Genomic DNA, 42,985 nt, shown 5'->3' on the forward strand with positions numbered 1-42,985 from the left:
TCTTGACATAGGACCATTACAGGGAGATTGCCACACGACAATCTCCCTGTTTTCCGGTTAAACCCTATATTTATTTTCTTCTTCCGCTGATTACTTTAATTGCTCCAAGCATTCCCGCTAACCAAATAAGAATATGGAAATCATCAGAAGTTTTCGGCACTTTCGTTCCATTGCCATGACCATTTTGTCCGTTATTTCCGTTTCCTGAACCATTATTGTCATTGCCATTTCCACCGTTGTTTCCATGAAAGCCGCCATTTTGGTCTTCACCTTCATTGCCGTTACCCTCATTGTTATTATCGTCAGTTTCTTTCTCCTTAAGGTTTTTCATTGCCTTCTCTACATCTTTGATTGCCTGTTGTACCTCTTCCTCAGTAGCCTCTTTGTCTTCGACAATTTCCCATGCTTTTGCAATCACTTCATTTAAAGCAGATACCGATTCGTTTGTGTATTTTCCTGATGCCGCTTCGTGTTTTGCTTTTGCAATAATATCCTTTAATGCCTCTTTGTCAACTTCTGGTTTTACAGGTTCTTCTTTTACAGTTACCTCAACAGTTGCTTTCAAACCTTTTGTATTTGCAATGCCATCAGTTAAATCCAATTCTCCTGACAGTTTATATGTGTTTGCTACATTTCCGTTATACGAAGATGTATCCCACTGTACTGAAAGTGTTCTTTCTTCGTTATTATCTAACTGTACTTTTACTGTCTGTGGAAGTTCAAGTGCAGATACAGGTGTTCCAAATTCTACTTCTTTATCTTGGACTGTTTCTACCGATACAATCTCATTTACCTGAATTGGTTTTTCCGTTACCGTCAATACCGCTTCGTCTGTAATCACCTGCTTTGCTTCCATACCTTCTTTTGTATTTACAACGAGACATCTGAATTTCATACCGTTTTCTTCTAACGATACATTTTCCTTTGTGTAAGATGAAGTTGTTGCTCCCTCAATATTCTGCCAATCTGTACCGTTATTTACCTGCCACTGATAAGTCAGGTTTCCACCGTCATTTGTTTCAGCCTCCACTGTAAATGTAACATTTTCTCCAACCTCTACAGTCTGTGACTTAGGTTGTTTTTTAATTACCGGAACTTCCGTGTCTTTTTTCAGTTCTACAACAACCGTCGTATTTTTCAACTCTTCTCCTACTTTTACTCCTTCGATTTCTGTAAGAGTTCCGTTGATTGTTGTTTCACCTTCTTTTGTCTTATCGTAGTCTGCCTCATTCCATTTTACCGGAAGTGTCGTTTTAATGTCGTCTTCTAATACTACATCTACTTCTTTTGGTAACTGTAATTCTCCAAATTCTGTTCCGACAAAAGCAGTTACTTTTTCAGTTGCTTTCACTTCTTTTACCTGACGTCCTGTTGGAACAGGTGCATATGCGTTAAAGAAACCGAAACCTTGCTCCGTTGTTCTTCCCGCCGGTAAGCGCATTCTAATATATCTTGCTGTTCCTTCCACAGCTTCATATGGCATGATTTCATTTGTTCCCTTTTCACTTCTGTCTGCAACTGTTGTCCAATTCTTGCCGTCTGTTGAGATATCAATAATGTATTTATGTGTTTCCTCTGCATTCCATGTCATCTGGATATTATCCAAATCGTAAATTCCTTTTGTATCAATATACCACCATTCATCTCCCATAGTTGCAGGATACCAGTACCAGCCCGGAACGCCGTTGCTTCCATGTCCCGGCTCTGAACCTTCTTTACACGAAGATGCAAATGCTTCTTTTTCTCTTGATACATTATAAAGTTTGTAATCTACTTTTTCTCCATAGGCTTCGATCTCTCGAATAGTAGGCCACTGATTTACCATGTTTTTCGTTGTAATATCATATACTCTTAAGTATTGCACAATATCATCAGACTGAACCGTTACTTCCTGTCCACAGCCTTCGCCTTCTCTAAAGTTTTTGATATCTTTATAGTGCACTCCGTCCACTGAACCCTGCAGTACGAATTTGTATGCGGCATCTTCTTTCTCAAATGCAATTTTCACTTCTGAAAGTTTGTAAGTATCTTTCAAATCCACCTGAATCCAGTGGTCTTTTGTACCTTCTCCGCCTTTTGCGCACCACCATGTATCCATCTTTCCGTCAACCGCATATTCCGCTTTTTCCACTTTATTTCCTACACCTGTGTTGACAGAACTTGCAGTCACCGGTTTATTCAATGCAAGATTATCTGTTTCTCCCGTTCCGGAAACATCTCTTAATACTGCCCATTCATTATTTGTTGCTTCCGTAAATGTCACGCGCACATAACGTCCCTGCACTTTTCCTTTTTCAAATGTCAGTTCCGTATCTGTACTTCCTTTGCTGTTATCAATCACAATATTTTTTGCATAGTTTTCATCTGTCATCGGATTTTCTGAAACTGCGATTGTGTAATGGTAAGCACTTCCCGATGTCTCAAACGACAGTTTCATTGTGTCCAGTTTATAAGATGCACCTAAGTCAACTTCCCACCATTGTGGATATGAGCCGCTGTTTGCACACCATTTCGTATTGTCATTTCCGTCATTTCCATATTCTTTTACTTCATGTTTACCATTTTGAGTATTTTCCGTACTTGCTCTGGAAACTTTATTTAAGAAAATGTTGCCGTCCTGTGCGTTTTCATCATCTTTTGTATTTTCATACTCATCTGCATCTCCGCCTTCCGGCACTTCCGGTAAGCCTTGCACTTCACTCGTCGGAATAACAACCGATGTTGCTTTTAAGTTTTCACTTGTTGCCGTTAAAGTAATATCTCCGCTTCCTCGTTTACTTTTTACCCATACGGCAAGCTGTCCGCCCTTTGTTGTAACAGTCTTTGGACCTACTACAAGTCCCGGACCTTCTACCTCTAAGTTCACATCTGTATATGCGCTTGGTACAACTGTTCCGTTTTTATCTGTAATATCAATCCATACAAGTTTTGCACTGCTTCCGTCTAACGGAACTTTTGCGTCGCTTTCCGGACGAAGTTGAATCTGCATAGCTGCTTCAGGTGATTTTCTGATATACTCTGTAACTTCTTTACCGTCAATTTTTCCGACTGCCTTTAATTCGCCCGCCTCATATTTGTCTAAGTCAAATGTAATCGGAGCATTTTTCATTGCATCTGTGCTGATTTCTTTTCCTGCTCCATCTTGCGGATAGTGCATCGGATCACCGTCTCCGTGTGGTCCCCATGTTGTCTTATCATGTCCTTTTTCGCCAAGACTCTTACCGTTTAGGAACAACTCAACCGTATCACAGTTGCTGAAAATACGTACTTCTTTATCTGCTTTTGCGTCCCATGTATTTGCAATATATACCATTGGACCTGTTTTTACTCCGTATTGGCTCATATCGACGCTGGCATCTCTCTGACTCTGGAAGAAATATGCACCGTGTTTTGGAAGTCTGTACAAATCCACAACACCACAGTTTGTCAGAATACCGGCATCAAATCCTGCATAGTCCGCATAATCCCAATACATAGCTGCTCCAAGCCAGTTTTTTCCACGGGAACGGTTTGTCTGAACACTTTCCTGAATGTTATCCGACTGGATTAACATTCCTTCATCGCCGCCTTTTTTCCCTGCGTTATTTTTATCTTCTCTTGTTACACGGGTTGTTGAACCTGAACCGCCATAATTCCAGTCACCGTACTCTGCAATAATCATCGATTTATCTTTGTATTTTGGATTTTCAGCACCCTCATTTCCCGTACCGAAAATACCTGCCTGAGGAGTGGAAAGACCGATGTCCCAGACGTCCCAATGATAGCAGCCTGCCGTATATCCGTACATATCTCCGTCCTCCGGATATTCTTCTTTTACAATACGGTTCATTTCCTTTGCCCACTCTTTATTGTAACCTGTTTCATTTAAACTGGATTCCCACACAACAATTGACGGGTGATTTCTTTTATGTCTGATATCTGTCTGTAATTCTCTGTATGTACTATTCTTAAATGCCTCGGTATTGTTAAAATACTGCCACCCTGACGGGCATTCAACAACCATAACACCATATTTATCACAGGCGTCATAGTATGCCTGACGATGAGGATAGTGAGACATTCTCATAATATCGAATCCGCTTTCTTTGAATCGTTTTACTTCCTCATAAATCGCATTGTCCGGCATTGCATTACCAAACATATATGTTTCTCCGTGAAGGTTTGCACCTTCCACATCAGTCTTTTTATTGTTAATGTAAAGACCGTCTCTCTTCCACTCTACTTTTCGGATACCATATTTTGTTTCTATTGTATCTTTCACAACACCGTCTGCTTTTACGGTGGAGCGCACCGTATACAGTTCAGGTGTATCCGGCGACCATAATCTTGGATTTGTTACCTGTAGAGATTGATTAAAGTATTGTGCTTTTCCGCTTTCAATAGAAAGTTTATCTTCTTTTGATACAACAACATTTCCGCCCTCATCTAAAGGTTCCGTAAGAAGTGTTGTCTCTTTGTTTTCTTTACCTTCATTTTCCACATGTGTTTTTACTTTAACTGTGGCTTTGTCTTTCGCCACCTCAGGAGCCGTAATAAATACGCCGCCTCCCGCCGTTTCATTTGCCTAAACTGCATCAGTAATGTGAAGTTCATCTGTTACGGTAATGTACGAGTTTCCGTAAATTCCTCCGAAATACTGGAAATCCGGCTGTGCTTTACCCGGTGCGAAACTCGTATTTGCACGGCTGTCAATTTTTACCGCAATTGTATTTTCCGTCCCGTAATTTACCTTGTCAGAAATATCAATCACGAACGGAATGTAACCGCCCTCATGTGTCATCACTTTTGTCCCGTTAATATACACATTGGCTTTCTGCATTGCAGCCTCAAAAGTAAGAAGCAGTTTCTTTCCTTTAAGACTTTCATCTACCTGGAAATCTTTTCGATACCAACTGATTCCGAGATAGGCATCTTTATTTTCCACAGTGTAAAATGTTGTTGAATGAGGAAGATTGACATATCCCCACTCTTCATCGGCAAAATCTACTGCTTCTCCGCCTGATACGTCTCCTTTCTTGTAACGCCAATCCGTATTGAAATTAATGACATTACGTTCTGTGCTTTTCACTGCTTCCTTCTCTGTCTTAACTTCTGATGCCGCCTGGGTTTTCACAACACCATATGGGCTAACCATTCCCCCGACTAAAGTTAAGGCAGTGAGCAGCGCCACTACTTTTCTTTTCATATCTCACGCCTCCCTATTTAAATAATATTCTCGTCACCATTTTATCGTTGTCACTCAATAAAGTATGTAGTATTTTTTATCCTTTTGGTATAATTTTTTACACAATCGCTTTAGTTTGTGAAAAAAATGTGAACGGGGACGTANNTACGTCCCCGTTCACATTTATTTCACTAATCCAACCATATCCCGTATGTTTTCAAAGTCATATCGTTTCATATATTGTTCAATTCCTTCCGCAATTTCCATAGTAACGGACGGATTGATGAAGTTGGCTGTTCCGACTGCAACCGCCGTAGCTCCCGCTAAAATAAATTCGATTGCATCTTCTGCCGTTGCAATTCCTCCCATTGCGATTATCGGAAGTTTGATTGCGTTTGCCGTCTGGTAAACCATGCGTACTGCAATTGGTTTGATTGCAGGACCGGATACTCCTCCAGTTTTATTTGCCAGAGCAAATGTTCTCTTATGTACATCAATTTTCATTCCCGTCAATGTATTAATAAGAGAAACTGCATCTGCTCCGCCCGCTTCTACCGCTTTTGCCATTTCGGTAATGTCCGTTACGTTCGGACTCAATTTCATAATCACCGGCTGTTTCGCATATTTTTTAATTTCTTTTGTGATTTCCTCCGCTGATTTCGGATTTTGCCCGAAAGCAATTCCTCCTTCTTTGACATTCGGGCAGGAAATATTAATTTCCAGCATATCCACATCTTCATGAGATAATCGTTCCACGACTTCACAGTAGTCTTCCGTCGTTCTTCCACATACGTTTACAATAATCTTCGTGTCATACTGACGTAAAAACGGAATGTCTCTTTTGCAGAAAACATCGATTCCCGGATTCTGCAAACCCACAGCATTCATCATTCCACCGTATGTTTCTGCAATACGTGGAGTTGGATTTCCTTCCCACGCAACGTTTGCCACCCCTTTTGTTGTCACGGCACCGATTTTGTTTAAATCAACAAATTCCGCAAATTCCGCGCCTGAGCCGAATGTTCCTGACGCTGTCGTCACCGGATTTTTCCATTCCACTCCTGCAATATTTATTTTCGTGTTCATTATAAATCCACCTCCGTTGCCAAAAAGACAGGACCGTCTTTACAAATTCGTTTATTATGTACGTTTGTGTGATGGTCTTTTTCCTTAGATTTACATACACATGCAAGACAGGCACCGATTCCGCACGCCATTCTTTCCTCCATGGAAATGTAGCATTCGATATTATTTTCTTCGGCATATGTTTTCAATGCACGGAGCATCGGTGTAGGTCCGCAAGCGTAAATAATATCTGCCGTCAATCCGTTTTCTCTGATAGCGTCCAACACATTTCCCTTCGTTCCCGCACTTCCGTCTTCTGTTGCCACATAAACTTCTCCATTTTCAGAAAGTTCTTCTGTTAAAAACAACTCATCACGATAGCCAACAACAATCTGTTTCTCTGCGTCTAACTGTTTTGCTAATTCAAGCATCGGAGGAATACCGATGCCCCCGCCAATCAAAAACGCTTTCTTTTCTTTTAACGGAAAACCGTTTCCAAGAGGTCCTAAAATTTCAATTTCATCACCTGACACTAGTTTAGAAAATTGTTCTGTTCCCGTATTCTCTCCCGTAACTCTGTAAACAACCCGTAACTGTTTATTTTCTTTGTCAATTTCACAGATACTGATTGGACGAGGCAATAATTTTCCGCTGTCATTTGTATACATAGAAATAAACTGTCCGGCTTTTGCTGAAACGGCAGCCTCTGCACGAAGCCATAAACTGTAAATATCTGTCGCTATCTGTTCCTGTGATACGACAACTGCTCTTTCTTTTTCTCTCTTTTCCATTTTCGTTCTCCCCTATCTGTTTTCCAACGCTCCGTTAATATCGGCAATCATTGTTTCAACTGCTTTTCTTGATGCATCTGCGAAATTTTCTTCTCCAAACTCAGCATATGCTTCCTGTTTATAAGCAGCAATAATTCCTCTTGAAGAATTTACGATTGCACCTAAGCCGTCCTCATTGAAGAAGTGTACAAGGTCTTTTCCCTGTCCTCCCTGTGCACCATAACCCGGAACAAGAATATAAGATTTTGGCATAACTTTTCGGAGAACTTTTCCCATTTCCGGATAAGTTGCACCTACAACTGCACCGATATAACTGTATTCATCACCCATGTGGTTTTCGCCCCACTGTGCTACTTTTTCTCCAACCAATTCATATAACGGTCTTCCATCAACAAGTTTGTCCTGGAATTCTCCACTTGACGGATTTGATGTCTTCACCAAAATAAATAATCCTTTATTTTCTTCCTTACATACATCAATAAATGGATTAATTCCGTCTGAACCTAAATACGGATTAACTGTGGCAAAATCTTCGTCAAACGGAACATAAGATTTGCTTCCAACCTGTACATGACCAAGATGTCCTACAGCATACGCTGAAGAAGTTGAACCAATATCGCCTCTCTTAATGTCCCCAATCACTACCAAACCTTTTTCTTTACAGTAATCTACTGTCTTTTTAAATGCCACAAGTCCCGGAATACCGAACTGTTCATACATGGCAATCTGTGGTTTTACCGCAGGAATTAAATCGTATGTCTTATCAATGATTTCTTTGTTGAACTGCCAAATGGCTTCCCCTGCTCCTTCCAATGTCTCTCCAAATTCCGCAAACGCTTTCTTTTGGATATGCTGTGGAATGTAGTTTAACATCGGGTCTAATCCCACTACGATCGGCGCTTTCGTTCTCTTAATATTTTCTACTAATTTGTTAATCATATTTTCTTCCTCCTAGTATGCTGTATTCTCATAAACCATTTTTCCGCCTACAAACGTATAACGCACGTCACCTTTTACTGCGTAATTGTCAAATGGCGTGTTTTTCCCTTTTGATAAAAATGTATTTTTGTCAATGCGATATTCTCTCTTCGGGTCAAAAATAACGATATCCGCAATCATTCCCTCGGAAACAGAACCTTTTTCACCTGCAATTCCAAGTATTTTTGCAGGATTATAGCTCATCTTCTCAGCCATCTGCATCGGTGTCAGAATCCCTTTGTCCACCAATTCTGTATAAGTAAGAGCGGCAGATGTCTCCAGTCCTACGATGCCAAACATGGCGTCCTTCATGGATTTATTCTTCTCCTCCGCTGAATGCGGCGCATGGTCCGTGGCAATCACGTCCATAATATTATTTCTCAAACCTTCCTTTAACGCCTCCACATCTTCCCTGCTGCGAAGAGGCGGATTCATCTTATAATTTCCGTCATCTTCCGGTATGTCTTCCGTCGTTAAAATAAAGTGGTGCGGACAAACTTCAGCCGTCACCGGAAGACCTTCTTTCTTCGCCTCCGCAACCATTTTCACGCTGTCCGCAGTGGAACAGTGACACAAATGCAATTGTACTCCCGTTTCTTTCGCCAGTAAAATATCTCTCGCCACAATTACGTCTTCCACCGCATTTGTAATTCCTTTTAATCCCAATTTTTTCGCTTTCTCATCTGCGTTCATCACTCCGCCTTCCACCATTGTGATGTCCTCGCAATGAGCAAAAATTGAAATATTATTTTCTTTCGCCTGTTTCATCGCCTGACGGTAAAGAGAAGCGTTCATCACGGATTTTCCGTCTTCACTTACTGCATGGCAGCCTGCTTTTGCCATTCCTTTAATATCTGCCAGTTCTTCCCCTTTTTGTCCTACGGTAATTGCACCCAACTGAATAACATTTACCGGAGATTCCGTTCTGGAACGGCGGTGTACTTCCGAAACTTTTTCTCCTGTATCCATAACCGGTTTTGTGTTCGGCATTGCACAAATGGTAGTGATGCCGCCCCTTGCCCCTGCATGTCCGCCTGTCTGTAATGTCTCTTTATATTCCAGTCCCGGATCTCTTAAATGGACATGGAGGTCAATGAATCCCGGCATGACATAGCACCCTGTCGCATCGACTGTCCTGTCTGCTTCACTGACAATGTCACTATCTACTTTAACAATTCTGTCATCTTCAATCAGCACATCGCAAACTTCGTCACGCTGTGTTTTCGGGTCTAATACATGACCATGTTTAATTAATGTTCTCATTATTTTACAACCTTTCTGCAAAATTACATATAGTTTTATTCTACCATAGGCTAACAAAAAAAGGAATGCAAAAATTTGCATTCCTCTTTCTTACTATTTCATTTTTTCTTTTAATACTTCTATCGCCTTATCCAACTGATTATCTGCATCAGCGTTGTTTTTGTCGTATTGATACTCTACTTCCACATCAGGTTTGATTCCTTTTTCATGAATATTTCTTCCCTTCGGTGTAAAATATTCTGCGATAGTTAGTTTTAGGCAGGTTCCGTCTTTCAGATCAAATAACTGCTGCACGACACCTTTTCCATAAGTAGTTGTTCCCACAAGTGTACCCAACTGATAATCCTGAATTGCACCCGCAAAAATTTCTGAAGCGCTGGCGCTTCTGCCGTCCACCAGAACAGTCATTGGCATTTCCAGTTTATGTTCTTCATCGGAAGTCATCACTTCACGCTTGCCGTCTTTATCCTCGGTATAGACAATCAGTCCTTCCGGCAGGATATAGTCAAGCATCTGGCATACTGTAGATAAATTTCCACCCGGGTTTCCACGAAGGTCAATAATAATTCCCTTCATTCCCTGTTTCTTTAAATCCGTTATTGCTTCCACAAACTGATTATATGTAACCATGTCAAACTCAGTTACGCGGACATATCCGATATGATCTTCTTTCATCTCGTATTCAATTGTATGTGCTTCCAATTTCTCACGTGTCGCCGTCGCTTCATATTCTTTTCCGTCACGGAGAACGGTAATGGTCACTTCCGTTCCCTCTTCACCTTTGATTTTATTGACAACTTTACTGATGTCCTCGGTGGAAATGTCTTTTCCGTTGACTTTATAAAGAATATCGTTATTTTTAAAACCTGCTTTTTCTGCCGGAGAATCTTCATACACATTTACCATTGTAATCACTCCGGTCTCTAAATTCTGGGACATGACCGCCCCAATTCCACTGTACTCTCCCTCAGTAGTTTCATACAGTTCCTTTGTCTCTTCTTCGTTATAATATACGGAATACGGATCTTTTAAACCATTCACATATCCTTTTAACAGGAAGTTTTCCAAATCACTCTCTTTGATTTCATCTCCCTTTAAGTAAGAATCGTCGATAATATCTTTTATCTGCTCCAATTTGCGCGCTGTCTTTTTGTCAATGGTTTCCCCATATCCTGTATTTTTCAAATACATTCCCGCTGCTCCCGCAACGACTAAAGTAACGAGGGTGCCGCAAAGCACCCCCTTTAAAAATCCTCTTTTATCTCCCATATGTGAGTCCTATCTATAAATACTTTCTTGGGTCTACTAATTCTCCACTTGCCTCTTCTACAATAAAATGTAAATGCGGCCCGCTTACTCTTCCTGTTTTTCCAACTGTTGCAATATTTTGACCTCTGCTGACTTTCTGTCCTTTGCTGACAAAAATATCCGTACAGTGCTGATACCATGTTGTAAGCCCGTTCGGGTGTCTGATAACAACATAATTCCCGCGAACTGCCTGATTTCCCGTGCGAATTACAGTTCCTTCCGCTGCCGCATAAATCGGTGTTCCTATCGGAGCTCCGTAATCGCGTCCTTCGTGAAATGTACTTGCTCCCGGAACCGGTGCCTCACGAGGTCCAAACTCGCTTGTAATTCTTCCCGCCGGACACGGATTGGAAAGATACCCGTTTCCTCCTGAGATTACCGGAGCGCCCGGTTTATTGCCCGAACCTCCTGACGGTTTCTTATTTGCATTTGCCGCCTCCTGCTTTCTTCTCTCAGCCTCTTTCGCCTTTTCAATCAAAGCATTCAACGTTTTTGTATTCTCGCTAATCTGTGCATCTAATTTTGCAATTTCTTCCTTCTTTGAATCGAGAAGTGTCTGCACTTCCTTCTGTTTCGTTTCCAAATCTTTCTGAAGTACGACTAAACTTTCCTTTTCTTTCTTCAGAGCTTTTTCCTTTTTCTCCACTTCTTTTACCAATTTTGCAAACTGGTCAAGCATCTTCCTGTCATATTGGGAAACCTGCTCCACATACTCTGTTTTGTTGAGGAAGTCCCCCATATCCTCTGCCTCAAGCAGTATCTGCATCATTTCTGAATTACCGTTCTCATAAACATATTTAATACGGATTAACATGCTTTCATACTGCTTGTTCTCTTTAATCTCTGCCTCTACAAGTTCATCTTCCGCCACTGCGATCTCATCTTCTTTTTTCTCCACATTGGCCTGAGCCGTCTGCATTTCCGTTATAATACTATTCAGACGCTCACTCAAAGATTCCTGCTCTTTTTCGGCCTGTTTCTTCTGTTCTTCCAATTGCTGCCCTTTTTGTTCCGCCGAATGGATACTCTCTGCATGAACCGGTTTAAAAACACTTCCTGCAATAAGAACTGTTGCCAAAACTAAACTGATTGCTCTTTTTCCTGCCATTCCACTACCTCTTAGATTATACCTTTAAGTGCTTACGAATTGTTAAGAAACTTCCGACAAAACCGATTCCGATACCAAGGGCAATGCCAATTGGCAACAATGTCTTATATACCTCTGTTACCGGAAGGAATGTAAGAAGGTTGTTCAATATTTTAAATTTAATTAAAATGTATCCTACCGCCTTTTCATAGAGGAAGTAAAGCGCCGCAAGAGGAATAATTGCTCCCACAAGCCCAATCAAAAGACCTTCTATGATAAACGGCATTCTGACAAAGGCATCTTTCGCCCCTATATATTTCATAATCGCAATCTCTTCACGCCTGATGGAAATACCCATTGTAACCGTGTTGCTGATTAGGAAAATCGAAACGGCAAGCAAAATGATAATAATTGCCGCTGATACATATAAAATTAATTTGTTAATACCTGACAATGTCTTTGCCACTGTATCCGATTTATTTACCTGACGTACTCCTTCAAGTCCGCTTACATATTTTACCAGGTCTTTCTGTTTGGAAACGTCTTTCATATATACCTGATAGTTATCTGAATTTACAAGCGGGTTATCTGCGAAACCTTCCGCCAGATATTCCTTATCGCCAAAATATTTCTTCTTGTAGTCTTCCCATGCCTGCTCCCCGGAAGTATATTCCACACGGGAAACTTCTTTCCTGTCTTTAATCAGTTTACCGATTTCATCAATATGGTTCTTCTCCAATCCTTCATCAAAGAATACGGTAATCGCAACTCCTTCTTCCGCACTTTTTACAATGTTCTGAAAGTTCACGATAATCGAGAAAAACAATCCGAACATAAAAATACAAGCCGACATTGTTGCAATAGATGCAAGGGAAAACATCTTATTTCTACCAATATTTTTAACCCCTTGTTTCATTGTATATCCTACTGTACTTATTCTCATTTTTCTACTCGCCCTCTTTCTCGTCGCTGACAATGACTCCCTTTTGCATTGTAATGACACGTTTCTTCATCTCTGCTACAATCTCGTGATTGTGAGTAACTACGATTACGGTAGTTCCTCTCTCATTTGCCTCCTCAAGAAGTTTCATAATCTCCCACGCATTTGTCGGGTCAAGGTTTCCCGTAGGCTCGTCAGCAAGCAAAATTGCCGGTTCATTTACAACCGCTCTGGCTATGGCAACTCTCTGCTGCTCCCCTCCTGACAACTGTTTCGGATAAGCCTTATATTTCTGCGCAAGTCCCACAAGTGAAAGCGCTGCCGGAACTTTCTGTTTCAGCACGCGTGTAGGCGTTTCGATTACTCTCTGTGCAAAAGCGATATTCTCATAAATATTTCTGTCCTTCAACAGACGGAAATCCTGAAATACAACCCCGAGATGTCTTCTATATTTTGCAATATGTCTGTGTTTCATTCTGTTGAGGTTAATTCCATTTACAATGATTGTACCTGACGTTGGGTCTAACTCTTTCATCAAAAGACGAATCAGTGTTGATTTTCCCGAACCACTGTCACCTACAATAAATACGAACTCTCCCTGTTCAATTTTTAAATTTATTCCATTCAAGGCAGCAACGCCCTTGGAATATTCCTTTGTGACGTCCTTTAATTCAATCATATGTTCCTCCTATATTAACTACTAATACTCCAGTGTTTCCATATACTTCATATATTTTACAACCATCAGCGCAATTTTAAATGTAATGGCATCTTCAAACACTCTCAAATCCAATCCCGTGCTTTTTTGCAACTTGTCCAATCTGTAAACAAGAGTATTTCTATGAATGTATAGTTGTCTTGATGTCTCTGATACATTCAAACTATTCTCAAAGAATTTATTGATTGTCGTCAATGTCTCCTCATCAAACTCGTCCGGAGATTTCCCCTCAAAAATCTCTCGAATAAACATTTTACAAAGAGGTAACGGTAACTGATAAATCAGTCGTCCTATACCCAGTGTACTGTATGCAACAATATCTTTCTCGTCAAAAAAGATTTTTCCTACATCTAACGCAAGTTTTGCTTCCTTATAAGATTTTGACACTTCTTTAATGTCATTTACAATTGTTCCATATGCAATATGAACTTCCTCTCCCTCTGTCTTTAGGATTTCCAAAATCTCATTTGCAACTTTCTCCATCTCAGGATAGCCTTCATTAGTACCAAGTTCTTTTACAATGATAATGTTTCTCTCATCAACTGCAGTCACAAAATCTTTTGATTTCATGCCGAGCAGGGAACGAATATGTTCCATTGTACCTGTATCTTTTTCGCGTGCTGTCTCAATGACAAAAATCACACGTCTTACATCGGTTTCAATATGTAGTTTCTTTGCACGGTTATAAATATCCACCAGCAAAAGATTGTCCAGCAATAAATTTTTAATAAAATTGTCTTTATCAAAACGTTCCTTATATGCTACCAACAGATTCTGTATCTGAAAGGCTGCAATCTTACCCACCATGTAAACATCATCACTACTGCCATTTACTACCAATATATATTCCAACTGGTGCTCATCAAAGATTTTAAAGAACTGGTATCCCTGAATAACCTGACTGTCTGCCGGTGACTCTACGAAAGAATCCAGCGAATTCTCATAGTGCTCCTGTTCCACAAATGTACTTGCCAACACCTTGCCATCTGTGTCCAGAATACTTAAATCTATTCTTGTAATCGCCTTCAATCCTTCAATTGTGTTCTGAAGTATTTGATTTGATATCATACTTTTGCTCCTTATCTTTATTATTTTAACAGTAGTTTCTCCATTAAAAAACTGTATATTCATTCTACATTTTAATACAATTAACCAAAAAAATAAAGAGGAAATACTTTGAATTTATACATTTCCTCTTTTTTGTCTTTCTTTCTCCACTTCTCGCTTTAGGAAACGTTTAATCATAAACTCCCTTATCGGCTTTTTCCCTTTCTTCTTGTCAAGCGGAAGAGGTGTATTTTTTCCTAATCCTAACCACATGCGCGTGTTCAGCAAAATGCGGTTTCTCACTACAAATGCTTCCTGAAACGGGGAAGAAATCATTGACAGTACGCAATCTGCTTCCGCACCGTTTACGCTGTTTAAAATCATATCGTCTGCCGAAGAGTCTGTCGGTACAACCTCTCCTCCTACAATCTGAATCCCATAATAATATTCCTGCAAATATTCTTTCAGATGTATCTTCTCGTCCTCAGATTCCGTCAGAAGAAATATTCTGTTATGGTTCTTATGAAAAAACCGTAAAAGCATTTTCACAAACAGTTGTGAATCCGCCTCCTGCAGTTTCTTCCTATCCGTAACCTCTGCAACTTCCAATACTGCCTGCTCTCCCGCAAGAACTAAATCCGCCTGAGCAATATTGTCTTTAAGATTCTCATCTTCCTTACTCTTTACCAATGTGTTCGCACTGATAATTTCCACAATATTCATCGGCTCGGTCTGCATATATTCCATAACCTTCTGCATGGCTTCTTTAGCCGTATTGTTATTCAATTCAATTTCTAACACATTTACTCTACTTTTCATAACCTTCTCCATTATCTTCCTCAATTGAAGGATTATAGCAGACTTATTGTTATTTTTCAACCCACGTTACAAATTGTTCACATTTTTAAATAATTCTGTTATTTCTTCTGCCTTTTCTTCTTTGTAATTATCCCGCCGATTCTTCCCGTTTCTTTAGATGTCAGCGAACGCCACCCTTCTGATAAAACTTTATCCAGAAGTCCCAGTTCTTCCGCAACTTCATATTTCAATTTTTCCTCCGGCTCAATCTCGCTTAGTATAATCGGTAATTTTTCTTTTTTCGCCATGTTGGTTCCCCTTTCTTCTTTATAAAATAAGGATTGCCGGGAATTTTCGTTTTATTCGGGGACGTAGTGTTTTCCTATTTTACTACGTCCCTTTTTAAGTTTTACTGTGTCCCTTTTTTTCCGAAAGGGGTGTCCCTTTTTGAGATATACCTATACAAAGCCCGTAAAATCGCGGTTTATCAACATATTGATTATTTTCTCTTAAAACAATCAAATGCATTTAAACTTTTTACAGCGTATTTACTGGCTTTGTAGCACGTTTATCCCTTTGTAATTTTGTTCTTCCTTCAAAAAGGGACAGGGCATTTCTAAAAAAGGGACGGGGTAAATGAGAATTGGGGACGTAATCTTTTTCAAAAAAACTACGTCCCCAATTCTCAATTCTACCTATCCGGAATAATAACCGCTGCCACAAAGTATCCAAATATCATCGTACCAAAACTGAAACAAGTTGCAAGCACCATTCCCAATCGTACCAGTGTAGGATCAATGTTAAAATATTCTGCCACTCCCCCACACACTCCGCACACTTTACGGTCCACTGTTGAACGATATAATTTTTTCATTTTCCTTACCTCCTGTTTTACTGAACAAATGTAACATTTACTTTTCCTGTTGCACAATCAATTCCCATCTCTTTTCCGGCATGGTTGTTGATTGTTTTTTCTACTGCCAGTCCTGAAAATGTCTGTCCGCCGAGATTTACTTCTCCTGCACCTACTTCGATTTCATAATTGTAATCTGTCTGCGCCCCCTTTGTTTCAAGGTTGATTGCAGCGCCTCCACACTCTAAATCTATATCTGCTTGAGCAGTTCCTTTGATATTTGCAGCACCCTGACCACAGGAAACGCTTAGTTCTCCCACCGTAAAGTCTGCCGCTGTGATTTCTCCGCGTTCAACTGACAACTCTAATTCATTTGCCTGTATTCCGCTCAAATCTATCGCTCCCTCATTGACTTGGACATTTGCCTCTGTCAGTTTCATATTTCTCGGAACGTAAATGGTTAATGTTCCTCCATTGTCTGTTCTGTTTCCTCTTCGTGACGTTTCTATTTCCAGTGTAGAACCTTCTTCACGAATCACGATTCCAGCCTCTTCGTCTGTTGCATTTTTCACGCGAATTACATTTTCGTCCGTTACGACAACTTCAACCTTCACTTTGTTTACTTCCACATCAATTCCTTTTGCGTTTGGAAATTCTCCTTCTTTTACCGTCTTCACAGACTGTAATGTTCTGTTATCAAAATCATCATCGTCGTCATCGTCATCATCTGTAATGAATCCGATTCCCCTGTGTACCGCACCTCTGACATCTTCATCTGTCACGCCTATTGCAAATCCGGCAATACATAAAACAACTCCAAGTCCCGCCAACACGGCACAAATAATCGCAAATATTTTCCAACCCTTTTTCATTATCTGCTCTCCTTTCTATGAACGAATTTTCTGAAAATGTTTACCAGTCCTCTGAATAAAACCGGAAATACTATCATACACGCTTTTACCATCAACACTGTTGCCACAAGTCCTGCGACGAAAGCCAAAATTCCTCCGCCCATAACAACAAGCGCCAGTGCCGGAAAATGAAACATTTCCAATATTCCGCATATTGTTATGCAAAAACCACAAATCATAACGGTGGCCGCCAACAATACCAGTGTTCCCAAAACAGCAAATCCTGAAACGGCTATTGCAAATATAACTGCAAGTCCTGCCAATGCAAGCGGAAAAATAATCGGTAAAGTGAAAATCGCTATTGCGACAATGAGGATAATTTTTAACCAATCATTTGTTTTTGGTTTGTTTTCTTCTCTCCTTGCCGGAGTTTCCTTCTCCTCAAATCTCGTGTCCGTATAACCCGTTTCTCTGTACTCGCTGCTTTCCTCTCCTCGTCCCCGAAGCCCTGCTTTGATTGTCTGCGCAACTTTTTTCGGACTTTCCAGTTCGGAAATAACATGCTGTTCATTTTCCAATCCTGCATCAGCAAAATAATCTTCATAATACTGCATCGCTTCTTTGCGCTCTTCTTCCGGTATTTCTTTCAGCAGTTTCTCCAATTCAGTCATAAACTCTATGCGATTCATACTGCCACACCTCCCTCAAACATCTCACTAATCTTTCTTGAATAATTTTTCCATTCTATCCGATACAGATTCAACTGTGCCATTCCTTTTTCCGTCACTTTATAGTATCTTCGGTTTCTACCGTCAAACTGCATATCGTAAACTTCCAGACACTCGTCTTTCTGCAATCTTCTGAGTACCGGATATAAAGTGGATTCAGAAACGTCCAATGCCTGACGTACGTCCTGTGTAATTTTATAACCGTACGTTCCCTGTTGTTCTCTTGAAACGACAGCCAATACAATCGCATCTAAAAGCGCTGCTCCTGTATTAAATACCATTCCTCCACTCCCTTTCTTAAATAATATTGTTTTGATAAGCATATTATATAATGTATAATATTATTAGTCAATATAATATTATTTAAGAAATTATGAAGATTTATTGCGTTATTATTAAATTGAAATTTCCTTCTGCAAAAACAGAGAATAAATAATTTTTTCTTTTACCTTTTTCTCCGTGAGCCTTTCCAAAGCCTCCCCATAATAATTTAACTGACCGCTATATTTCGCTTTTAATTCCAGCCCGTTTTTCACTCTGTCCGTTTTATAGTCTACAACGGCAAGTCCGTCCTCTTCCTCCAGCCAAACGTCAATAATTCCCTGTATTAAAAGAGTTTCTTCTATTTTTTCTTCCGGATAAATCTCTTTTGCAGGCACACCGAGAACAAAAGGCTGTTCCTTAAAAAGTTTTCCACATTTTGCGCATTTCTTCATTCTCTCTGCTATATCCGTCCGCAGGAAAGTTAAAAGGTCTTTTATGCGCACACATTTTTTCATCTCTTCGGAAATTCTTCCTTCCTCCGTAAGATGTTCCAAATATTCCTTCAGGCTTTCATAAGTGTACTCTTTTGTAAAATCTAACAGTTCCAGTACCTTATGATAAGTTGTTCCCCGCAAAGCGCCCTTTATTCCTTCTTCTTCCGTGAGAACTTTCGGCAGAATCGGAATAATTTCTTCTTCCCGAATCAAAAGTTCTCCCGACTCTTCTGCAAGGTTTTTTCTTTTCTTCAATTCGGAAACAGTAAATTTTAATTTTAAGTCATTTTGATTTTCATACGGATATCGGTATGAAAACTGTTTCTCCAACCGCTCCTTGAAATCCGGAGCAAAAATCTGCTCCGTATCCCAGTTCTGCAATTTTTCTTTCGTATATTCTGCGCCGGTTTCCTCCTGTACTTCCTTTTGTACAAGTTCCTCCAAATTGATGACCGACACTTTTCCGACTCTTCGCTGCTCTGGATATCGCAAAAGCGCCGGTAATACCCAGTCGAAATAACTTCCCGCTTTTGAGAGCATCGTAAACGGCAACTGCTTTTCCTGCCGATTTTCCAAAACGGCATATGACATAAATTTTTTCTCCACCTGCGAAAGCGTTCCCGTCATAATCAGTTTTTCTTTTGCGCGGGTGAGGGCCACATAGAGTACGCGCAGTTCCTCCCCTATATTTTCCAGCATAACTTCTCTTTGCATTGTCTTTTTTAGGAAGGTAGGTGATTTCATACGTTTCTCCAAATCAACTCTGTCCAAGCCGATTCCCAGTTCCGCATGGGTTACAATCTCCCCTGTAATATCCTGCTTATTAAAACGCTTATTCATTCCCGAAACAAAAACAATCGGAAATTCCAATCCCTTGCTTTTATGGATACTCATGAGACGGACGGCGTCCGCCTGTTCATCGGCAATATTTGCCTCCCCGTAATCCACATCGTATTTTTTCAACTGTTCCATATAGCGGACAAAGTTAAACAGTCCTTTATAACTTGTTCCTTCAAACGCTTTCGCCTTCTCCAAAAGCATATCTAAATTTGCTTTTCTCTGTTCGCCTCCCGCCATTACGGCAACTTCATATCCGTATCCGGTCTCCTCAATCACTCGCCAGAGCAATTCGTGTATAGCAGTATACGGTATCATTTCCCGAAAATATTCTATCTGTACAAACAGTTTTTCCAGACGGTTTGCGAGAAGAGAATTTTTTCCTTCCTTTATATAACGTCTCACACAGCAATAAAAAGGAACTTCCTTATCTAAAGTGCGTATTTCTGCCAACTCTTCCCCCGAAAATTTCCCCATTCCCGATGTGAGAACGGAAACAAGTGGAATATCCTGATTCGGATTATCCAGCACCCGCAAATAATTCAACACCGTCTGAATTTCCTGTGTTTCAAAATACCCCTCTTTACTTCCCGTATAAGTCGGAATCCCTTCTCGGTTTAAAATCCTCGCAAATACGTCCGTCCACCCTTTCAGACTTCGTGTCAGAATAACGATATCTCTATACCGGATTTGACGAAATTCTCCCGTTTGCTTATCCTGCACCCGGTGTTGCGCCATTAATTCCTTAATTCTTCTCGCTACCGCTCTCGCCTCAAGTTCACGGGCAGTTTCTTCCACCTGTTCCTCACTCTCGCCGTCCATATCGACATCAATGACAAGCACTTCCGTCTCGTTTCCTTCTTTTTCTTTATAATCCGCCCCTACATATAAGGCAGCCTTGTCATCGTACTCCACTTTCCCGAGACCTTTTGTCATGATTTGTTCAAAGATAAAGTTGGTACTGTCCAGCACTTCTCTCCTGCTTCGGAAATTCTTATGCAAATCAATCCTCTGCTTTGTACTGTCCTCTATATCATATGTATCAAACTTTTCCATAAATAACTCAGGGCGTGACAGACGGAACCGATAAATACTCTGTTTTACGTCCCCCACCATGAAAATATTATTTTTCCCGCAGCCGACAGTAGATACACTTGTAAGAATTGCTTCCTGTGTCAGGTTACTGTCCTGATATTCGTCGATCATAACTTCCTTAAATCTTTTCTGATACTCTCTTGCCACCGGAGACGGTAAAAGGGCATCGCCCTCCTCCACCGTAAGAATCTGAAGCGCCAGATGCTCCATATCCCCAAAATCAATCAGATTTCTGCTTCGTTTTGCCTCCGTGTACAGGCGCCCAAATTCTTTTACGAGAAAGACAAGTTCCTCCATCGTTTCTTTTGTTTTTGCCATATCCACTGCCATCTCTTCAATCGGCTGGAACAGATATGTTTTGACAATGTCCGTAAGTAAATCTTTTGTCTGTTTTCTTGTTTCCTTTACAAAGGCAGAAAGTTCTTCCGACACACTTTTGTCTCGGTTTGGTTTTAATCTTTCTCCTGTCGGACAGTTCCTTTTTTCATAGAATGATGACAGGCTGTCCGACTGCAAAAATGATTTCCACCCCTCCGCTTCTTTTTCAAGCGTTTCCTTATACATATATGGACCGTCCGGCTCTTCGCATGCTGAAATTCCCGATTCTAATATGGATACCGCATCTAAACCGTACCGTTTTATATTCTCAACTGCCCTTTTACAGTAGTCTGTATTTTCCAAATCTGCCGCGTCTTTCACATCATAAGGCTGTATGCAGGAGTCTAACCATTTCTCCCCGTTTGGATAACTCCCCGAGAACGTATATAACTGTAAAATAAATTCTTCCAGTTTTTTGTCATCTCTTCCCGTGGCAAAACGCTCCACAAAGGAGAGAAACTTTTTATCGGCTTTTTCATACTGTTCTTCCAACAGTTCCTGCAAGACCTCTTTCTGCAAAAGTTTGAGTTCTCCCTCCTCGCCAATGCGGAAACTCGGATCCAAATCTATCGTATGGAAATATTCCCGTATAACCGAAAGACAGAAACTGTGAATGGTCGTAATCATTGCACTGTGAATTAAAGTGGACTGTTTCTGCAAATGTACATTGTCCGGATTCTCTTCCAATTTTTTCTCAATTGCCGACAAAATCCTTTCTTTCATCTCCGAAGCTGCCGCTTCCGTAAATGTCACGATAAGAAGTTCGTCCACATTGATTGGCGGTTCGTCTTTTGTCAGCATCGTAATAATACGCTCTACCAAAACCGCTGTTTTTCCTGAGCCTGCCGCCGCCGACACAAGGATATTTCTGTTTCGCAGAGAGATTACTTTCTCCTGCTCCGGTGTCCAATTCACTCCCATATTTACAGTTCCTCCATCATTTTTTTCAATACTTCTTCGTCACTCAACCTGCCAAGTTTGCGGTACTCACAGCCCTCAATCTTTTCATCAAAATGGCATACTCCCTTAAACTGACAGAAATCGCAGCCATAACTCGTTCCCATTTCATAAGGGGAAACCTCGATTTCTCCCTCCTCCATTCTTCCTTCTATATCTTTTACTTCTTTTTCCACATACCTGGAAATAATAGAAAACTCTTCTTCTGAAAACGCTTTTGATGTCTTGGAAAGGCTTCCGTTTTTGTTTTTTCCCACCGGAATTGCCAGCGAATTGCCGCTGAATTCCCTGTCCAAATGGTTAATGACTTCCTCGTTTGCATTTACAATTCCGTCCAATCGAAGTTTGGATAAGACCGTTTCTTCCCATTTGTCCTCCTCCACTTTATCAATAATCGGATCTTTCATCTGGTAATAGAAAAGCCCCGCCGGGACAACTTTTTTCTCCGGCTGTTTTCTTCTCTCCAATTCCACCGCCATATTCATATACATTGCCAACTGCAGTTGCAGCCCGTGATAAAGAGATGCCAGACTGAACGTCTTTGTACCTGTCTTATAATCAATTACTTTTACATATACCCTGTCTTCCGTTTCATAGATGTCAATTCTGTCTATCTTTCCTTTTCCAAAAGAAACCTCGTAGCCGCTTGGAACAAAATCGCCCTTCTCCAACTGTTTTGCCAGCGCCCACACAGTGCGTTTCATCATTCGTTTGATGCGGGTAATCATATATTCATTTCTCGCCGAACTGTAGAGAACCGTATTTCCATAGTCCGTAATGCTCGTTTCCACGCTTTCCTCAATCAGTTCCTCCTCCACTTCTTTCGGCAGGGTTGTCCATGTATACCCGCTTTTAACAAGATTTCGGGAAAATATTTCGATTGCCCTGTGGAAAATATTCCCCAAGTCGACAGCCTCAAACCTATACTCTTTTCTCTCTTTCAACCGCAGACCGTAGGATAAAAAATGTGCAAATGCACACGCCGCAAATCTTTCCAACCGTGTGACACTTCCCTCAATCTTTTCTCCGTAAAGTTTTTCTGCCATCTGTTTTGACAGCCTGTCTTCCGGCATTTTATAAAATCCCGCTTCAATCAGATTGTCAATGATTCCTTCCCAATCTTCATCTTTCCGATAAGACGTATATAATTCCAGCCATTCGTCGGTAATCTCTTCCCTTCTTCTCTGCAAACCGGAGATAATATAGGTAATCCCCGCTTTTTTCGTCAGTTCCAACTCGGTAAACTTCTTCTCCTCTTCCTCGTTTACATGAAGCATCGGGTATAATCTTTTTAAATCCTGCAAAAAATATGCCGGTCGTATTCCCTTTCCGTCTCCGCTCACTTTGCTGTAAGAGACATATACTTTTTCACTCGGTTTTGTCAGATTCATATACAGGTAGAACTTCTGAATGTAAATCTTCTCTTTTCCGTTCGGTGCAAGCGGGATTTTCCGTGCCTCAAATATTTTCCTGTCCTGTTCCGAGAGAAGACCGTTTCCCGCCTGATTTCCCGGAATGAACACATCATTTGCCCCGACAAAAAACAGTACTTTCACTTCTTTTAACCTTGTTCTCTCCATATCACCTACAATGACTTCATCAATTCCCGGCGGAATCACGCCGACTTTCGCCTCCTCAAATCCTGCGTCCAACAGGGCACAATACTCTTTTAGCGGTAAATATTCATCGCCCAAAAGTTCAATAAATTTATCAAAGATTTCAATTACGATACGATAAATCTGCGCATACTCTTTTGCAAGCGCAGGTTCATTATTCTCCTGAAATGTTTCCTCATATTTCACCAATTTTTCCTGCAACTTCTCCTGCATAAAGAAACTGTGGAGCGCAAGAGTAATCTCCGTCACCGTCTTTCTTCTCTTTTTCAAAACGCTCATGACGTCCTGAATCATCTTTACAAATTCACTTCGGATTTCATTGACTTTTTCTAACTCTTCCTCCGAAAGTCCCGTGTAAGTGCGAACCCATTTCTCATTCCACTTTTTATATCCTTTTATCCCCATAGCGATAACATAGTTTTCCAGTATGTCTATATCTTCCCGTGAAAACCCAGTAAGCCCCGTTCTGAGAAATCGGAACACACTCTCGTAAGTCAAATTTTGTTCCGCCATCGCCAAAAGACTTCTGATATATTCCACAAAAGAATTCAACAAAACGCTTCGCTTATAATCCATGAAAATCGGAATAGCGTACACTTCTGCCATTTTTTCCATATAGTCCGCATAAGTTGCAATATTTCCTGCAATAATTGCAATATCCCTGTATCTATATCCTTTTATCCGCACTAAATGACGGATTTCCTGCATAACAAAAGCAGTTTCGTCCTTAGGCATCTTTGCACAGTGGAGAGATAGACTCTCCTGTTCCCCCGAAAAACTGTCTGTCGTATATCGGAATAAATGTTTTTCCAAAAATGCCAACGGAGGATTCTCGCGAAAACGATAAGCAGGATTTTGCGGCAGACAGACCGGCGCCACAATCTCCACTCTCTCCTCTTTAGCAAGCGCTGTCAATCCTGTCACCAGCCTTTTACTTAACGCAAATAACTGATACGGGTGAGTAAATGTATACGGATTTTCTCTCTCATCTATCGTCACGGTCACAACAACTTTTTTGCAGACATGGAGCAATTCTTTCATCACTTTATCCTGCACGGGCGTAAATCCCGTAAATCCGTCAAAGGCAATAACACTGTCCTTTAAGATATCCGATTTCCCAATAACGTGACACAATACGTCCAAGAGTTCCTCGTTTGTAATATATTTGTCGGAAAGATACCGCGAAAATCCCTCATAGACTTTTGCAATATCTTTTAATTTCCACTGGAAATACGTTCCTTCTTCCACAGAATCCGCCATTTTATCCAGAGTATCAACGTCAATGTTATATTGTGCAAACTCGGAAAGAACAGATTTCATCTCCCCGATATAACCGTGTTTCTTTAAATTTCCACGCAGTACCTTTAACTCGTCCTCGTTATCCCCCGCAATCTTTCGCAAAATCAGACTTTTCCCTGTATCATCTAAAATAATCCTCTGATTTCCACCTACCTCTTCAAAGATGCGGTGGGCAAGACGCCCAAAACTCAGCACATCAATATTCATAATTCCTTTTCTTTCATGTGCCATAACTAAGTCCTTTTGTGTCTGCATGGTAAACTGTTCAGGGACGATAACGAAATAATTTTCTGCAGGGTTTTTTATCGATTCTTCCACAATGTACCGATGTAAATAGTGTGATTTTCCCGCACCTGAACTGCCGAATATAAATTGTAATGACATGCTTTTCCTCCTATAGTTTTATTATCATCGCCGGAATGGGCGGATTGTTTGGACGGTTGTAGTATTCACTCACTATGACAAGATATTTTTTGCTGTCCAACGTGCGCAAATATTGTAAAATCCCGTCTTTTTCCTCAAATCCGCTGTCTCCGCCACTGTAAATACAAAGGCTCATCAGACCTCCCTTTTTTAATAGAGACAAACCGGTTTCTATTGCCTTTATACTGCTTTCCTTTTTTGTGGAAAGTGAATGATCCCCACCCGGAAGATAACCGAAATTAAATACAATGCAGGATACTTCTTCTTTTACAATCTCACCGATTTCCTCATGACTTTGTAAAATCAGTTCTGCCCTACTGTCCAGTTTCTTTTCCTCCAGTCTTTCCTTCGTTCTTCGGAGAGCCTGTTCCTGTATGTCAAAAGCGTATACTTTCCCCTTTTCTCCCACAAGTTCTGCCAACAGCAATGTATCGTTTCCGTTTCCCGCCGTTGCATCAACACAGGTTTCTCCCTCCTTTACATGATTTTTTATAAAATGGTGACACCACTCTGTTATCTGATATTTTTTCATCTTCTTCTCCATTATACAATGAACGGAGAATTCCCATGAAATTCTCCGTTTTTCTTTTCTTATTGAATTTTGCCATAAATTTCTACAGGTACATAGGCTTTGACAAAAATGCCCTCTTCCCTATATTCTTCCGTGAGAAGTTCACCGTACTTCCGAATCAACTGGATTTTTCCCGCTTCGGCATAGGAATAAATTCTCTCCACCAGCACTTTCTGCTGGCGCAATACTTCCTCAATCGTTTCCAGAAGACCGCTCAGACCTTCTCCCGTCTTTGCGGAGATTTTTACAATATAATCCGCCTTAAAATCTCTTATAATCATTTCACCGTCAGCCTTATCCTGCTTGTTAAACGCAGTGATAATCGGTTTGTTTACCACTTCCAACTGCTGCAGCGTCTCATACACGATATGCATCTGCTCGTCCAACTGTGGATTTGAAGCGTCCACAACATGCAAAATAATATCCGCATATTTCGCCTCCTCCAGCGTACTTTTAAACGCTTCTATCAGATGATGCGGCAGTTTTCGGATAAATCCTACCGTATCCGTCAAAAGAATCTCCTGTTTGCTCTGCAATTTCAGTCCTCTTGTTGTCGGATCCAGTGTGGCAAACAGTTTGTCCTCCTCCAAAACGGACGCCCCTGTCAGTTTATTTAACAGGGTGGATTTCCCCGCATTTGTATAACCTACGATGGCAACAACCGGAAGATGATTGCGGTTTCTCTGCTCACGTGTCACTTCCCTGTGACGCTTCACTTCTTTCAGTTCTCTGTTCAACTGGGCGATTCTTCCTTTGATTAAACGTCTGTCCATCTCCAGTTTCTTCTCTCCCGGTCCTCTTGTTCCGATTCCGCCGCCAAGTCTTGAGAGAGATTTCCCAAGACCTACAAGTCTTGACTGACGATATTTTAACTGCGCAAGTTCAACCTGAATTTTTCCTTCGCTTGTAGACGCCCGCTCCGCAAATATATCCAAAATAATCAGTGTTCTGTCCATCACTTTCGTATCCAGTGCGTCCTGAAGATTTCCCAGTTGTGCAGGGGAAAGTTCGTCATCACAGATAATTCCGATTGCCTCCGTCTCCCACAGAAGTTCTTTAATCTCATCAATCTTTCCTTTACCCACATAAGTACCCGGGTGAATCTGCTCACGTTTCTGTATCACTCTTCCAACGGTAACCGCCCCCGCAGTTCTCGCCAGTTCCTCAAGTTCGTCCAATGATTTTTCCATGTCATCATTTTCCTCCACGCTGACACCGACCAAAATAACTTTTTCTATTTCTTTTGATAACTCTATCATTTCTGCCATATTTTTATCTCGTCTCCAAAAATTCTGCTTCCTTTTTTGCCTTCTCGTCGTCAGGATACTTCTCAACATATGCTGAAATTTTTGCCTTTGCACTGCTCCAATCATTGAGTTTTTCATAGGCAACAATCTCGTTGTAGGACATTTCCTGCAACTGTTTTTCATTAAGCCCATCGCTGCTCATGCCTTTTAAATAATACGAAAGAGCCTCCTCATAGTTTTCTGATTTCATCTCACAGTCGCCCAAAATCTGATAAACGGTCGCCGTAGGTTTCCCCTTTTCTTTCAGATAATTTAGCATTGCCTCTTTCGCTTTATCATATTCTTTTAATTCCCAGTAGGCAATTCCCTGTCCGTGATAGGCTTCCGCAACCTGTTCTCCCCCGTCAATTGCTTTATCAAAACTTTTTATCGCTTCTTTGTACTCTTTTTTCTCCAGATGTTCTATCCCTTTATCCACTTTTCCCGCACAGCCTGTCATTAAAACCGTGCATACAAAACACAACAATATCGCCGTTTTTCTTTTCTTTATCATGATGTTTCTCCTTATTCTGAAATATGCTCCATTCCCTGATTTAAAATCGTCTGAATATGTCCGTCCGCCAAAGAATAAAATACCGTTTTCCCCTCTCTTCTATTCTTTACTAACTTCACCTGCTTTAATACACGAAGTTGGTGTGAGATAGCCGACTGCGTCATCTGAAGTACTTCCGCCAAATCACACACGCACATTTCTGACTGCAGCAGTACATACAAAATCTTCACCCTCGTGGCATCTCCAAACACTTTAAAAAAATCTGCCAAATCAGTCAGCGTCTCCTCTTTTGGCATATGCTCCTCCACCTGATGGATTGCTTTTGTATGAATATGTGTCGAGCCACAACACTCCACTTCTAATTTTCCCATGTTATACTTCCTTTCTAAACACTCTAAACTTATTATAACGGATTTCCCTTATCGGTCAAGTTCTCCCGGTACAACACGTTCCATTTTTCATTCACCTTACCAGTCTCCAATCTATCAATAAGTCTGATTTTATCATATTGTTCTTACAAATGTAAAGGGTTGGTAAAACTGTGTTAAAGTTCGGTAAGTTCTCTTACAAAGAAATTTTAATCTGCTATAATCCCGTTTGTAAACATCAAAACGAACATGAAAGGAAAGCAAAGATGAAGATGAATATGAAAATCGGTGCAGTTACTCTTGCCTGTGCCATTACTATCGGAAGTACACCTCTTTCTGCCATGGCAGCAGAAGTTCCACAGAAAAAAGAACCTTTAAAAATCGGTGTAATGTCGGACACCCACTATTTTTCTAAAAGTTTATACGGAGACTGCGAAGATTTCACAACGGCAATGAACTCCGACCGAAAAATGTTAAAGGAAAGTGACGCCATACTGACAGGCACATTAAATCAACTTGTAAAAGATGAGCCTGACGTTGTAATGATTTCCGGCGACCTGACAAAAGACGGGGAACAGGTAAACCATGAGGCGGTTGCCGAAAAATTGAGCGAAGCAAAAGACGCATTGAAGAAAAAGGGTGTGGACACTAATTTTTTTGTTATCAACGGCAATCACGACATCAACAATCCTCACGGAAAAGGTTTTTCTTCCAAAACGGCACAGGACGCAGACAGAACAACTGTAGAGGAATTTCGTGAAATCTACAAAGAATTCGGATACGGTGAAAATACAGTGCAGTACAACCCTGACAGCAATCGCGGCGGAAGTCTTTCCTACGTTACGCAGTTGGCGGAAGGATACACACTCATTGCCGTAGATACAGGCAAATACAGCAGCGACCAGACAGACAGCAAAGAAGATTTGCAGGAAACAGGAGGAGTTATCAGTCCAAAACTTTTAGACTGGGTGACCGCGCAGGCAGAAAAAGCGAAAGCAAAAGGCGATACCGTCATGGTTGTGCAACATCACGGAGTTATCCCTCACTTTGAACAGGAACAGACATTGATGGCCGACTACCTCGTTGACAACTGGGAGGAAGTGCGTGAAGCATACGCAGACGCCGGAATCAGTTACGTTTTCACGGGGCATATGCACGCAAACGATATTGCCTCCTACACATCTAAAAACGGAAATACTTTATATGACATTGAGACAGGATCTCTTGTAACTTATCCTTCCCTGTTCCGCAGTATCACTGTACAGAACGGAACGGACAAAACAAAAGACGGTAATACACTCACTACAAAAATGGAAACACCGGGAACAATCTCCTATGAAGATTTCGACACGGGAAATGTACAAAAAATTGAAAATCTGACCGAGTACGGCAAAAAACTGACGTTATCAAACGAGGTTATCCGCACAATGATTACGGAAGGACTGCTTTCTCCTATGATAGATTCCACATTGGCAAACGGTGGCAGCAAAGCACTTGTGGCGGATTTATTACAGGTAACCCCTGAGCAGACAAGCCGGACTCTTGTAGAAATGCTCACACAACTTCTTCCGACTACAAAAGAGAATGGTCTTCCACTCAGTGTATCCGGATTTAACTTCCGCATTTACTACGATGCAGCCGAAAAATGTATCCGTATCAGTCAGGATACTTCCAAGACAATTTCCGCAAAGCAGGAAGGTGTACTGGAAATCCCGCTGGAAAACGGAGAAACGATTTCCATAACATTACCTGAAACTTTCCGAAAAACTTTAGCAGAACAGATTCAGACCGCCGCCATGACAGAAGAAAAAGCAGCGACAATAGAACTTTTCGTTTCCAATGAAAAACTGTCAAACTTTTTTGACCAACTGTTCGCAGACGTAGACAATCATCTGCTCGGAGACAAAGACGCACTGTTTTCCATTGTAGAAACATTAGTAAACCGGATTTTAGACAGTAAAGTAGACGATACGCACAACGTATTTGATTTAGTCAACTATGTATATCAGTTACACCTTGCAGGTAATGAATCGTGCGATGCGTGGGCTGCGGCAGCAATCCAAAAAATACAGCAGGGCAATCTGCTTCCTGACATTTTAAAAGAAAGTATAAAGGCAACACAGCCTACGATTAAAAATGCCCTCTCTAAAATCAACATGAATTTAGAAACAGTTTTAGACAAAGGCAATAACAGTTTAACAACAAACCTGGCATACGGTGTCATTACAGGAATGATAAAAAATGCGGGTGATATAGTGGATATGGTTGATTTAAGCACACTGCTCCCTGAAAGTATCTTAAAAGAAATTAATACACTTGCATATAATGCTGCCTATACAATGTCACACGATGAAAATTATCAGGAAGATTTAGATACTTCTATTTTGATGGAAGGAAAAACAAGTTGGGAAACGCCTGAAGTTCCCGAAACGCCTGAAACACCTGAAATTCCTGAAATTCCTGAAATTCCTGAAACGCCACAGAAACCTCAGACACAAAAACCTGTTCAACACCAGCAAAATGTAGCAACAAAAAAACCTGCGCAGACAGTAAAAACAGGAGATTCCTCAAAAATTTCACTTACTCTCCTTATGCTTACGTTCAGTGTTGGGGCTATGGGATTGATTCGCAAAAAACGGTAATATACAAACAGACACTTCATTCTGTATGGAGTGTCTGTTTTACTATTCATAAATTACTGTTTTCTCTGTCACTTATTTTTTATATAAAATTCGTATCGCATTTAATACACAGAGCATTGCCACTCCTGTGTCTGCAAAAACAGCCAGCCACATATTTGCAAAACCAAGAAGTCCAAGTATCATTACAAGTACCTTTATCGCCAAAGCAAATACCACATTCTGTACGGCAATCTTTCCCGTCTGTTTCGCAATACGGATTGATGTCGGTATCGCCTCCACGGAAGAAGTCATAAAGACAACATCTGCCACTTCAATGGCAACGTCCGCACCGCTTCCCATCGCCGCTCCCACGTCTGCCCCTGCAAGCACAGGCGCATCGTTGATACCGTCACCGACAAACATAACTGCCCCCTTCTCTTTACGAATCTGCTGCAGTTTTTCCAGTTTATCCTGCGGAAGAAGTTGTGCATACACATTGTCAATTCCAACTTCTTTTGCTATGGCATCTGCACTCTTCTTTGCATCTCCGGTCAGCATTGTAATGTCCACTTTCTCTCCTTTTATCTGACGAACGGCTGAAATCGCATCTTCTTTAATTGTATCGGAAATGACAAGATAACCGATGAATTTTCCGTTTAAGGCAACTAAAACTTCCGTACCATAAGATTTCTTTTCGTACTGTTGTAAATCTATCTTGTTTTCTTCCATCAAAGTACGGTTTCCGCAGAGAATTTCTCCTTCTTTCAATGACGCGCGAATACCTTTACCGGAAATCTCTTCCGCTTTCTGCGGACGCTCCAGTTTTAAACCTTTTTCTTTTCCCGCTGTGACAATGCTGTTTCCAATAGGGTGAGTGGAAATCAACTCACAGTTTCCCGCTAAACGAAGCAGTTCTTCTTCCGTTCCTTCCACAGCCACACATTTCTGCAGTACAAAATTCCCCTCTGTTATCGTTCCCGTCTTATCTACAACAACCTGTTTTACATCTTTTAATGCTTCCAGCGCTACGCCGCCCTTAAACAGAATTCCTCTCTTAGAACCCGCGCCGATCCCCGAAAAGAATGCAAGCGGAACGCTTAGAACTAACGCACATGGACAACTGATAACAAGGAATGTAATTGCCGTGTAAATCCAATGTTCCCAATTTCCCGTAAATATTGACGGAAGAATTGCAGTCGCCAATGCAAGACCAACTACAAACGGAGTATATACTCTGGCAAATTTTGTAATAAATCTATCAATCTTCGGCTTACTTGATGCCGCATTTTCCACAGAATTTAGAATGCGTGTTACCATAGAATCTTCCAAAACTTTTTCTACTTTTACTTTCAGCACGCCTGTTAAATTGACACAGCCCGAAGTTACCTTCTCACCAACTTTTACTTTGACCGGAACCGGTTCGCCTGTCACTGCTGAAGTATCTATCTGACTTTCTCCTTCCACGATAACGCTGTCCAGCGGAATTCTGTCACCGGCACGAACAAGAACAATGTCTCCAACCTGTGCATCTTCCGACGGAATTACTTCTACCTTTTCACCTGTCATTCTGTTTACCACTTCCGGACGCAAATCAACTGCCTCCATAATCTGCGAACGGCTTCTTTCTACCGCAATATGCTCAAACAATTCTCCAATGCGATAGAAGAGCATAACGCCTACCGCCTCTGAAAATTCCCCGATGGCAAAGGCAGATAAGGTTGCCAGACTCATTAAGAAGTTTTCATCAAACACTCTTCCTTTCAGAAGGTTTTTCCCCGCAGTAAGAACAATTCCTCCTCCAAGTATAAGATATGAAAGTACAAATAAAACAATCGGAACTATTTCCATTTTACCATTACAAATCACTCCGGCAATAAACAGCGCCGCTCCTATGCCAATACTGATGATTTCGCCTTTTTTATTCTCTTCTTTCTTCTCTTCGCGAAGCGCTTTTACACTTCGCTTTTTCTCTTTAATCACAACTCCGTCTTCCACAGAATCACATGCCTTTTGCAACAATGGAAGTAAATCTTTCTCCGAATCCGAAGCCACCTGTAACTGTTTTGTGGCAAATGTAAGAATTGCCTCCTCAACTTCCGGTAACTCATTGATCTTCTTCTCGATTTTACTCGCACAGTTTGCACAATCTATATTTTCTATTGTATATATCGTTTTCTTTGCATGACTTGTTAATTCTTTTTTCTCTTCCACATCATGATGATGTCCACAACATTCATGGTGATCGTGGCCTCCACAGCATTCATGATGCTCATGATGGTCATGGTGGTCATGACCGCAGTTACATTTTTCCGTCTTATGTCCTGACATACTTGCTCCTCCTTTATATGAATAACTGTTCATATGTTCATATAACCACTTTTTTATAATTTTGTCAATAGAAAATACAAAAGATTTTTTATTTTATTCAAAAGAGTGAACATGATATACTGTCATCATAAAAGTTAAATTCAACAGGAGGTAATAATGATACTGAGAAAATATAATTCAACAGACTGTGAGCAATTAGCAGAATTATTTTACGACACCGTTCATACGGTAAACGCAGAAGATTACACGGAAGAACAGTTAAATGTATGGGCAACCGGACAGATTGACTTGGAAAAATGGAATGCTTCCTTTGAAAAAAATCATACAGTTATTGCTGTTGAAGAAGATAAGATTGTCGGATTCGGTGATATGGATAAAACAGGCTATCTTGACCGCCTGTATGTCCATAAAGATTATCAGAGAATGGGAATTGCCTCTTCCATCTGCGATGAACTGGAAAAACATTTTTCTTCCTCTTTTACTACACACGCATCGATTACGGCAAGACCGTTTTTTGAAAAGAGAGGATACACGGTTGTGAAGGAACAACAGGTAGAGAGGGGCGGCATTCTTCTTACGAATTTTGTAATGAAGAAAAACTAAAGAGAGGGAATCCCCTCTCTTATCTGCTCTCTATCTGCCAGTCAATCGGCTCAACTCCATGTTCTTCTAAAAACGCATTTGTTTTACTAAACGGTTTACTTCCAAAAAATCCGCGATATGCCGACAGCGGACTTGGGTGAGGCGCTTCCAAAATCAAATGTTTCGGATTTGTCAACATTGATTTCTTTGCCTGTGCAGGTTTTCCCCACAAAATATATACTATCGGTCTGTCCTGTGTATTTACCGCGCGGATTGCTGCGTCCGTAAATTCTTCCCAGCCGATTCCCCTGTGAGAATTCGCCTGATGAGCCCGCACAGTCAGAACCGTATTGAGCATAAGTACACCCTGCTCAGCCCATTTTGTCAAATATCCGTGATTTGGAATAACGCACCCCAAATCATCGTGTAACTCCTTATAAATATTTACCAGTGAAGGCGGAATCTCCACCTCCGGCTTAACAGAAAAACAAAGCCCATGTGCCTGATTTACATTGTGATAGGGATCCTGCCCCAAAATAACCACTTTCACATTTTTCAGCGGTGTCAAATGAAACGCATTAAAAATATCATCTGCCGGCGGAAAAATAAGGTGTGTATGATATTCCTCCAAGACCTTCTTATGTAACTCAGCATAGTATGGCTTTCTAAATTCATCTTTTAACGCGTCCAGCCAGTCATTATTAATTGCTCCCATATCGGTATCTCCTTCTTTATTTCCTTATTTCAAATCCAATTCCATAAAAAATTCTACACCGTTATCATAATTCTTCACGCCATATGATTTGTGGAAAGATTCCATAATCGCCTTAACGATGGAAAGTCCTATACCGTTTCCTCCATACTCTCTTGTGCGCGCCTTATCCACTTTGTAAAATTTATCCCAAATATGCCCTATATCCTCTTCCGGAATCGGAGAACCTGTGTTGAATACAGAAACTCTCACCGTCTCTTCCTTCTTCACAATCTTTATTTCAATTATATTCTCTCCCGCCACATGATTCAAGGCATTACTGATATAATTTCTGATAACCTGTTCCGCTTTAAACTCATCTGCCCACACATATACAGATTCTTCCATAATGAAATTGATTTTGACACCTTTTTGCTGAATCAAAATATCGCATGACTGAATGACACCGCGCACTAACTCCACAATATCAAACCGTTCAAATGATATCTCCTCCTTGCCAAACTCTAACTGGTTCAGCGTCAGAAGATTTCTCACCATCTGATTCATCTTATTCGCTTCGTCCATAATAACATCACAGTAAAACTCGCGGCTTTCCACATCGTCACTGATTCCTTCTTTCAATCCTTCCGCATATCCCTGAATCAGTGCAATCGGTGTTTTTAATTCATGAGAAACATTTCCCAAAAATTCCGTACGCATCGTCTCTATCTGTTCTTTTTTCTCAATATCTTTCTGTAATTCGTTATTTGCACTCTTTAACTCAGAAATGGTTGTTTCCAATCTCTGTGACATTTTGTTAAAATTGCAGCCCAAAATTCCAATTTCATTTTTCCCGCCGCTTGTGTATTTTGCATCAAAATCTAAATCAGCCATTTTCTCCGAGAGCATCGCCAACTCTAAAATCGGATCGGTAATCTTCTTTGAAAAATACCAAATAATCACGATACTGATAAGGATAACCCCCACTCCGATATACATGAGAAAACGGTTAAAAATCATGACACTTTCACGTATACTTTCCAGCGGACTTCTAAAAAGAAATACATTTCCATTAGAAAAATTTCCCCACATCTCCAAATATTCCATTTTATTCCGCGGGTCTTTCGCCTTTCGCAGTTCATAGTTATCGCTTGACTTCAAAAGCGTACTTTCTTCCTGATTAATATTAAAACGGTAGCCGACTAAACGTGTTTTCAGCTCTTCATTTTCCGAGTCTGTACGCATTTTAATCCGTATGCTTCCGGTGGCATCTGTCACAATAAGAGAGACGTTGCTTTTCTCCACCAACGGCCCTAAAGTCTTATTCAGACTTTCGGAATCCATTTCCTTATTTTCCTCCATCAGTTTATTAAGAGATTGATATATATTTGTTAGTACCTGCATTTTATTTTGTACATAGTATTCCTCGAGAAATCTGCTGTTCATAACAAACACCGCTAGAAGAATAAACATTACAATTCCAATAAATACAGTTGCCATCTGACGTTTTATTGAATATTTCATTACGACACCTCAAATTTATAGCCCATGCCCCAAATCGTTTTAATATAATCACCTTTATCGCCCAGTTTACTTCTTAATTTCTTCACGTGAGTATCTATTGTTCGCGCATCGCCAAAATAATCATAATTCCATACATTATTCAATATTTTTTCTCTTGAAAGTGCAATACCCTGATTTTCCACAAAGTATGACAGCAATTCAAACTCCTTATAACTCAACTCAATCGGCTGATTGTCAATGGTAACAAGATGCGCCGTCTTATCTATCACAATTCCACCCGCATCAATTGATTCCTCAGAAAACAATACGTTTGTCCTTCTTAAAATTGCTTCAACTCTCGCCACCAGTATTTTCGGACTGAATGGTTTCGCAATATATTCATCTACTCCCAAATCAAATCCCTGTAACTCATCTTTTTCATCTGCTCTTGCCGTCAGCATAATGATAGGTACCTGTGAAACCTGTCGCACTTCTCTACACACCTGCCAACCGTCCATCTTCGGCATCATCACGTCCAAAATTAAAAGTGCAATGTCTTTATTATCATAAAAGACGTCCATTGCCTCAAGGCCATCTCCTGCCTCAAGAACGGTGAACCCGTCCCTCTCCAAAAAGTCTTTGACTAACTTTCTCATTCTGCTCTCATCATCTACTATTAATATTTTCAATCGCTCCATGATTTCTTCTCCTCGTCACCTGTTTTCTTTTATCCTAACAGAGAAATATGTTCCTTTTGTGAAAATCACAAATTTTCCCTTATCGGTTTTACATTGCTCATCAGTTTTTTTCCGTCACTTGTCAAAATAATCGTTCCCTGCTCATCTGTACGAAATAATTTTATCTTTCTTTTTTTAACTCTTTTCAATACTGATTTGTGGGGGTGTCCGAAGGGATTTCCCTCTGCACAACACACTACAGCATACTCGGGGGAAACTGCTTTTAGAAATTTCATCGAATTCGTATCACTGCTGCCGTGGTGGTTTAATTTTAACACGTCCGATTTCAGATACACATCTTTCTCCGACAATTCCTTTTCCAATGTTTTGCTGATATCACCACAAAATAAAAAACTGTGTTTTCCATTACTGATTCTCAAAATTAGAGAAGAATCGTTCACATCTTCATAAATTTTGTTTGGATTTGGGGCTAAAAACATCATTTTCACCTTTCCGAGCGTTCTCACTTCTTTCCACTTCGGTACGGTTATTGGTATTTGTTTTGCCTGCGCAGTCTCCCGAATATCCCGATAAGTATGTGTCCCATATGTCTGTTTTGGTAAAAATAATTCTCCAACTTCAAAATTATATAATACTGCGTCAATTCCTCCGATATGGTCTTCATGCCCATGCGTCCCAACTACATAATCCAAGTAAGTTATCCCCTCTTTGCGAAGATATTCGACCACTTTTCCACCTGTCGCATTTGTTCCACCGTCAATCAGCATATTTTTTCCACCCGACTGTATCAAAATGGATTCTGACTGCCCTGTATCCATAAAATGTACTTTTAATTCTCCTGATGCGTCCTGTAGAACTTTTTTCGTTTCCCACTTCTCCTGAAAACGAAAGAAGATAACAGTCAGGCAGAAAATAGTGATTATAATACTAATCCGACGGATTCTCCTGTTCCTATTCATATTGCACACTCCTTTTTAGGTAGTGTGCCACGTTTTAACACTCTATTATTCGTTTAAATAAATCTTTCTGCGCAGCGCGGAATCACTATAACTAAGAGCGGGAACTTTTCAACTATTCCCGCCCTTTTCTATTACATACTTCTTCCGACAACTTCTGCCACTACTTTGCATTTGTCAATCATCGCCTTAAATTTCTCCGGTTTCAATGACTGCGCGCCATCACTCCATGCACATTCCGGATTATCATGTACTTCCACAATCAAACCGTCGGCCCCTGCTGCCACCGCCGCAAGCCCCATGGATTCCACAAGTTCCCAATCTCCCGTAGCATGGGAAGGATCAATAATAATAGGAAGGTGACTCTTACGTTTGATAATCGGCACAACGCTCAAATCCAATGTATTCCTCGTATACTTTTCAAACGTGCGGATTCCTCTCTCACAGAGAATAACCTGATCATTTCCCCCTGCCATAATATATTCCGCAGACATCAGCCACTCTTCGATTGTATTTGCCAAACCTCGTTTTAACAAAATAGGTTTGCGGATTTTTCCCAGCGCTTTTAGCAAATCAAAGTTTTGCATATTTCTGGCGCCTACCTGAATCAAATCCACATTTTCTACAAATTCATCAATTTTATCTGCACTCATAATTTCAGATACAATCGGAAGACCTGTTCGTCTTCTCGCCTCCACCATAGCCTCAATTCCTTCCGTTCCAAGTCCCTGAAAAGCATATGGTGATGTACGCGGTTTGTACGCTCCCCCGCGAAGCATGTCCGCTCCCGCATCTTTTACTTTCTGCGCCAAATCACAGATTTCCTCTTTTCCCTCCACGGAACACGGACCTCCGATGACAACTACTTTTTCTTTTCCGCCGATTTTTACTCCTGCCACATCAACTACGCTGTCCTCCAAATGAAAGAGACGATTTACCTTTTTATAAGGCGCGCCGATTCTTGTCACATCTTCAATCCATTTATTTGCGCGAATCTTTCTTTCATCTACAATGGTTGTATCCCCAACAATACCGAATACGTTATAATTTGCCCCCTGAATAAAGTTTACCTCTAATCCCTGCTGTTCAAAACTTTTAACAACTTTATCTACTTCTTCCTGCGGTGCATTTTTCTTACATGTAATAATCATATTTTATTCCCCCTCAAACTTTCTATTTCTATCGGGAGAAGTTTCGCCTCTCCCACCTTATCCACCTGTACAACGGTAACATATTTTCCGTTTGCTTTCTTATCTTTTTTAATAAAATGTATCACTTCTTCCACATCATAATCAGCGGACAGCGGAACATTTAATTTACATAAAACTCTTCTCAGCCGTTCCCTGATTTCTTCATTTTCCAAAATCATCATCATTCCGATACCGACACATTCCCCGTGGTAATATCCTTCCAAATGGTAAATGCTTTCGATGGCATGTCCGATTGTATGGCCGAAGTTTAAAATCTTTCGCAAATTTTCTTCTTTCTCGTCCTGTTCCACCACATTTTTCTTTACATGCAGGGCGCGGACAATAATCTCTTCCAAATCTTCCTCTATATTCTCAGTCTTTTCAAAAAGTTCAAATAACTTTTCATCTGCAATCAGCCCCGCTTTTACCGCCTCGACAAGTCCGTTATGATAATGTCTTTCCGGCAAAGTGGACAGTGTGTTCAAATCAATAAGCACCGCCTCCGGGTGATAAAACGTACCTACAACATTTTTCACTTCGCCCATATTTACCGCTACTTTTCCACCAATGCTGGAATCAATCTGCGATAGAGTTGTTGTCGGGATAGATGCAAACCGCATTCCACGTTTAAACGTCCCCGCCACAAATCCACTCAAATCACCAATCACTCCACCGCCAAGCGCGATAACTAAATCTTTTCTTGAGAAATCCAGTTCAAGCAGCCTGTTCAAAATCTGCTCATAAACCGTAAGACTTTTCGTTTCTTCCCCCTGCTTTGCAACAAAAAGACAGCCTTCTTTACACTGGCTCAGCACTTCTTCGTAATACTGTTTTGGCACACCCTCATCGGTGATCACCATCACTTTACAGTCCAAAGAAATGTATTTCTCCAAGTGCAGACGGCAGTCTCTTTCTATATAAATACGACTCGTTTTCTCAGCCAGTTGAATATTCATTTCCATTTCTCTCACCTCATTTTCCTCTATCTTAACTGATTATGTATCGTTGTCAATATAAAATCCAATTCTTTCACATCTATCTGTCCCGGTGCAGACGCTTTTCCTGCCGTTCCGAAAGTCATTGCCGAACCTACCAATTCCCCTGCCAAACGGCTTATAACACCCTGCCCTGCCATAGACATTGTCACAATGGGCTGTTTTACATACAGCCTGTTCATTTCTTCCGTGGCAGCCAAAAGTTCCAGCACGTCTTTTACCGATTGGGGCATCACTGCCAGTTTTACAATATCCGCCCCCATTTTCTGCATTTCACATAATCGCCTTATTATCTCATTTTTTTGCGGCGTCTTATTAAAATCGTGACTGGAAACAATCACTTTACTTCCCAGTTCTTTCAGTTCCTCTATAAGACTGTCCGCATTTTCAAATGCAACTCCCTCCACGTCAATTAAATCTGCCATTTTGGTTTTTGCAACCTCTATGTTCAATCTTCTGTATTCGTCCCGGGAAATTTCTTTTTCTCCACCCTCGTTCGCCGTCCGAAAAGTGAATAAAACCGGAATTTCCCCTACATATTTCCGCAACTGCCGCAAAACATTTTCCACTCTCTCCCAATCGAAAATACCGTCAAACCAATCGCCCCGCCATTCTAACATATCCGCTTTCTGCTGCCGCGCCTCTTTCACCTGCTCTTCCACTTCCGCTTCTGTTCCGGCTACAATCGGCACAACGATTTTCGGTTTTCCTTCTCCTATGACGGTCTGCCTCACTCTCACCCTGTTCATGTACTGCCTCCAAAATAAATAAATTATACTTATATTACCACACTTTTCCCCTCTACAAAAAGGATTTTCTTGACTTCTTTTCAAAAGGGTTTTAGTCTATAAAAATAGAGGAGGGTTTTGCAATGAACAGACAAATTGATGGACACACCATTTTAACGGGACTTCTCGGCATCCCGGTTTCCCACAGCATTTCACCCCTTATGCACAACGAGTCTTTTCGACAACTGGGGTTAAATTATATTTATCTCGCTTTCGATGTTGATGTGAACAGATTGGAGACGGCAGTTGAAGGATTGCGCGCACTAAATGTACGCGGTTTCAACCTGACTATGCCAAATAAAAATGAAATGTGCAGACTCTGTGACAAACTGTCTCCTGCCGCCAAAATCAGCGGAGCGGTAAACACCGTTGTAAATGATAACGGTGTCCTTACAGGATACACTACGGACGGCATCGGTTATATGCAGTCGTTAAAAGAAGCAGGACACGATATTATCGGTAAAAAAATGACTATGCTCGGTGCGGGAGGCGCATCTACCGCCATACTTGTGCAGGCCGCACTTGACGGGGTAAGGGAAATATCTGTATTCAACAACAGAAGCGCTTCTTTTCACCGCATGGAAAAAGTTATTGAGGACTTAAAAAACGTATCCGATTGTGAAATTCATTTATACGATTATTCCGATGAACATATACTTCGCCGTGAGATTTCCGAAAGTGTTTTGCTGACAAACGGAACTTCTGTCGGCATGTCGCCGCATACTGACGCCTCGATTATCACAGACGCAGATATGTTCCACAAAAATTTAATCGTTTCCGATGTCATCTACAATCCGCGGGAAACAAAACTTCTTCGCATGGCAAGAGAATCCGGCTGTCCGACGCTTAACGGACTTTATATGCTTCTGTTTCAGGGGGCGGAGGCGTTTAAACTTTGGACCGGAAAAGAGATGCCGGTAGAAAAAATAAAAGAGAAATACTTTCAAAACGGGACGTAGCCTTCTTACAAAAGACTACGTCCCGTTTTTTACTTACCTATAGACATTTTTTTCATCGTGCGTCTTAACAAAAAAACAGCAACTACTGCAGATACCGTTTCCGCTATCGGGAAGGTAATCCATACGCCCGTCAGTCCCATCACTTTTAATAGGACGATAGATAGCGGTACAATAATGATCAATTGGCGAAGCAACGAAATCATCAGGGATTCTATCCCTCTTCCCAATGACTCAAATACACCTGAGTACACCGTTCCGATTGTGGATACGATAAATCCAAGACCGATAATGCGCAATGTTTCCACACCCATTTTCATCATTTCTTCGTTTGCATTAAACATTTTCAAAATCTGTTCGGGAATGCCGACAAATAATACCGTTCCAAATATCATAATTGCTCCCGATACCATAACGCTCACTTTAATCACCTGTCTTAAGCGGTGATGCAGACCTGCACCATAGTTGTAACTGATAAGCGGACGCATTCCCTGAATAACACCATTTGCAGGCATATATACAAATGTCTGCAATTTGAAATAAATTCCGAGAACTGCAACTGCCGTCCCTGATACCGCGGAAATGATTCCATTTAAAATACCAATTAAAATAGATGGCATGGAAGTCATAATCCCTGACGGAACAGCCACCATATATAACTGTTTGGTAATCTGTTTGTCAAAGCGAAATCCTTTAAATTTGATGTGAATTCCTCCACTATCTTTACAGAATAAAATTATAGCTAAAGTACAGGCAGATATTTGCCCAATGACGGTTGCAACCGCCGCTCCCTGTACACGCATTTCCGGAAAGCCAAACAGACCAAAAATTAAAATAGGGTCCAAAATAATATTGATAATCGCACCCACTGCCTGCATAATCATCGGCATGATCATTTTTCCCGTCGCCTGAAACATTTTTTCAATGGCAATCTGAAACAGGCTCCCGAAAGACAGGCAGATAACGATATAAGTATACTGACAGCCCCATTTGAAAATATCCGGATCATCTGTGAACAGACGGAAAAACGGTTTGATACAAAATATACCGATTAAAATAAACATAAGCGAATGTATTGCCGTAAACACTATTCCATGTGTGGCAGTCCTGTCAACCATATCCTGTTTTCCCGCGCCCATATTTCTTGCTATCCCCGCATTTAGTCCTACACCAAGTCCTACCGCCACGGATAAAACAAGGTTTTGAAGCGGAAAGGCAAGTGACACCGCCGTCAGCGCATCTTCCCCAAGTTGTGCTACAAAAATACTGTCCACAATGTTATACATGGACTGAATCAGCATGGACACCATAGGCGGAATTGCCATAGACATCAAAAGTGGAAACACGGGTTTTGTTCCCATTACATTTTTTGTTTTATTCATTTTCAACCTCTTTCCTTTTACTCTTCTTTTCCCTTGCATAAACATTTTTCTCATAGTATGATTGTTCATTATAGTAAAAATTCATTTAGAAGGGATTGTAATTATGATAAATAATATAGAAGATAAATACTTGCAGTTTAAAGAAACCACAGAATATTATCAATCATTGCAAATGCAAAATGATCAGGAGACACTCGTACAATTTTTAAGGGAAACTCAGGATATTTTCGGTTGTATTCCCGCTGATGCCAAGATGCAGATCGGTGAAATCATGGGAATGAAACCTTCTCTCATTGATAAAATCATTTCCATGTATCCGAGTCTGACTGCCGAAAAATTTCAGACGGAAATCATCGTCTGTTCCGGCGCTTCCTGCTCCTCCAAAAATGCACAAAAAGTACTTTCTGAAATCCAGACACTTTTGCAAATCCGTCCCGGACAGGTGACAAAGGACGGAAGATATAAACTGACTGCCAAGCCTTGTATGAAACAATGTAAAAAAGGCCCTAATCTTATGATAGGCAGCACGATATATCATAACATAGATTCAGAAAAACTGAAAACACTTTTATTATAATTTTTTACGAAAGACTAACTATTAA

At 40.7% G+C, this 42,985-nt stretch carries 36 protein-coding genes; 4 read left to right on the forward strand and 32 right to left on the reverse strand.

Annotation, left to right across the window (positions count from 1 at the left end; genetic code table 11):
* Positions 1 to 70: 70 nt before the first annotated feature.
* From ACYQ35_RS08825 to ACYQ35_RS08935, 23 genes are all read right to left on the reverse strand, one after another.
* Entirely contained in the window at positions 71 to 4,519 is a 4,449-nt protein-coding gene (locus tag ACYQ35_RS08825) for a discoidin domain-containing protein (RefSeq protein ID WP_459832444.1), read from the reverse strand.
* A 45-nt stretch (positions 4,520 to 4,564) separates the two neighbouring features.
* Complete coding sequence (locus ACYQ35_RS08830) at positions 4,565 to 5,185, reverse strand: sugar-binding domain-containing protein (protein WP_459832447.1); 621 nt, start codon at positions 5,183 to 5,185, stop codon at positions 4,565 to 4,567.
* Between the two features lie 162 nt (positions 5,186 to 5,347).
* On the reverse strand, positions 5,348 to 6,250 hold the full coding sequence (locus ACYQ35_RS08835; RefSeq protein WP_009461963.1) for a dihydroorotate dehydrogenase: 903 nt from the start codon (positions 6,248 to 6,250) through the stop codon (positions 5,348 to 5,350).
* Positions 6,250 to 7,020 (reverse strand): dihydroorotate dehydrogenase electron transfer subunit, encoded by a 771-nt coding sequence (locus tag ACYQ35_RS08840; protein ID WP_459832451.1) that lies wholly within the window; start codon positions 7,018 to 7,020, stop codon positions 6,250 to 6,252. Before ACYQ35_RS08840 ends, ACYQ35_RS08835 begins: the two co-directional genes overlap by 1 nt.
* Before the next feature lie 12 nt (positions 7,021 to 7,032).
* Positions 7,033 to 7,959 carry an orotidine-5'-phosphate decarboxylase gene (gene pyrF, locus ACYQ35_RS08845; protein WP_459832454.1) on the reverse strand — a complete coding sequence of 309 codons (927 nt, stop codon included), beginning with the start codon at positions 7,957 to 7,959 and terminating at the stop codon, positions 7,033 to 7,035.
* Positions 7,960 to 7,971: 12 nt separating this feature from the next.
* A complete protein-coding gene (locus ACYQ35_RS08850) occupies positions 7,972 to 9,261 on the reverse strand; it encodes a dihydroorotase (RefSeq protein ID WP_459832458.1) in 1,290 nt (429 codons plus the stop codon).
* 93 nt (positions 9,262 to 9,354) lie between these two features.
* Entirely contained in the window at positions 9,355 to 10,530 is a 1,176-nt protein-coding gene (locus ACYQ35_RS08855; protein ID WP_459832461.1) for a S41 family peptidase, read from the reverse strand.
* A 13-nt stretch (positions 10,531 to 10,543) separates the two neighbouring features.
* The gene (locus tag ACYQ35_RS08860; protein ID WP_459832465.1) at positions 10,544 to 11,677 is read right to left on the reverse strand and encodes a murein hydrolase activator EnvC family protein; all 1,134 of its coding nucleotides are present in this window, start codon (positions 11,675 to 11,677) and stop codon (positions 10,544 to 10,546) included.
* Positions 11,678 to 11,693: 16 nt separating this feature from the next.
* Complete coding sequence (gene ftsX / locus ACYQ35_RS08865; protein WP_459832470.1) at positions 11,694 to 12,599, reverse strand: permease-like cell division protein FtsX; 906 nt, start codon at positions 12,597 to 12,599, stop codon at positions 11,694 to 11,696.
* 4 nt (positions 12,600 to 12,603) lie between these two features.
* Positions 12,604 to 13,275 (reverse strand): cell division ATP-binding protein FtsE, encoded by a 672-nt coding sequence (gene ftsE / locus ACYQ35_RS08870; protein ID WP_009461978.1) that lies wholly within the window; start codon positions 13,273 to 13,275, stop codon positions 12,604 to 12,606.
* 21 nt (positions 13,276 to 13,296) lie between these two features.
* Positions 13,297 to 14,382, reverse strand: a complete 1,086-nt coding sequence (locus ACYQ35_RS08875) for a PucR family transcriptional regulator (protein WP_459832474.1) — start codon at positions 14,380 to 14,382, stop codon at positions 13,297 to 13,299.
* Between the two features lie 114 nt (positions 14,383 to 14,496).
* Complete coding sequence (locus tag ACYQ35_RS08880) at positions 14,497 to 15,180, reverse strand: WecB/TagA/CpsF family glycosyltransferase (protein WP_009461982.1); 684 nt, start codon at positions 15,178 to 15,180, stop codon at positions 14,497 to 14,499.
* Positions 15,181 to 15,278: 98 nt separating this feature from the next.
* Positions 15,279 to 15,467, reverse strand: coding sequence for a small, acid-soluble spore protein, alpha/beta type (locus ACYQ35_RS08885; protein ID WP_009461984.1), 189 nt, complete (start codon positions 15,465 to 15,467; stop codon positions 15,279 to 15,281).
* Between the two features lie 383 nt (positions 15,468 to 15,850).
* A complete protein-coding gene (locus tag ACYQ35_RS08890) occupies positions 15,851 to 16,033 on the reverse strand; it encodes a PspC domain-containing protein (protein WP_009461985.1) in 183 nt (60 codons plus the stop codon).
* Positions 16,034 to 16,050: 17 nt separating this feature from the next.
* Positions 16,051 to 16,884: a DUF4097 family beta strand repeat-containing protein gene (locus ACYQ35_RS08895; protein ID WP_459832481.1), complete on the reverse strand. Its 834-nt coding sequence runs from the start codon at positions 16,882 to 16,884 to the stop codon at positions 16,051 to 16,053.
* Positions 16,884 to 17,552: a DUF1700 domain-containing protein gene (locus ACYQ35_RS08900; protein WP_009461987.1), complete on the reverse strand. Its 669-nt coding sequence runs from the start codon at positions 17,550 to 17,552 to the stop codon at positions 16,884 to 16,886. Before ACYQ35_RS08900 ends, ACYQ35_RS08895 begins: the two co-directional genes overlap by 1 nt.
* Positions 17,549 to 17,872 (reverse strand): PadR family transcriptional regulator, encoded by a 324-nt coding sequence (locus tag ACYQ35_RS08905; protein ID WP_009461988.1) that lies wholly within the window; start codon positions 17,870 to 17,872, stop codon positions 17,549 to 17,551. Before ACYQ35_RS08905 ends, ACYQ35_RS08900 begins: the two co-directional genes overlap by 4 nt.
* A gap of 114 nt (positions 17,873 to 17,986) precedes the next feature.
* Positions 17,987 to 21,580 (reverse strand): helicase-exonuclease AddAB subunit AddA, encoded by a 3,594-nt coding sequence (gene addA, locus ACYQ35_RS08910; RefSeq protein ID WP_459832491.1) that lies wholly within the window; start codon positions 21,578 to 21,580, stop codon positions 17,987 to 17,989.
* A gap of 2 nt (positions 21,581 to 21,582) precedes the next feature.
* On the reverse strand, positions 21,583 to 24,915 hold the full coding sequence (gene addB, locus ACYQ35_RS08915) for a helicase-exonuclease AddAB subunit AddB (RefSeq protein WP_459832495.1): 3,333 nt from the start codon (positions 24,913 to 24,915) through the stop codon (positions 21,583 to 21,585).
* Between the two features lie 10 nt (positions 24,916 to 24,925).
* Entirely contained in the window at positions 24,926 to 25,486 is a 561-nt protein-coding gene (locus ACYQ35_RS08920; RefSeq protein ID WP_009461991.1) for a tRNA 5-(aminomethyl)-2-thiouridylate-methyltransferase MnmM, read from the reverse strand.
* A gap of 59 nt (positions 25,487 to 25,545) precedes the next feature.
* Positions 25,546 to 26,793 (reverse strand): GTPase HflX, encoded by a 1,248-nt coding sequence (gene hflX / locus ACYQ35_RS08925; protein WP_459832501.1) that lies wholly within the window; start codon positions 26,791 to 26,793, stop codon positions 25,546 to 25,548.
* A 4-nt stretch (positions 26,794 to 26,797) separates the two neighbouring features.
* A complete protein-coding gene (locus ACYQ35_RS08930; RefSeq protein ID WP_459832505.1) occupies positions 26,798 to 27,325 on the reverse strand; it encodes a tetratricopeptide repeat protein in 528 nt (175 codons plus the stop codon).
* 11 nt (positions 27,326 to 27,336) lie between these two features.
* Complete coding sequence (locus ACYQ35_RS08935) at positions 27,337 to 27,696, reverse strand: ArsR/SmtB family transcription factor (RefSeq protein WP_009461994.1); 360 nt, start codon at positions 27,694 to 27,696, stop codon at positions 27,337 to 27,339.
* Positions 27,697 to 27,959: 263 nt separating this feature from the next.
* On the opposite strand from ACYQ35_RS08935, the gene ACYQ35_RS08940 reads away from it, so the two are divergent.
* The gene (locus ACYQ35_RS08940; protein ID WP_459832511.1) at positions 27,960 to 30,335 is read left to right on the forward strand and encodes a metallophosphoesterase family protein; all 2,376 of its coding nucleotides are present in this window, start codon (positions 27,960 to 27,962) and stop codon (positions 30,333 to 30,335) included.
* A gap of 72 nt (positions 30,336 to 30,407) precedes the next feature.
* Here the strand turns inward: ACYQ35_RS08940 and ACYQ35_RS08945 are convergent, their stop codons facing one another.
* Complete coding sequence (locus ACYQ35_RS08945) at positions 30,408 to 32,642, reverse strand: heavy metal translocating P-type ATPase (RefSeq protein ID WP_459832514.1); 2,235 nt, start codon at positions 32,640 to 32,642, stop codon at positions 30,408 to 30,410.
* Between the two features lie 156 nt (positions 32,643 to 32,798).
* On the opposite strand from ACYQ35_RS08945, the gene ACYQ35_RS08950 reads away from it, so the two are divergent.
* Positions 32,799 to 33,245, forward strand: coding sequence for a GNAT family N-acetyltransferase (locus ACYQ35_RS08950; RefSeq protein WP_009461997.1), 447 nt, complete (start codon positions 32,799 to 32,801; stop codon positions 33,243 to 33,245).
* Positions 33,246 to 33,264: 19 nt separating this feature from the next.
* Here ACYQ35_RS08950 and ACYQ35_RS08955 read toward each other — a convergent pair whose 3' ends face one another.
* From ACYQ35_RS08955 to aroD, 7 genes are all read right to left on the reverse strand, one after another.
* Positions 33,265 to 33,939: a uracil-DNA glycosylase gene (locus ACYQ35_RS08955; RefSeq protein ID WP_009461998.1), complete on the reverse strand. Its 675-nt coding sequence runs from the start codon at positions 33,937 to 33,939 to the stop codon at positions 33,265 to 33,267.
* Between the two features lie 24 nt (positions 33,940 to 33,963).
* On the reverse strand, positions 33,964 to 35,439 hold the full coding sequence (locus ACYQ35_RS08960) for a sensor histidine kinase (protein ID WP_009461999.1): 1,476 nt from the start codon (positions 35,437 to 35,439) through the stop codon (positions 33,964 to 33,966).
* Positions 35,439 to 36,116: a response regulator transcription factor gene (locus ACYQ35_RS08965; RefSeq protein ID WP_009462000.1), complete on the reverse strand. Its 678-nt coding sequence runs from the start codon at positions 36,114 to 36,116 to the stop codon at positions 35,439 to 35,441. Before ACYQ35_RS08965 ends, ACYQ35_RS08960 begins: the two co-directional genes overlap by 1 nt.
* A 65-nt stretch (positions 36,117 to 36,181) precedes the next feature.
* Positions 36,182 to 37,075, reverse strand: a complete 894-nt coding sequence (locus ACYQ35_RS08970) for a ComEC/Rec2 family competence protein (protein ID WP_459832537.1) — start codon at positions 37,073 to 37,075, stop codon at positions 36,182 to 36,184.
* 131 nt (positions 37,076 to 37,206) lie between these two features.
* On the reverse strand, positions 37,207 to 38,223 hold the full coding sequence (gene aroF, locus ACYQ35_RS08975) for a 3-deoxy-7-phosphoheptulonate synthase (RefSeq protein WP_459832542.1): 1,017 nt from the start codon (positions 38,221 to 38,223) through the stop codon (positions 37,207 to 37,209).
* The gene (gene aroB, locus ACYQ35_RS08980; RefSeq protein ID WP_459832547.1) at positions 38,220 to 39,224 is read right to left on the reverse strand and encodes a 3-dehydroquinate synthase; all 1,005 of its coding nucleotides are present in this window, start codon (positions 39,222 to 39,224) and stop codon (positions 38,220 to 38,222) included. Before aroB ends, aroF begins: the two co-directional genes overlap by 4 nt.
* 20 nt (positions 39,225 to 39,244) lie before the next feature.
* Positions 39,245 to 40,006 (reverse strand): type I 3-dehydroquinate dehydratase, encoded by a 762-nt coding sequence (gene aroD, locus ACYQ35_RS08985; RefSeq protein WP_459832551.1) that lies wholly within the window; start codon positions 40,004 to 40,006, stop codon positions 39,245 to 39,247.
* A gap of 122 nt (positions 40,007 to 40,128) precedes the next feature.
* Here aroD and ACYQ35_RS08990 point away from each other — a divergent pair, with 122 nt between their 5' ends.
* Positions 40,129 to 41,004: a shikimate dehydrogenase gene (locus ACYQ35_RS08990; protein WP_459832555.1), complete on the forward strand. Its 876-nt coding sequence runs from the start codon at positions 40,129 to 40,131 to the stop codon at positions 41,002 to 41,004.
* A 29-nt stretch (positions 41,005 to 41,033) separates the two neighbouring features.
* On the opposite strand, the gene ACYQ35_RS08995 is transcribed toward ACYQ35_RS08990, so the two are convergent.
* Positions 41,034 to 42,383 carry an MATE family efflux transporter gene (locus tag ACYQ35_RS08995; protein WP_459832558.1) on the reverse strand — a complete coding sequence of 450 codons (1,350 nt, stop codon included), beginning with the start codon at positions 42,381 to 42,383 and terminating at the stop codon, positions 41,034 to 41,036.
* A gap of 103 nt (positions 42,384 to 42,486) precedes the next feature.
* Here ACYQ35_RS08995 and ACYQ35_RS09000 point away from each other — a divergent pair, with 103 nt between their 5' ends.
* A complete protein-coding gene (locus ACYQ35_RS09000) occupies positions 42,487 to 42,960 on the forward strand; it encodes an NADH-quinone oxidoreductase subunit NuoE family protein (protein WP_009462007.1) in 474 nt (157 codons plus the stop codon).
* The last annotated feature ends 25 nt before the right edge of the window (positions 42,961 to 42,985 follow it).

The sequence above is a fragment of the Faecalimonas hominis genome (genome assembly GCF_054660755.1).

Coding starts and splice junctions, on each gene's coding strand:
- ACYQ35_RS08830 (WP_459832447.1), bottom strand. CDS start 5,185: ATGAAAAGAAAAGTAGTGGCGCTGCTCACTGCCTTAACTTTAGTCGGG.
- ACYQ35_RS08835 (WP_009461963.1), bottom strand. CDS start 6,250: ATGAACACGAAAATAAATATTGCAGGAGTGGAATGGAAAAATCCGGTG.
- ACYQ35_RS08840 (WP_459832451.1), bottom strand. CDS start 7,020: ATGGAAAAGAGAGAAAAAGAAAGAGCAGTTGTCGTATCACAGGAACAG.
- pyrF (WP_459832454.1), bottom strand. CDS start 7,959: ATGATTAACAAATTAGTAGAAAATATTAAGAGAACGAAAGCGCCGATC.
- ACYQ35_RS08850 (WP_459832458.1), bottom strand. CDS start 9,261: ATGAGAACATTAATTAAACATGGTCATGTATTAGACCCGAAAACACAG.
- ACYQ35_RS08855 (WP_459832461.1), bottom strand. CDS start 10,530: ATGGGAGATAAAAGAGGATTTTTAAAGGGGGTGCTTTGCGGCACCCTC.
- ACYQ35_RS08860 (WP_459832465.1), bottom strand. CDS start 11,677: ATGGCAGGAAAAAGAGCAATCAGTTTAGTTTTGGCAACAGTTCTTATT.
- ftsX (WP_459832470.1), bottom strand. CDS start 12,599: ATGAGAATAAGTACAGTAGGATATACAATGAAACAAGGGGTTAAAAAT.
- ftsE (WP_009461978.1), bottom strand. CDS start 13,275: ATGATTGAATTAAAGGACGTCACAAAGGAATATTCCAAGGGCGTTGCT.
- ACYQ35_RS08875 (WP_459832474.1), bottom strand. CDS start 14,382: ATGATATCAAATCAAATACTTCAGAACACAATTGAAGGATTGAAGGCG.
- ACYQ35_RS08880 (WP_009461982.1), bottom strand. CDS start 15,180: ATGAAAAGTAGAGTAAATGTGTTAGAAATTGAATTGAATAACAATACG.
- ACYQ35_RS08885 (WP_009461984.1), bottom strand. CDS start 15,467: ATGGCGAAAAAAGAAAAATTACCGATTATACTAAGCGAGATTGAGCCG.
- ACYQ35_RS08890 (WP_009461985.1), bottom strand. CDS start 16,033: ATGAAAAAATTATATCGTTCAACAGTGGACCGTAAAGTGTGCGGAGTG.
- ACYQ35_RS08895 (WP_459832481.1), bottom strand. CDS start 16,884: ATGAAAAAGGGTTGGAAAATATTTGCGATTATTTGTGCCGTGTTGGCG.
- ACYQ35_RS08900 (WP_009461987.1), bottom strand. CDS start 17,552: ATGAATCGCATAGAGTTTATGACTGAATTGGAGAAACTGCTGAAAGAA.
- ACYQ35_RS08905 (WP_009461988.1), bottom strand. CDS start 17,872: ATGGTATTTAATACAGGAGCAGCGCTTTTAGATGCGATTGTATTGGCT.
- addA (WP_459832491.1), bottom strand. CDS start 21,580: ATGGGAGTGAATTGGACACCGGAGCAGGAGAAAGTAATCTCTCTGCGA.
- addB (WP_459832495.1), bottom strand. CDS start 24,915: ATGTCATTACAATTTATATTCGGCAGTTCAGGTGCGGGAAAATCACAC.
- ACYQ35_RS08920 (WP_009461991.1), bottom strand. CDS start 25,486: ATGAAAAAATATCAGATAACAGAGTGGTGTCACCATTTTATAAAAAAT.
- hflX (WP_459832501.1), bottom strand. CDS start 26,793: ATGGCAGAAATGATAGAGTTATCAAAAGAAATAGAAAAAGTTATTTTG.
- ACYQ35_RS08930 (WP_459832505.1), bottom strand. CDS start 27,325: ATGATAAAGAAAAGAAAAACGGCGATATTGTTGTGTTTTGTATGCACG.
- ACYQ35_RS08935 (WP_009461994.1), bottom strand. CDS start 27,696: ATGGGAAAATTAGAAGTGGAGTGTTGTGGCTCGACACATATTCATACA.
- ACYQ35_RS08940 (WP_459832511.1), top strand. CDS start 27,960: ATGAAGATGAATATGAAAATCGGTGCAGTTACTCTTGCCTGTGCCATT.
- ACYQ35_RS08945 (WP_459832514.1), bottom strand. CDS start 32,642: ATGTCAGGACATAAGACGGAAAAATGTAACTGCGGTCATGACCACCAT.
- ACYQ35_RS08950 (WP_009461997.1), top strand. CDS start 32,799: ATGATACTGAGAAAATATAATTCAACAGACTGTGAGCAATTAGCAGAA.
- ACYQ35_RS08955 (WP_009461998.1), bottom strand. CDS start 33,939: ATGGGAGCAATTAATAATGACTGGCTGGACGCGTTAAAAGATGAATTT.
- ACYQ35_RS08960 (WP_009461999.1), bottom strand. CDS start 35,439: ATGAAATATTCAATAAAACGTCAGATGGCAACTGTATTTATTGGAATT.
- ACYQ35_RS08965 (WP_009462000.1), bottom strand. CDS start 36,116: ATGGAGCGATTGAAAATATTAATAGTAGATGATGAGAGCAGAATGAGA.
- ACYQ35_RS08970 (WP_459832537.1), bottom strand. CDS start 37,075: ATGAATAGGAACAGGAGAATCCGTCGGATTAGTATTATAATCACTATT.
- aroF (WP_459832542.1), bottom strand. CDS start 38,223: ATGATTATTACATGTAAGAAAAATGCACCGCAGGAAGAAGTAGATAAA.
- aroB (WP_459832547.1), bottom strand. CDS start 39,224: ATGGAAATGAATATTCAACTGGCTGAGAAAACGAGTCGTATTTATATA.
- aroD (WP_459832551.1), bottom strand. CDS start 40,006: ATGAACAGGGTGAGAGTGAGGCAGACCGTCATAGGAGAAGGAAAACCG.
- ACYQ35_RS08990 (WP_459832555.1), top strand. CDS start 40,129: ATGAACAGACAAATTGATGGACACACCATTTTAACGGGACTTCTCGGC.
- ACYQ35_RS08995 (WP_459832558.1), bottom strand. CDS start 42,383: ATGAATAAAACAAAAAATGTAATGGGAACAAAACCCGTGTTTCCACTT.
- ACYQ35_RS09000 (WP_009462007.1), top strand. CDS start 42,487: ATGATAAATAATATAGAAGATAAATACTTGCAGTTTAAAGAAACCACA.